This window comes from Vibrio atypicus, assembly GCF_009811315.1.
Lineage (GTDB): Bacteria > Pseudomonadota > Gammaproteobacteria > Enterobacterales > Vibrionaceae > Vibrio > Vibrio atypicus.
The window spans coordinates 1-57671 of the sequence record NZ_BLID01000009.1 but is presented as its reverse complement, the minus strand read 5'-3'; the positions used below and the strand labels follow the sequence as shown (position 1 = coordinate 57671).

Below are 57671 nucleotides of genomic sequence, written 5' to 3'. Positions count from 1 at the left end.
GCGAATACTTAATTGAACTGGCTGCAAAACAAGCTTACCTTTGGCGTGAGCAATATGGTGAAGAGTTTTATATCGCGCTCAACCTATCTCCGCGACAGCTGCATAGACAAGACCTCGTCCACCTGTTCAAACGCGCTCTAGATACCTACCAACTGCCAGCATCGGCTTTGCACGTTGAAGTCACTGAAACTCTATTACTTTCAGACAGTAAACAAATTAAACATGTGCTCGCGGGTCTACGCAACCTCGGCTTAAAAGTTTGGCTGGACGATTTTGGTACTGGTTACTCTTCGTTAAGTTACTTACAAGAATATAAGTTTGATGGTGTTAAAATTGACCGCTCATTTATTTTCTGCCTGACATCAGACAACAACAATACTTCTCTAATTGAAGCCATTCTTTCCATTGCATCAAGTATGAAAATGATGAGTGTCGCAGAAGGGATCGAAACAGAGCATCAACTGAATATATTACAGAAACTTGGATGCGAATATGGGCAAGGTTATTTTATCAGTCGCCCTCTTCCGCCGCATGTCTTCAGTTTTCAACACCGAAGAGCGTCTGCAGAGGAGAAGCTTCTAGATAATTGTTAATAACAGTCTGGTGATTGAAAGCATTCTTATCGTTACTGAGGTTATAATCGGCTTTTTTATCTGTAACGGTATAGAATAACAACTCGCCTTATCAACAGGAATTGTTATTAGAACGTACATTTAACATTAAATTCTAATTTAATAATCACTTAAATAAAATTTCATTTCAAATAACATTTCATTTAGCACCCTAGCCTGTATATACCTACCAACGTTAAATACAACAAAGAACAGACTTCTCACAAATACAAACGCATAGCTTTATATTTCGATGAATACAAAGCCTACACTAACACATTGTAATTAAACAACATAAAATCAAATTCTCAGATTTACCGTTGTCTTTTCAAGCCAAAAATCCCCAACTGACATTTATAATATTAATATTTTTTTATCAAATGATATTGCTTAATATTAACCTATTAGGGTAATTTACATTACTAATTATAAAGAGGTGACTTATTCACCAGTAAAATACATCACTATTATGGAGTATCTAGTGAAAACAAAAACGTCAATTTTGGCTTTAAGCATTATTACCGCCTTCGGAGTTTCTGCAGAAGCATTTTCACGCGGAGAACAGAACTCAAGATTTGATACTAAGATAATTAACGGCACTAAATCTCAAGTCGATGCCTGGCCGTTTATGACTGCGATAGTCAACAAAGGTCAAAACGCCTTTGATGGTCAATTCTGTGGTGGTAGTTTTATCGGTGACCGATACGTACTCACTGCGGCTCATTGTATCGATGATAAAAACCCTGAAAACTTAGACGTCATTATCGGCATACATGATCTAGATAAAGAAGCCTCTCAAGGTCAGCGTGTTGCGGTAAAAAACATCTATGCACATGAGCAGTATGACACAATAACCCTTAATAGAGATATTGCGGTCTTAGAACTCGACAGAAGTATCACCGCTACCTCTGTGGTACTGGATAGTTCTAGTCAAACATTGGTGACGGGTGATGACGTAATTGTTATGGGTTGGGGTAACCAAGAAAGCAACCCGGCGGTAAGACCGACCTACCCTAGTGCATTATTCGAAGTCACACTTCCAATTGTCAACACAGATACTTGCCGAGCAAGTGGTGGTGACTACACTACCATTGATGACTCAGCTCTATGTGCTGGATTCCCTCAAGGTGGTTATGATTCATGTCAGGGTGACAGTGGAGGCCCGCTAGTATTCAACAACAACGGCGTAATCACTCAAGTCGGTGTTGTTAGTTGGGGTGAAGGGTGCGCACAAGCAAATAAGTATGGTGTTTACGCCAACGTAGCAAACTTAAAAAACTGGATCGACAACCAAACCAGTGGCGTTAGCTACCGACAAAATGTTTATTATGGCTATGTGGCAGTCGATAAAAAAATATCACAAAGCTTAACCATCACTAATAATGGGGCTGATTCCTTTGCTGTTACTGGTATTGCCCTTTCAGATCAAAGCAAACTAAAAGTTCTATCGAATGAATGTGAGAGTATTGGTACGCTTTATAATAGTGATAGCTGTAACATCACAATGGAGATTACCCCAGCTCTAGCCGATAGCACACCAAAGTTAACTGTAAATACAAACAGCTCAACTCACCCTACCCTAACGACGTCATTCCATTCCTATGGTCTATTAGGTGCAAACCTCCAACTTTCTGAAACTATTGGAAATAGTAACTCAGTGTACAGTAACGCTAACCCTTGGGAAGTCTCTGACTCATCGAATAGCGTAATCACATCTGCTAATACTCCATTGGGGCAACGTTCAATCATCATGCTGGACAACTTAACCAAAGGAAAATTGACTTTCGACTTGCGTATGGAAATTAACGATGGGGATAATAACTTCCAGGTATTTGTAAATGGAGAACGCGCTTGGCGTGGTTCCGGTTTCGAGATTAACTGGTACTCAGAAACAATTAATTTATCCGAAGCTTCAAATAACGTAATGTTTGTTTTCGAGCGAAGCGGCAACGCCAATGATTCGGTTTCGCTCCGCAATATTCAACACAAACCTACCGCCACCACACAAAGTAATAGCAGTGGTTCGTCAGGCGGCAGCTTACCATATTGGGTAGTATTAGCTCTTTTACCACTAGCAATGTTAAGAAAAAAGCAGGTTGTATGAAACATTTAAAGTTCATTTGTCTAGCGATACTAGCTACTACAGCTATGGGATGTAGCAATGCCCTAGAGATTAAAACGACAAACATAGAAGGTACATTGGAACCACTCCTTTCTCATAAAAAGTGGGACCATTTGCTGCTGTTTGTCGCGAAGTCTAATGGGTGTACTCAAAGTGATAGTTTCCAGCTACAAATTGATAGCGTAGAGTCAAAACAAGTATCGGTTAGCGTCATCCGAACACAAGATGATAATTGTCGACGAGCCCCAATGTTTGAAGAGTTCCAACTCACCTTGCCTCAAGAACTTCAAAATGTTGAATTGGTGGTAAGCAACCCTCAAGCAAAGCCACTTCATTGATCGATAATCGCCAATCTTAACGATAAAAAGCGCCTTTTGGCGCTTTTTTTATCGGGGTACGCTGTTGCGATTGAACAACCTAATCGCTCAGTAGCTTGGCTTTCATACAGTTCCACCGAATTAGAGCAAGAACTAGTCAAACTCTCCTCTTCAAAACAAGATGGCTAAAGTCCGATATAACTTTGAGGTTTTGCATTAACTTCTGTATTATTCGCGCCAATTAGAGACCATAGGCTCAAGTCATGAACCGTAAGAAACGAATTAATAGCATCCTGAAATCGAAGCAAAAGAAAATGAACGCTAAGCTGCACAAGAGCAACAAGCCTCGCTATATTTCTAAAGCTGAACGAGCAAAAATGGAAGCGGAAGAGAACGCACAAAACGGTGCGGAAGTAACAAACGAAGCCGCAACAACAGAGCGGGCTCAGGCTGAAGAGTCGAAAAGCGAATAGATAAACGTATTTGTTCGCCCAAAAACAACAAAGCCAGCGTCTAATAGCGCTGGCTTTTATGTAGGTAACGGCTTTAATCTCGTCTTAGCAGAAGATTGTCGTCAATCTCGATAAATCGGTCACTTGCATCTATCAGAGATTGAGCCGTAAGGCCTGGGACACCATAAACATCCACCTTGACATTAAACTTCTCTTGGACGCGCTGAACTAAAATATCAAAGTCACCATCCCCTGATAACAAAATGATCTTATCCACATTAGCTGCTGCTTCGTAGACATCAAGAGCAATCCCAACATCCCAATCCCCTTTTGCGCTCCCATCATTGCGTTGGATAAAAGGTTTGAGTTTTACATTAAAACCGATACCACGCAAAATATGATGAAACTGTCGCTGCTTTGGATCTTGAGAGGCTATCGCATAAGCGTTGGCTTCAACCACCTCACTCCCTTCTGTCGCTACATACCAAAACTGGTTGTAATCAAAATGGGCTCTATATTTGTCACGTGTTGTGTAATAGATATTTTGTACATCGACAAATATTGCGACTTTTTCCATTTGTGGCTCACCTCTTCTGTTAGAGGCATGACTCTATCAAAACCAAGCCATGAGTACACTTCTATTTTGAATAAGGAGCGCCACAGAAAGTGACACTGTCACAACCAAAGCGCTCGCTGCAATTCTCGTAAGGTTTAGTTAAACCATTTTAGCTTGTCATGCAAAGACGTTACGCTGCCAACGACAATCAGAGCTGGGCTGACCGCCTCTTTCGCCATACTCGCCAAATCACTTAAGCTACCCGTGAATACGCGTTGCTCTCGGCGTGTGCCGTTTTCGATAATGGCACATGACATGTCTGCATCAATCCCATTTTCGAGTAGCTTCGCCGCAATGTACTCACACTGCTTAAGACCCATATAAAACACCAGCGTATTGTTTGATTGAGCCAATGACTGCCATTCAATCTCTCGGCCATCCTTTTGTACATGTCCTGTAATGAACTGAACGCTTTGCGCATGGTCACGATGGGTCAATGGAATCCCTGCATAGGCAGTAGCACCCGTAGCCGCTGTAATCCCCGGTATGACTTCAAATCTAACGCCATGCTCAGCTAACTCTTCTATCTCTTCTCCACCACGACCAAAGATGAATGAATCGCCTCCTTTAAGACGCACAACACGTTTGCCTTCTTTCGCTTTGTCGACCAATAACTGATTAATCTGGTCTTGCGGCACACAGTGGTAATCCAGTCTTTTACCAACATAAATCATCTCTGCATCACTACCTGCTAAAGCAAGAATTTCTGGTGATACCAATCGGTCATAAACGACTACTTCAGCCTGCTGGATTACGCGATAACCTTTAACGGTCAGTAAATCGGGGTCACCCGGCCCTGCCCCGACAAGAGAAACAAAGCCGCTATTTAATGAAGAGAGATGAGAAGCAGTCATAACTACGCCTTTCGAGTAAATTTAGGTATAAAAAGAGACTCTTTGTTAAGAAACTCTTTTTATAGCCAATTGACTATTGCATAGATGAAAACAAATATAGTCGGGAGTCTCTTCGCTAAATATATTAGAGAGTCCCGACTTATTCACTATCAGATTCTGATAGTAAAGTTTAACTTACTTAGCTAAAGCAGGTTTTGCTTCTACTGCATCTTCATCAGATAGAGAAGGCGCTGTTTTAGCGTGAGTTAGGTATAGCGGGATACAAGTCATGATTAGACCACCAACAATGTTACCTAGGATTGTTGGGATTAGGTTGAAGTTCAACCAAGTCGCGATACCAAAGTCAGCACCTAAGATCATGCCTAATGGGAATAGGAACATGTTTACCACTGTGTGCTCAAATACTAGTGCGAAGAAGATAAAGATTGGGAACCACATCATCGCTACACGGCCAGCTACAGTGCGCGCTGTCATGTTACCAATAACGCCAAGACAAACCATTAAATTACAGAAGATGCCGCGCACGAAACACGTAATCCATCCGTCCATGCCCATGTTTTCAAAGCCTAAGCTACGTGCAGTAGAAACAGCGATGAACTTCTTAGCAACCGCGTTTAGCTCTAGAGAGAAGTTACCCGTTAGCGACACTGCTACTAGGTAAGCAACAATCAAAGAACCGATAAGGTTACCAAGGCCTACAAGACCCCAACAACGGAAGATACGGTTCCAAGTAATTCCAGGACGACCTTCAAATTTTGCTAGTGGAGCCAGACCAAATACACCTGTTACTAGGTCATAACCCATAACACTTAGAATCACGAAACCGACTGGGAAGACAAGTGCACCCACAATGCCCATGCCTGTCTGAACGATTGTCGTAATCGCTACTACTACCGCTAGAGATAAGATGATACCTGCCATGGTGCCGCGCAAAAGCAAATCACGAGAACTTGTCTTTGTTTTAGCTTCGCCAACGTTAATCATTGTTTGTACGAATTCAGCGGGTTTAAAGTCTGTAGACATGAATGTGTCCTTATTCAAAAATTTGAAGGTTAAAAAGTTAAAATTGAATAGTGAAAGGCTCGCGAATTTCTCTGTTTTTCGTCAAGAAATGACGAGCCTTTAAGCTATTAAATCTCACCTAACGGATTATTAAGCCGCGATTTCCACCGAGCCTTTGGTCACTCGCGCTTTGTAAGCTTTTACGTTGAACTGCTCATTTTCCATGCACGCCCCAGTTTTGAGGTTAAAGCGTTGCTTCTTAAGTGGGCTTGCAACCCAAAGCTGCTCATCGTGCTCTACGATCAGGCCACGAGATAGCACGTTAGATTGGAAGAATGGGTCCATGTTGTTAATCGCAAACACTTCTTCTGTCGCACGTGGGCGGAAAATTGCTACTTGCTCACCGTCTACCAAAGCCACAACACCTGTGCCTGGGATGATGTCTTCAATGTTACAAACTTTTGTAAATGCCATAATCTCTTCTCCCCTTACACGACTTCTACGTGAAGGATGTCGCCTTTCGCTTCAGGATGTTTTTCAGTAAATGTCGCTGGGCGGTGTTGCTCACGTCCATCAGTCACAAACATGACATTGTCATCACGCTCGTCAGAATTCACGAAGTGCGCAAATCGCTTAAGCTGAGTTTCGTCGTTGATAGTGTCAGTCCATTCACAACGATACTCTTCAACTAGCTTCGCAACGTCTGCTTCTAACTGCTCATTGATGCCAAGCTTGTCTTCAATAATCACTTCACGTAGGTAGTCGATGCCACCTTCAAGGTTCTCAAACCATACAGAAGTACGTTGTAGTGGTGCTGCTGTACGGATGTAGAACATCATGAAGCGGTCGATATATTTCAGTAGTGTCTCTTGCTCTAGGTCACCTGCAAGTAGGTCAGCGTGACGAGGCTTCATACCGCCGTTACCACACACGTACATGTTCCAACCTGCGTCTGTCGCGATAATACCCAGATCTTTACCCTGCGCTTCAGCACATTCACGAGTACAACCAGACACACCAAACTTCATCTTATGAGGAGTACGAATACCCTTGTAGCGGTTCTCGATCATGACGCCTAGGCCAACAGAGTCTTGAACCCCGTAGCGACACCAAGTCGAGCCTACACATGTCTTAGCCATACGTAGCGCTTTCGCATACGCTTGACCAGTTTCGTAACCTGCCGCAATAAGCTTCTTCCAAATTGCTGGAAGATCGTCTTTTTGAGCACCAAATAGGCCGATACGCTGTGCGCCAGTGATCTTAGTGTAAAGGTTGTATTCAGCAGCAACTTCAGCAAGAACTGATAGTGCCTGAGGCGTTACTTCACCACCCGCCATACGAGGGATAACTGAGTAAGTACCATCTTTTTGCATGTTACCTAGGAAGTTATCGTTGGTATCGTGCAGTTTAACCAATGACGGTTTAAGGATGTGGTCACCCCAGCATGAAGCAAGAATAGAACCCGCTAGAGGCTTACATACTTCACAGCCGTAGCCCGTGCCATGTTTCTCTAGTAGCTCTTCATACGATTTGATTTCACCGATACGTACTAGGTGGAATAGCTCTTGACGAGAGTAAGCAAAGTGCTCACATACGTCGTTCTTCACTTCAACACCTGCTTTTTCAAGCTCTGCGTTAAGAACAGAAGTCACAAGAGGGATACAACCACCACAACCTGTGCCCGCACCTGTCACTGCTTTGATATCACCAATCGTGTGATGACCTTGTGCAACCGCTTCTGCAATTTTGCCTTTAGTCACATCAAAACATGAACAGATAACCGCAGACTCAGGTAGCGAGTCAGCGCCAAGTGTTGGTTTTTCGCCACCAGCGTGCGCAGGTAAAATAAGTGCATCTGGATGTTCTGGCAGGTCAATTTCGTTCAGCATAAGCTGTAGAAGGTCACCGTAATCAGAAGTATCACCCACCATTACCGCACCAAGAAGCTTCTTGTTGTCTTCAGAAACGATAAGGCGTTTGTAAACTTCTTGCTCTTCGTTTTGGTAAACGTAGCTCTTACAACCCGGAGTGCGACCGTTAGCATCACCAATAGAACCTACTTTTACGCCAAGAAGTTTAAGTTTTGCGGACATGTCAGCGCCTTCAAACTTGCTGTCGTTACCAACGATGTGGTCAACTGCCACTGTCGCCATTTTGTAACCCGGTGCTACTAGGCCGTAGAAAGTTTCATTCCACGATGCACACTCGCCAATCGCGTAGATGTTTTCATCTGAAGTCTGGCAGAAGTCGTTGATTGCGATACCGCCACGTGGCGCTACGTCTAACTTCATGTCACGAGCAAGTTTGTCTTGAGGTCGAATACCCGCAGAGAAGACGATAAAGTCCGTTTCTAACTCTGTACCATCAGCGAAACGCATAACGTTACGTGCATCTTTACCCTCAGGAGCGATTTCTAGCGTGTTTTTGCTAGTGTGAACTTTTACGCCCATGCTCTCGATTTTTTGGCGAAGCTGGTTACCACCCGCCTGATCTAACTGCTCAGCCATTAGTTTTGGTGCAAACTCAATCACGTGCGTTTCAACACCCAAAGCTTTCAGTGCGCCAGCCGCTTCTAAACCAAGTAGACCACCACCAATTACCACGCCTACTTTGCTCTTTTTCGCACAAGCTTCGATTGCTTTTAGATCTTCAATCGTACGGTAGACGAAACAATCTTTGCTCTCGCGGCCTTTGATTGGTGGAACGAATGGGAAAGAACCCGTCGCCATGATCAATTTGTCATATTTGATTTCGCGACCAGAACTTGAGTAAACGATGTGTTTATCACGGTTCACGTTAATGGCACGTTCACCGATTAGCATGTTGATGCCGTGTTTCTCGTAGAAGCCTTCTTTGACTAAAGAAAGTTCATCAGCTGTGTGATGAGAAAAGTAAGACGAAAGGTGGACTCGGTCATAAGCGACACGAGGTTCTTCACAGAAAACAGTGATCTCATATTGAGAAGCGTCCGTCTTCTCAACTAGGTCTTCAATGTAACGGTGACCTACCATACCGTTACCGATAACAACCAGCTTCAACTTGCTCATAGTACTTCCTAAGGGTTAGGTTTTTTATCTGAGCTAATTGTTAATTATGAAAGAAAATTAATACATGATGTAAATCAATTACAGAATCAAACTACCCTAAAGGGGTAGAAGCAAAATATAACCACTTCAAAATTGTCATTTAGTTACAATTTAGAACAAAAAGCCTCACATTTCGTGAAGTGAGCCGAATCTTTTGTTATATCTTGTCATTAAAATCTATCTTGTATGAATGAATAGTCACGAAGAAGACATCTTTTGAACCAAATTACGACTAAAGGCTTAAGCTTTATTTTCGTCACAAATTCATTGGGGAAATACACGAAACTTTATAAATCAATAAGTTGTCAACACCAACTTATAAACCCCCTCCTGTTTAGTTGCTAATGAATGTGTTTTTTGTGATCTTGATTCATTTATCTTCTTGATTCCGCAAAAGAAAGGAATACTATTGTCTGATATTTATACGTAAGCATCTTGATGCAGGCAAAGGAAATGGAACTCGATATATTTAATCCTTCTCGACATATTCGTCGAGCAGTTTTATTTTGGTTAAGCCTGTTGCTTGCTTGTATGTCAGCGACTTTTAGCGCCGTTAATCTGCTAAGTGGCACCGAATACACTCAGACGTGGATATCACTCACGTTTTGTCTCGTATCACTGTTTGTTTGCTATAACACCTATCGCCAAACCATTAACTCTACAATGACGGTGAGTTACGTTTTTGCACTCATTACGCTTGTCACCTACGCCAACTTTATTTATCCCCTATCCTATGGCCTATTCATATGGGCATGCCTGTTTCCCGTGTTGTTTTATCTTATTTTGGGTAGACGCAAAGGCATGTTTGCAACAGGAGCAGGTTTTTTAACTGTTTTAATTACGGTTACCTACAAAGTAATTGAATGCAGCTTCGTTGAAAGTGCTCACCTTGCAATCAATTTCTCTCTCACTTTTTTATGCATTTGGCTTACTTCCCACATACTGGAAGTCAAAAGAAAGACTTCAGAGGCGTCTTTAGGGCAACTCGCCTCCCGCGACTCGCTCACCAATGTTTATAACCGACATGCACTGGTGCATAACTTCAATCGCTACCACAACGAGAGTATCAAAGTTCCAGTATCTCTCCTCATCCTAGATTTGGATTTTTTTAAGCAGGTTAATGACCAATATGGTCACGATGTGGGAGATAAAGTCTTAGTGGAAACCGCGGCTTTATTGGACGCATTGAGTGATGAGCATCTGGTGTATCGAATTGGAGGAGAGGAGTTTTGTATTGCACTGCACGACTCAGATTTACTTCAAGCCACTTACAAAGCAGAACAAATTAGACACGCAATTGAACGCTATGACTTCAACGGCGCGGAGGTGGCGATTAAGCTCACTGCCAGTATCGGTGTATACCAATGCCACCATTTTGATAGTTTAGAATCCGTACTAAAAGAAGCGGATAAAGAACTTTATAAAGCAAAGAAGAATGGCCGAAACCAAGTTATGGTATGTAATGAGCAAGCCTCTGCATTATCTTCCAGCTAAGTGAGCTTTGTACGAACTCAGCATTGAATCGTACAAAGCCACATCAATCACGCATCTTCTTCAAACACAACATTGTAGTTTTCGGTATAAGTACAATGTGGCTGACGACTACAAGTAAAGAAACGACGCCCCTTATGCTCACCCTGACTGGCCGTTTTTATCACCATTGGGCTCCCGCATCGCTTACAGAAACGAACTTCCTTATCAGGCTCAATTAGGTCAATATGAGCCGCTAGCAATCGGCGTAAACGCCCAACTTGATAGCTGTGTTTAATACTCGCACCAATCAAAGGGATCGAAGCAGATTTACATACATGCATTAGAAGCTTTTGACGCTCAATCTTACCTTTATCAAGCTCTTTACCATTATCCAGTTCAATAACGACCCTAGGGTGTAAGCTTCGAGGATCACATACAACAAAATCAAAGTAACTCTTAGCAATTCTATTGTTTGCGATGAACCACTGTTTTTTATTCGTCGAGAGTGGTGTTGCGACGTGAGTCATATTCACCTTAGCTAACACTATTCCATGCTGGCCAACTGCGGTAACAAGTGCATTGTAAAAAGCTGACTCTTGCATATTGAGCAAAGGCCCTTTTTTCTTATATGCGCTGTCTTTTAACTCATCTTGCTTAAGGTAGCGTTGTTGGACCACAAAGAAGAACACCACCAAGATGGCAACAACAATAAAAACACTTTCCATCGACGACTCACTAAACCTGAGAGAACTACGTTCATTATTATTAGATTTTAATCGCTTACATCAATAATACGCTACTGTTTTTGCGAAGGCTGCGATGGCAAACTGAGTTCGATGACCGTTCTTTGTGATTCATTGACTTCTTGTAGAGCATCTCCCCAATGCTTTTGAACAAGCCTCTCTATCATTCCATTTTCACGCGCTTTCAGCAGTGCGTCATACAATAGGGGCTGCAGGTCTGCATATTTAGGAGATATATAAAAATAAAAGTCCCTTTCATACTGCAGTAAAAGATGGTTTTCTATGGCCAGATGAGGATTCAGTTTAGCCTCATTCATAACTTCATTAAGACCTCTAGGAAAATAGTTAACATCACCATCTACAGTTAGTTTCTGGTATAGAGTTCGCCATTCACCATCTTCTCGATAGACAGCAAGGTCATTACTCTCCCATACCTCTACATCGAACCAATTGATACCCATTCCGCCAATCAATCCCGATGCTCGCAATTCATCTATATTATTAATTTTTGAAAACTTAGCTTGAAGTTCTGGTGGGATTAACATGATACGCTTGCCGATTAAGCCATTAGTTATCGGAACACCAACTGAAACAAATTTAGCATCACGCTCGGAAGTTGGCAGTAACCACGTCAACGTGAGTGCTCCAGAGCTGACCATTTTTATGGCTCGCTTTTGCGGAGTATGCTCATCTAAAATCGAGATTTCGACATCATGGCCTTGAGCCGTAAGAGCTTCATACAGCAATTCATGGTAAAACGCGTGTCCACCATCGATCTGCGATACAAGCGTAAGTGAAATAGTCTCTTTACTGTAAACGCTGGTCGAGAGTAAAAGAAAAAGAATGGCTATGACTTGCATACACACCTCTAAGGTAATGACTCTTATATACTTTAGAGGCAGTAATACGATACGTCTAGAATTGACCGATTCATTTAGTTAATTAGGTTGAGCGTTTGTAAGTTCGCTCAGGACGACCTACTGACCCGTAATTGAGATCTGCTTCAAGTTCACCAGTACTAATTAGGTATTCTAAATAACGCCGCGCAGTTGTTCGACTAGCCCCTATTTTTTCACCAGCTTCATCAGCAGTTAAGTTTACGGCCTGATGAAATAACGCTTTGATTTTATCTAACGTCACACCATCGATTCCTTTTGGTAAACGAGTAGAAGCAATGTCCGGCGTGTTAGTAGATTGAAGCATTTTATCCACCATTGACTGATCTAAGTCATTAGTGTGATGTAGTTGAAGCTTCTGCCCCACATACTTTGTTAAGGCAGCCTCTAACCTTGGGAACATAACTGGCTTAAGCAAATAATCAACTACCCCACCACGCATCGCCTGCTGTAGGGTATCCACATCTCTCGCAGCGGTAATTAGGATGACATCGCACCCTAAATTTTTACTACGAAGCTCATTTAGAATCTCCAAGCCAGAACCATCAGGAAGATGCACATCCAACAAAAGTAATTCAGGCTTTAAAATATCAAGCTGAATGCTGGCTTCCATTTTACTCGTTGCAATACCAATAACCTCATAGCTTCCGATTTGCTCTAGGTATTTTTGATGTAACTGAGCAATAGCAATATCATCTTCAATGATCATCACTTTGGTTTTTGTCGTCATACCAAATCTTCCTTAGGTAGATACACCGTCATTCTGGCCCCACTCTCCTTATTGTTTACCATTTCCAATTCGCCTTGGTAACGCAGAGCAAGCTCGCTGACAAGATGCAATCCTACACCTCGAGTCTGCTTGTCTTTCGTCGATACGCCTCGCATCACCAATTCTTCCGCAGCAATGTTATCAGGTAAGCCGCAACCGTGATCCGAGACTTCTAAAATTACTTCATTGCCATAATCACTGACTGAAACTTCTATTTTGCGACGCTCATGAGCGAAGTTAACATCTGACGCAATAGCCTCTCTTGTTGCATCAAATGCGTTGTCGATTAAGTTGCCAACAATGGTCACGACATCTTCTGCATTAATCCTGTCTGGCAAAGGCTCTAAACGCGAGCCCTCTTCAACGACAAGCTCCAATCCCAATTCTCTTGCCCTTTCCGTTTTACCGAGCAACATCCCGGCGATCAAGGGCTCTTTAACAGTTTCTCTCAAAAACTCTATAAGCGCTTGATAATGGGCGGTTTCTTGACCAATTAAGTGCTGAACGGCCTCTAACTCTCCCATTTGAACCATACCACTTATTGTATTTAATTTATTTCGATGCTCATGGGTCTGAGAGCGAAGCAAATCGGCATACTCTTTGGTTTTAGCTAATTGTTCGGTCAGTTCTGTCAGATCATCACGCAGTCTAAAACTCGATACCGCACCGACAACTTTATCGTCTACGATAATGGGGCTACGGTTGGCTATGAGGCGCTGTTGATTGAGGTAGAGATTTATATCGTTGTCAGTACGTGCTGTTTGTAAAACTGACTGCAAATCGCTATCTGGAAGCACTTCACTTAATGGGCGGTTGATACTATCCGCTTTGTTGATATTGAGGATTTGGCAAGCACTGCGATTAATTGAGCGTAGCCGCCCTTCGCCATCAATACTCAAAATACCTTCTTTGAGCGTTTCCAAAGTGACATCCAGTTCAACGTATAAGCGGCCAATCTCTTCCGGTTCGAACCCTAAAATCGCTCGTTGAAACTTACGCGAAGCATAACTCGATACCAGAACATTTGCTGCAACCACAATAAATGCCATCATGATTAAATAAATAAGGAAAGGTTCTATTTTATCTTGCAGCCTGTCGATGAGATAACCCACCGACACTACACCAATAATTTGGCCCTGCTGATTGAATACGGCTGTTTTCCCTCGAACGGAGTAGCCTAGTGAACCTTTTGCCACTGAGATATAAGCTTCACCATCCACCAAGGCGCGTTTATTATCTCCCCCTTTCATTGGCAAACCTATACGTTCATCAACAGGGTGCACCAATCGCACACCTTCTTTATCGCCAATAACAATAAACGCGGCGCCAATCAGTTCAGTGAGGCTTCTGTATCGGGTTTGCAGTTCTGGCGTCACTCCGGTTTCAATCATTTCGATCACATACGGGGATTTGGCCAAAAACGAGGCCACGCCAAGAGCTTTGAGACCCATCTCTTCTTCTTGAGCGTGTTTGATGTAAATAAACCCGGCGGCGACAAGTAGCAATAGCTCTATCAGCCCGGATAAAGTCATGATAATCAGCATTCGCTTTCGAAAGCTGATAGTACTCCATTTCATACTTTCTCCTTGTATCCCGCATAGGCTAACACTCTTGATGTGCTTCAACGAGACCCTTAGACCTGAAGTGTGAATGTTGTAAGTATATAATCAGCCGTAACTATCTTTTCTCCATGAGACTAAATCACCGTTATGGCTTACTAGAGCACGATTAAGAAATGCAAAAGATAATTGATTTAGATCATATAAAATACTGGTTAATTTTTACGCTAACTACGCAATCATCTTGTATAATTATTAAGCGCCCGAGTGGTGCTCAACGTCTTGGTATCACGGTTGATAAAAAAACGATAAGAACCGTGTTGTTTTTAGAGGGAAAAAAATGAAAAGGGATATTTTTGGCATTTGCCTCTCACGAACTATGCTGTCTCGTAATCTGTCAGGAACCTTCACACATGTTAGGGCTTACGCAAAAACAAACAGTGTCGAAGATGCTAAGGTAATGCACGCATTTCCACAGCTTTCTGGCAAAGAGCTGCTGGCTAACATGGAATCTGCGCACTCTCTAGTTTGGCGAGCAGAATTTGCCTGTCTAGAGCAAAAATAGAGTGCATAAAAACGCAAAAAGGGAAGATTAACTTCCCTTTTTTTGTGCCTGATGACTTAACGTATATCACTCAATCTACTGGTATGAACTTTCTCTTTTAAGTAGTTCAGCCAACTTTCACCACTTTGTGTTGGCTCGACTTTCTGCGCTTCCTCCACATCAATCAACGCTCCTTCTATTTGACCAAGCTTATACTTTACTTGAGCACGCAGGAGTAGCAGCTGAGCGCTATGCTTAGGGTATTTATTCAATGCCTCCAGTGCCAAATGATACTCGTTTTTATGCATCAATAGCTGTGCTTGCTCCATGTAATAAATAGGATCTATTTGAGCAGCTGAATACCAAGATTCAATCGCCCTATCCCACTCCTTCGCTTGCTGCCACAATCTCGCCAGTTCAATATGTTGATTAAGCTTATCGCCTTTAATGGTCACTTGAGTCAATTGGCGAGCCGCTTGCTCCGGCATTCCTTGTTTTGCCAATAGCTGAATCAGTAAGCGATTTTCTTGCTCTGAAAGTACAATATTGTGCTTCGCGACAGCCAATGTTGTTAAAGCAGAAGCAGGATCGTTATTTCTAAGCTGCACGCTCACTAACTGACTCCACCACTGCTCGTTCTCCGGCTGGAGTGCTAACAACTGTTTCAAGCTTTTTTCTGAAGCATGCCACTGCTTCAATTGAAGTCGAGCAGCAAGTTGAATCGTTAACGGCTCAACTTCGATCTTCGACTGCGATGCAATGACCTTATTTATCGATTGCAATGTTTTTTGCCATTCTTGCAACTGGTAATGGGCCTTCGCGATGACAAGCCAAAGATCAGAATTTTCTTTTCCAACAGAAACCTCTTTAACCAAAACATAGTAATGATTTAGAGCCAGGGAATAATGCTGCTGGTTGAAATAGAGGTCAGCCAACATTCTGCGAGTCTCTTGCTGAGCTTTCTTATCAAGTTGCTCCACACTAAGCGAATCATCTAAGCTATCGATAGCCAAATCGACTTGACCATTTTGCCAATAATAAACCCCTAAGGCTCGCTTCATAACCGCTAGGTCATATTGACGATTTGACTCAATTGGAGCAAGCAGTTCAATCGCTTTCTGCCACTCTTGATTCGCTTGAAACTTCTCAGCTTGTTGCAGTTTCTGAGCAGAAAAACGGGACAATTCCGTCGCTGAAGCATGGACAGAAACTAACAGCACAATACTCAACCATGATTTCATCATTTAGGATACCTGAACTCTAGTTTCACGGTTTGGCCAATTTGTCGCGTGGCGTTGCCGTTGACTAACTTCGGTTGATATCGCCACTGCTTAAGAGCAACAAGTGCTTCGCGATCAAATAGTCTCTTCGGTTGTGCTTCAATGATTTTTAGCCCTATTGGCACACCATTCTCGTCAATATCAAAACGAATCACGACATGGCCTTCAGCTCGGCGCTGACGCGCTTTTGCAGGATAGCGTGGCTCAACACGATAAAGTGGCATCGCTTGATGGCTCATTTTGACAGGCGCAAGAGTCGCGACAGCAACATCCACTCCCCCAATATCCACGGCAACGCCCGCGAGTTCGCCTAATGGCTGAATTGGAATTGATGAAAGTGACTGGTCGGTAGAACGCGGCGTAATATTTAATGGCTCGATAGAAGGTGCCTGCTCGTGCTGTGGTGGCTCCGGCACACTCCTAATACGCCTCGATGCTGTTTGTTCCTGCTCTGAAACAATAAAATCTACCGCTTGTAGATTTTGATGATCAATGGAATTTATATCGGGCGCCCGAACTAACCAAGCCATTAACATAAACAGAGCAGCAGACAAAAATGCAGATAGTGGTAAAGCGACTAGCAACCGCAGCATTAAGGGCTCTCCGCAGCTAAAGCAATGTGTTCTACACCTGCACTTTTGGCTGCATCCATAACTTTGACAACCACACCATTAAACGCGCGCTCATCCGCCTGAATCACTAAACTTCGGCTAGGGCTCTCATTCAACAAGGATTCCAGCCGAGCTTGAACTCGTGCTTCGTCAACCATCTGTTTATCAATGTAGATATCATTGCTTGAAGTAATCGCAACAAAGATACCAGCCTCTTTCTGAGCCATGATATTGCTCGCTTTTGGGCGTTCAACATCAATTCCTGACTCTTTAACAAATGAGCTTGTGACGATAAAGAAAATCAACATGATAAAAACAATATCTAGCATCGGCGTCAAATCAACTTGCGCCTCTTCTTGCTTATAAGAGCGTTTGCCAAGTCTCATGCTTCACTCCTCAATGACCGTTCTAAGTTGAAACTTCTTAGCTGACATGCTTTGACTAATCGAGCATGAACAAAAATACCGACAAGTGCAGCCACCATACCTGCCATGGTCGGAAGTGTGGCTAACGCGATTCCTGAAGCCATTAGTTCAACATCATCGTTTCCTTGATACGACATCGCATCGAAAACTGAGATCATTCCCGTTACCGTACCCAATAACCCGAGCATTGGACAAAGAGAAACCAACACCTTGATAATATTTAAGTTATGAAAAAGCGATATTCTCGCTTCAGATAGCCACCCTTCTCGGATGGCATGTGCATACCAAGAGATATGCTCGTGCCGCTCATTCCAAGCGTTCAACCATCCAGTGCGCAACTTAGGATATGAAACAAACAAAAACAGCCAGCGCTCTATCACAAATAACCAAAACAGTGCCACAACAGCCAATAAGCACCACAGTACAGGGCCACCTTGCAACATAAATCCCTGTAAAGAACTCATCGCTGAATCACCACGAAACAAGCTATCAATGAAAGCATTCATCGAGTCCAACATAATTAAGCAACCACCGGTTTTGTTTGACCTTGCTCTGCTTGTTGTGCGACTAGAGCAACACCTTGCTTTTCGAGTATATTTCGCAAATTTTCAGCTTGGGTAGAGAGTACATTGTGAGCCAATAATAATGGCATAGCAGCAATAAGTCCCATGACCGTCGTCACCAGTGCCATCGAGATTCCACCAGCCATAACTTTTGCATCGCCAGCGCCAAATAACGTGATGACTTGGAACGTTTCAATCATCCCTGTTACCGTACCGAGTAGACCAAGCATTGGGGCAAGCGCAGCTAAAAGCTTTAACATAGACAAGCCTTTTTCAAGCTTGGCTTGCTCATCTAAAATGACTTCCAGTAGTCGTAATTCAAGTGCTTCTAAGCTTCTTGGTTTTTGTTCATCATAAACCGCGATAACTCGCCCTAACGGGTTATTAAGCTGTGGTTCAATTAGGCTTAATTGCTTGGCCACTTTTCGGCGGATATTGAAAATAATCACACCACGCACGGCCGCAATCCCTAATCCAACCACCATCAAAGTGATGATCACACCGCCAACAACACCACCTGCTTCAATTCTATCCATCAAAGTAGGCTGATAAGCGTATTGCTGTAAAACTTGTCCTCGCGTTGGATCAATCAAAACTAATGAATGATCGCCTTGCTGCTCGCTATTAAGGTCACTTAACTTCGGCACATGTTTGGGCTGATTAATATAATCCTGAGCTTGCTTGCCATCCCAATGTAGATAACCCTGCTCACCTACCAATGCAAAAGCACCTAGCTTAAGCACCTTTTGAGATTCAACTTTTCCATCAGCACTAACATAGTCAACAAGCACCATCTTGCTTATTTCGCTGTCATAGACTTGCTTCTCCATAACTCGCCATAACTGAACAAGTTGATGGATTGTTGGCAAAGCGCCTTCATCTAAAAATGACGATACCGTGTCTAAACTTGCCTGATTACCAACGCTATTCACGGCTTGATTAAGTTCAGTATTTACCAGCTTGGCATTTTGGCGAGCAACACCGAATACTTCACCTAAGCTGCCCATCTCCAAACGCAGTTTTTGTTCTAAATCCGCTAGCTGCTTTTCGTTGCTAGTAAACGTCTGGCTCAATAACTGGTTCTGCTCATCGAGCTGCTTTTTTTGCACTAACAAGGCGTTTTTACGTTCAAGCAATGTTTTTTCCAGCTGCTCAAACTTCGCTTCTCTCGCTTTGTCATGTAGAGCTTGCTCAGTAGTTTGCTGCTTAACTTGCGCCACCAACGCTTGTTCCGCAATAGTTGGAAACGTAATTGAACACAAGAATAAGCTTAATAGGAGGCGATTAATCATTGTGTTACCTCCTCATCAATACGTTGAACAGGCAAGGTAATAAAGTCCGGTGCAAGTCTTTGATGAGCAATTTGATACGCCTTTTCCAATTCATCTTTTATACCAGTTTCACCCGTTTGCCATTGCTGGGTTATTGAATCCCATTGCCAGTATCTTTCACCGTTCAAACTGCGAGCGATCAGGCTCAATCTACCGAGATGCAATATCTCCACTTCTCGTAGTTCACTATTTATTGTTATACGCTCGGAGTACACCCCTAACTTGTTGCCGTATTCAATTTCAGCTTGATAAGCATCTAAGATGAGACGGTACTTCTCCGCATCACTCACATCAGAGCGAGTCATCAGCTTTTCAAGGCGAGTAATCCGTTCATTTCTTTGCGTTTTTTTAACCGGAACAGTGGTATCTGCGAGGCGTTTTAGTCCATCTAACATGTGATACATCAAAGGGACTAAACCCTGTCGTGTCACTTGTATTTGATTAAGTTGCGAATCGAGACTCTCTTGTTCTTGCTGCTGGCTTTCTAATAAGTGAGTAAGGTGTTTTTGATAAACAGATAAATTGTCGACCTCTGCTTCCAACTGTTCAACCTCAGCCTTTAACCGCTGAATACGTTCATCACTACTATCAATGCGTTTTTGACTCTTTGCTGACGCACTCAAAGATTTGTCTTGAATAGTTAATGCTTGATCAATATCAGAAGCCGCTGAACTAACGGAGGCAAATAGCGTAGAAATGATTAAAACTGGTCTTGTGATGCTCATGAAATATCTTTAACGGATTGGGCAAACAGCCATAATTTGGATTAGTCACATAGTAAAGAGATTACCACAAAGTTCAACTTTACTTCTCATCTCTCTCTTTAGCAGCTAAACTTAGACAACCTACGATAAGCTTTTGATTAATATGAAAAGATACTTTTTATTGTTTGCACTATTTGCCCTCACAGCTTGTACATCAATACCCAAGGGCTTACAAGCAGTGGACAGCTTTGATTCTCAGTTATATTTAGGGACTTGGTATGAAGTCGCCCGATTAGACCACAGTTTCGAACGCGGTTTATCTAATGTGTCAGCACAGTATTCGTTTAACGAAGACGGTAGCATAAACGTGATTAATCGCGGCTGGGATCAAGAAGAACAACAGTGGAGTGAAGCCATTGGCAAAGCGAAATTTGTGAATGATTCAGACGTCGGCCATTTAAAAGTGTCCTTTTTTGGCCCATTTTACAGCAGCTATGTCGTGTTCTATTTAGAGAGTGATTATTCAACCGCGCTTGTTAGCGGTTACAGTCGAGACTATTTCTGGATTCTCTCTCGTTCTCCCCAATTACCTGATTATAAACTGAATAAATACCTTAGAATCGCCGAACAAGCAGGATTCGATAGCAGCAAACTCATCTTTCCATTTCAGGCACAATAACAAATGCCGACACTTCCTAGTGTCGGCAACCAAGTTAGGCTTGAAGCTGGGTTTTCTGTGCGACCTCAGCAACCACATTAGTCACATTCTTCGCTATCTCGAGCAATGCACGGGTTTCTTCTTCGGTAAACGGATGATTTAAAATCGACTCGGCACCATTCCTACCCACAACGGTCGGTAGACTCAAAACTACATCATGAATACCGTATTGACCATTAAGAAGTGTGGCAACCGGCAGAACAGAACGCTCATCAATCATGATCGCTTGAATGATGCGAAATACACTCGCAGCGATACCGTGAGTGGTATTTTGCTTACGTTTAAAGATTTCATAGCCCGCTTGTTTGACTGACTCCAAAAGCTCATCTGCACAAATACGTTCCATATGGTGAGTATCACAATAATAATCAGCAGGTTGACCCGCGATTGAGATAAGGCTTTTTGGCGTAAAACAGTTGCTTCCATGCTCTCCTAGCACATAGCCAAACACATTTTTCGGGTCGAGGTTAACTCGATTGGCAACAATACTCATCAAACGTGCTGTATCAATCACACAACCACTACTGATCACTTTCTCACGAGGAAAGCCGGTATTTTTCGCAATGAAATGCGCGACGATATCGCACGGATTGGAAACTACGATCAATGTTGCTTTTGGTGCAACTCGCTCTACTTCCTTCGCTATTTCAACACCTATTTTGCTGTTAATTTCAGCAAGATCAATGCGAGTCTGGCCTTGTTTGATCTGCGCACCAGCCGTTATCACGACAACATCCGCACTAATCAAAGTAAGATAATCATCCGTTGGCACAATATGCGTATTTTTGGAGAATGTCAGTGCTGCCGTATGACGAAAATCGAACACTTCGCCTTCAGCACGATCGAGGTTTTTGTCCAATAACACCAGTTCACTGACACTGCCTAACGTTAACAGGTAATTACAAATACCTACGCCAACCGCACCCGCGCCAATAACACCAATTTTCATTTCTCTATCCCTGTAAATAGTCCTACAGTAATTCTAATCGCAAAACTATTAATAATGCCAATTTAGTTTCAGCCTCAAATTAAATAACAGGAGATATCTCTAAACTAGATTAAAAACTTAGCGCCGTATTCTAAATAGACGACCATCAGTTCGATAAAAAACAAGCGCCAATAAAATTAATCCGCAACCAATCATTTTGTTGGTAGAAAGTTGCTCGCCATACCAAACAATACTTAGGATCACCGTCCAAATAGGTTCTAGTAACATAATTAAAGCGGCATTACCTGGATTGCAGCCTTTCTGCCCTAACGTCTGCATCACATAACGTAGGCTGGTGGCTAGTAATGCACTAGCCGCAAACCAACCCCAAATGGATGATTCAATCGCGTCAGGGAAGCTCTCTAGCATCGCTGACGCGAATAAGGCGATCACACCTGTGACAAATAATTGAATACACGTCAGTAGCAATACGGGGAGCCTTTGAGCCAGTTTGCTGTTGACGTTAAAATGTAGGGCAAGTAGGCAGGCATTGGCTAAAAACCATATTTGTCCAGGTGCGCTATTCCATCCACCTTTAAGAGATAAGAATGCTAAACCAGCAACAGCGATCGGCATTGCAATCCAAAAGGCTCTCTTAGGTCTCTCTTTAAACAGAGCCCAGGCAACAATTGGCACAATGATCATCGATAAGCTAACAATAAACGCGCCTTCCCCAAGTGTTTCACTGATCGAAATCGCGTGAACCCAAGCCAACAAGGCCAATGCAAGAATCACCCCTCCCCCTACGGCTTGACTAGCTTGTTTAACCGTTAGTTGTGTTAATGGTTTAAGGCAAAGTGGTAATAAACATATAGAGGCCACCAAGAAGCGTAACCCTACGAAACCAAAAGGAGGCAATCCTTGAATTGATTCTTTTGAAAAAATCCACCCCATACCTGCAAGCATCGTTGTCGCAATGAGGATCCAGGCAGCTTTACGTTCAGCGTTCAATATTATTCTCTTATTCTAATTTTATAATTGTGTTATTCGTCGATAGTCTCAGATTTATATCGAAACACCAACAAAGATCTATCGTGCTACAAACATTGCGCGTAATCTTAAAGTGTTAAGTGAACTTCAAAGAAAGAACTATGATCATTATTGGACACCGCGGCGTCGCTGGACGTTTCCCCGAAAACACCTTTTCAAGCATCAACGCCGCAATCGAACTTGGCCTCGAATGGATAGAAGTTGATATACAGCCGACAAAAGATGGCATCTTAGTGGTATGCCATGATCATACCGTTAATCGCTGTAGTAACGGAAAAGGTCGAGTCGATGAATTGACATTAGAAGAGTTACGTAAGCTCAATTTTGCCCACCGTTTTAACTCTAGTATGCCGCCTCAAACCATCATGACTTTGAACGAGTTACTCTGCCTTGCTGACGACAGAGGTATTAAACTCAATCTAGAAGTCAAAGTGGACAAGCATGATGCTCATTCAGTATGCCAACTATTGAGTAAAGAACTGCTCAAACTGAACGTTTCAACTGAGAACATTCTACTCTCTAGTTTTGATCATCAAGTCATCAGAGAACTACATCTACAGTTACCCCAGTTTCCTCTAGCTGTACTTACTGAACGGTTGAGAAAAAAAGATCGCGCACTATTGAAAGAAGTTTCTGCAGTCGGTTGTAACTTAAACCATGTTTGGACCAATCAATCTCAAGTTGAATCGCTAAAAGCAGATGGGTATCAAGTGTGGTGCTACACCGTTAATAATCCTAATCGGTTAAAGCATCTTAAAAACTTAGATGGACTTTTTAGCGACTTCCCAGAACGTTTTTTGTAATCCCCTCATTAAATCGCTGGGCTATCTTACCCAGCGTATTTATACAGTAGTTTTGTCAGACCACTGTATATCCAATGTGCTTTCCCTCACAATATTTCATACTTTCTATTTTTAGCCCCTAACACCACCAAATAAATTAAACCAATAAAAACAACAAGTTAAGAAGAATTACTACCATAGCCCAACTCATATTGAATAAAGACAGAACAAAAATCAGTTGATCAATAAATACAAATTAACTACTGTATAAGCATACAGCATGTATGAAAGGACAGTATTATGATTCAGTTTCAAACTCAAACTCGCTCAGTCTCAAAATTCAACATTCTTGCTCAACCAACGCAGCCAATGAACATTGACGATTCGACACTTTGCCGTTTAGCGGGTTTATCAAACCAAAAGCAATGGATCCTATTTACTGCAGAATGCCCTCGCCCTGACTTCGAGCAATTTGCTTCATACAATGTAAGCTGCAAAAAAATCATCCAAATGAGACCTTCACAAAAGCAAACTCAAGTTGAGATAGTAATAAAAGCGATTAAGTCAGGTAACGCGAGTGCCGTAGTGGCGTCAACAGCTATCTCACATGTAGACCAATGCTTACTACGTGATCTTGGTACTCAATACCAATGCGAAGTATTTTTTGTAGAAAGTGGAATGCATCAGTTCCATTAAATAGCCTTTTTGTCACACTGTCTTTTGCCTCTTCTTTTGAAGGGGCTTTTTGTTTCTTTCATTCTATCCCGGAAACAACAAAATTAGGCAAACGTTTGCTTTTTCTCTAGCAGCGGAAAATAGTTCTGGTATTATGCTTGGCAAATCGAATGCCTATTAAAGGCTTTCACCCATTTTTGACAAAGATAGGAATGTCTAAATGAGTCTCGCTGATCAAGTTCTTGCTGTTAATGACGATCTCCCAATTCGTACCGATAAACCTGTGCACAGTGGCAAAGTTCGCTCTGTTTACTGGCTAACTGAAGAAGACAGTAAGCGTCTTATTCAAGAAAAAGGCTATGATGTTGCTCCAGATGCCCCATTAGCGATTATGGTGATCAGCGATCGTATCTCAGCATTTGACTGTATTTGGCACGGTGAAGGCGGATTGAAAGGCGTACCAGGTAAAGGGGCTGCGTTAAATGCGATCTCTAATCACTGGTTTAAACTTTTCAAAGATAACGGTTTAGCCGATAGCCATATTCTCGATATCCCTCACCCTTTCATCTGGATTGTCCAAAAAGCAAAACCGATCATGATCGAGGCGATTTGTCGTCAATACATTACGGGGTCAATGTGGCGCGCTTATGAAAAAGGCGAACGTGAGTTCTGCGGTATCGAAATGCCAGAAGGACTTGAAAAAGACAAAGCACTGCCAAGTCTACTGATGACACCATCAACTAAAGGCATTTTAAAAGGTATTCCTGGCGTTCCAGAAGCAGATGACGTCAACATTACCCGTAAAAATATTGAAGACAATTTCGCATCATTCAACTTCTCTAAGCAAGAAGATATCGCTCTCTATGAAAAACTGCTGCGCGAAGGGTTTGATGTCATTAGTGATGCTTTATCGAAAGTAGATCAAATCTTCGTTGATACCAAATTTGAATTTGGCTACGTTCACGACGCCGCAGGTAATGAAAAGCTGATCTACATGGATGAGGTTGGCACGCCGGACTCATCTCGTATCTGGGATTCAAGTGAGTACCAACAAGGCAAGATTGTGGAAAATTCAAAAGAGGGATTCCGTCAATTCCTTTTGAACCACTTCCCGGATCCAGACATTCTACTTAATAAAGAACGTATGGATGAGCGCGAAGGCCTTGCTCGCGACAATGACTTGCCTCTTGAAGCCCTAATGGATATTTCTAAAACTTATATTGGAATTGCCGAGAAAATCACGGGGCAAGCCATTCAGCTAAGTGACAATCCAAAACAAGAGATCATTGACATTCTTGGCGCAGAGTATGGCTTAATCGACTAACCGTAAGCACTTAGATTTAAATCAGCACCTTTGAGGTGCTGATTTTCTATTATTTATCCTTACCTTTACCGCCCTTATTTCCACCGCCGCCACGATTACCTTTGTCTTTGTTGCCGCCACTTTTATTTCCCTTACTAGCAGAACGGTTTTCTGTTTTCTTCTTATTATCTAATAAAGCCCCAGTTCCATTCCCAGGATTAGAATACTTTGCGTGAGCAGCTAGCTCAGCTTCTGTTACGAAACCATCTTTATCCTTATCAAACGAAGCAAACGCACTAAGCTTTTCATTCTCTTCTGAATCATCGTCAGACTTTAAACGGAACTCATCAAACTCAGATTGGGAAATCTGCCCATCTTCATCCAAATCCAACAACTCAAATTCTGGCGGAATTTTAGTAGCGTTGTTTAATTCAACTTCCTCTTTTTCAGAGGCTACCACTATTGACGGAGAACACAGAAAGCCAAACAATAATAGTATTTTTAAGGCGTCGCGCATTGTCGCCTCCTTGCTAAACGTGATTACGACTCACTAACAAGTATAGAATGATAATTCAATCAATATAGTAATTTTAAAAAAGGCTCTTATTGATTCTTGAAACCCTCTGCGCTTCTGCATGTTCAAGGTATACTACTGAGCGGCTTTCTTTTTCCGACTAACGATATGGACTTTATTGCACTTTCTCGAATTAGCTTAAAACATCTCACCGTTTTACATGTGATGCTCAGCACCCATAGCGTAACTGGTACTGCCCAAGCCTTGTGCGTTACTCCCTCAAGTATCAGTAAAACACTCTCCCAGTTAAGAATACAATTGAAGGACGAGTTATTTTATCGAGATGGTGCATTGCTAGTCCCAACACCATTTGCACTTAATATTGCGCCGCAGATCCATACGATTTTATCCAGTATGAATGGCATATTGCATCAAGGTGAGTTTAAACCAGAAACATTCAATGGCACGATTTCTCTTTCGATGAGGGAAAGTACTTTTGAGTTGTTCGCAGACAAAATAAGCCAAATATCGACTTCATTGAGCGGTGCCAACCAACTTAAGATTTATGCAAAAGAGCAGATGAATTTTGACGCCTTAATTCGCGGCCAAGTCGATTTCATGATACTGCCTCACGATTTGAGCCAACCTCCGACACGCAGTCGTGATCTTGTTTGGCAGCAACTTGCCAAAGACGAGATGGTCTGTTTAATGAACCCTGCCCACCCTTTAGTTAATCAAGAGCTAACCATTGATTCCTATCTCGCTTTTAAGCATATCGGTATTCAAGATAAAGATTTGTCTGAGCCCTATTTTGAGCAAAACTTGAAACAGCAATATGGGGAAAGAAAAGTCGCCATTTCTGTGGCTGATTTTGGCTCTGCAGCGGTGATGTGCCACCAATCAGATTACCTGCTTACGAGCTCAAAGATGTGGGCAGAAAAAGCATTTCAAGCACGAGAATTAATCCAACAGTCGCTGCCTTTCGAGTATGGCAAGGTCGGCTACAGCTTAGTATGGAATCAAGCGAGCTTAAATGACCCTGCACTACTATGGCTTCATCAACAGTTGTTGAGTTAGCGCATCTTAAAGGTACACTTGAGGCAAATGAATCGTCTGTTCTATCAACACTTTTAAGCGTTGATAGAAGCTTTCCATTTGCGCTTCACTGCATTTCTCCCAATCTAATGCCTCTCCAACTACACCGTGATGTTGAAAAGCGTTCAACCTTATCTGCACAGACGGCGGTAAAGTACGGATTAAACGAGCGATACTAGCAACCTCTGTATCTAAATCACTTTTATTCGGTATATGCAGCAGTCTTAGCTCATGAAGTTTTCCAGCCTCAGCAAGCAGCCTAATACTTGCAATCACTTTATGATTATCTCGCCCCACTAGCCAATGGTGAGTTTCTTGTTGCCATGCTTTTAAATCAATCATCGCTCCATCTAAATAAGGCATCACTCGCTGCCAACCAGATTCACTCAAAAAACCGTTGCTATCAACGAAACAGGTTAAATGAGATAAACTGCTGTCCGTTTTAATAGCTTTGAATAGTTCAACGATAAATGGCAGCTGTAACGTCGCCTCTCCCCCTGAAACGGTAATTCCGCTAATGAAAAGTGCGTTTTTTCGAATCACTGCTAGCAATTCGGTGACATTGTAACTAATTGTTTTCGGGCTTGAGCTGTGCGGACAAACATCAATGCACTTATCGCACTGGGTGCAAACATCTTGATTCCAATTAACTTGATTGTTTTCGCCCGAGGTTAACGCTCCAGCTGGGCAAACAGCCACACAATCCCCGCAATGATTGCAGTGATTAATCGTATGTGGATTGTGGCAGTTGATACAATTGAAGTTACAACCCTGTAGAAAGAGGACCAAGCGATTACCCGGCCCGTCTACACAGGAGAAGTTCAGTATACGACTGACTGTCGCCCGTTTTTCCATTTGAGTCTTCACAATCTACGAATAGGTTGGGGACGTTTCCATGCTAACAACGCGCGGAGTACGTTCCAAGATGCTGGTATTTTTCGCAGCTTCCGCGCCTAAGAAAGTGGTGTTTTTGCGTGAACCAGCCTCTGTAAATTTTTCGATATCAGACAGCTTTATCATGTAACCCGTCACGCGAACCAAATCATTAGAAGCGACATTCGCAGTAAATTCTCGATACCCAAGTTGAAGCGCACCTTTACACAAGTTAAACATCGCTTCAGGGTTGGCTTTAACTGTTTCATCAATGGTCAAAATATCGCTGATGCCCGAGGTATAATATTGATGATGTTCTGCGTTCGCTTGAACGTATGTTACTGGATCAGGTTCTGTGCCATACGGAATTCGAACACCTGGCGTCACCCCTTCATCTAAGCTGATACCACCTTGAGCATGTAGAAGAGCCTTCCCATCCAGCCCGTATTTTACTGGAAACTCATCGACAATCTGTGCCAACTTAGCTGAGATCTGATGGCCTAATGTATTCGCTACTTTTGACTGGCCATACTTTCCGTCTACTGACTCTTTTTCCAGCAGTACATTTACCGCTTCGGCCATTCCGTAAATGCCAAACATTGGCGCGAAGCGTGATTCATCGATTAGACCTTCTTGCGTTAAGAAGCCTTTGAAGAAGTTTGATTTCTCATGTAAATGCGCGCTTCGAGCGTTGATCAACTCAATCATCAATTGACAATATTGGGGTAATACTTCGTTAAGGAAATCGGCTTCGCTCGACGCCTTCAGTGCCACTTCCTTTAGATTCATCCTTACTAACGTGTTTGAACCACCAGCAAGTGGTAACGAGTTATAGCAACTTACAATTCCGAAACGCTTGTCACCAAAGCTCGCGGCATGCATCGGATAATTTGCGATATGCGGTTTGCTGCATTCACAAATATTCGCGGTTGCCTGACGTAACAAATCATCCGATGTTATTTCAGGGTCATACATAAAGGTTAAGTTTGGCGCGATTTGTTTTAGCTCGGCATCGACTCTTAAAATGGTTCGGCAAACAACGTTGTCTTTCGGGCCAATATTCACGTGCATAAAAGCATCAGGAAGTGTTCTGTCTAACATGATCCAGAAGCGTTTCAGCTTTTGATAGATTTCTTCTTCACTCAAGCTACCAATGTATGGCATCAGCACATCGTCCAGCTGACCAAGATAAACCGGAATGTTGGTTACTGAAGGGACATGGTGGTAAATAATGGTGAGCAAGTTTAACGCGTCATCAAAATCTTTTGCGGGTTCCAGCTCTAAGTATTCAGAGCCTTGTTGAAGAAATTTCGCGTAGTCAGGTAATACATAACGCGGCTTAAATGGTGCGTGTCCCTCAAACATGTCACACAAAATACCCTCCTCCATTGCTTTTGCAACGGGTGCGGAGATGTCCATGTATGGTAGATGACTCTCAGCTTCAAGTGCGAGAAAGAGATTTTTCTGCTTAGGGTTGAGGTTCGAATCGGTAACAATTGATTGGATACGTTGCTGAAAAGCGCTAAGTGATGCAGACATGATGATTATTCCTTGTTGTTTGTATGGATTTAATCACTAACGCCTCATGTCTACAAATGAAATTAAGTACTCACCACATTTCCAAATTGGAAATATAAAGACAATAAAAAGCCCGATACGAGATCGGGCTAATTTGACCAACCTTAAGCGGAATTACAGCTTGAAGCGTTGAATCTCTTGCTCTAGTTCATGAGACAGTTCCGATAGCTGCGCAGCTTGAGATGCAGCATCGTGCGCTTCATCGGCCAAGTCATTAGAAACATCACGAATACCAACTGTATTGCGTGTGATTTCAGATGTTACCGACGCTTGCTCTTCCGCAGCAGAAGCAATCTGAGTCGCCATATCGCTAATACGTTCAACCGCAGTTTGAATTTGCGTTAAGCTGACGGCAGCAGAGTCTGCATCCCCTACACTCGTATCCGCTAGCTGACGGCTATCACCCATGATACCCACAGCTTTACCTGTTGTACCTTGAAGCGTTTCGATCATCTGTTGAATCTCTTTCGTCGATGCGTGAGTGCGTTGACTTAGAACACGAACTTCATCTGCAACAACCGCAAAACCACGACCTTGCTCACCAGCACGTGCTGCTTCAATCGCTGCGTTAAGAGCAAGTAAGTTAGTTTGTTCAGCGATATCTTGGATAGTCGAAAGAATCGTACTGATGCTATTGCCGTGTGTTTCTAGCTCTTGAATCACTTCTGTCGCAACTTGAACTTCTTGCGCTAAGTTTTGAATAGAACTCTGAGTCTGAACCACCTGTTGACCACCGTGAACACACGCTGTTACTGCTTCAGATGAGTTTTGAGCAGTATGATCAGCGTTGCCCGCGATTTCTTGTGTTGCTGCCGCCATCTCATTAATAGCAGTCGCCACCATATTAATTTCATCTTGCTGGTGACGAATACGAGCACTACGCTCTTCTGCATGTTGAGCCGTTTGCTTCGCTTGTTCAGACAGTGAAGCTGAAACTAGGCTTAGCTTAGATACCATGGCGTGCATGTTGCCAACAAAAGTATTGAAGTTAGTTGCTAGTTGACCTACTTCATCGTCGCTGCGAGGTTCTAAGCGCTGGGTTAAATCCCCTTCACCTGATGCGATTTCTTCTAGCGCTTTAGACACTCGGCCTAAATCACTGAATAAAAAGTTCACTAACCAAGAAACCACCATAACTACGATTAGCGTAATGACAATCGCAGTAATAATTAAGTCACGTAAAAGCTCAGTGTGTGCTGCTTCTTCTGTTGTACGGTCCATTTCAATGGCGAAGATCCACTGCGTGTTAGGTACTTGTCTAAAGAAGTAGAGCTTCTCGCTGCCATTACGCTCTACGATTTCAATAGAGCTCGTACTTGCAGCCTCTTCGATAGCACGAAGTGTTAACTTATTAGACAATGTGGTGACTGGCTTAAGCGTCAGATCTTTATTTGGGTGAGCTAGGAAAGTCCCGTCTTGGGTATCAATCAACATCGCATAAGCGTTGTCACCGGCATCAAGGTTGATCACGTCATCAATCAACTGATCGATAAGAACATCTGCACCAACAATGCCGACAAACTCACCGTTGCGACGCACAGGTTCAGCTATCGTTACAAGAAGAGCATTGGTGATCGCATCTTTATACGCTGTAGTAATAATTTGACGACCTGCCGCGTTGGCATCTTTATACCAAGGGCGAGTACGTGGATCATAATCAGCGCGATTACGTTCTGGATGTGAACGATACATGCCACCTTCCGGTGTGCCTAGGAAAATGTCATCAAAACCACCCGCTTTACGTGATTGCTGAAGGTATGGGACAACATCAACTTCCTGACTGTAGTCGTTAAATGCGCTAGAGATGTTTTTTCGGATTTCAATCCAATCAGAGATTCCCTCTGAGGCTGCGGTTGCTAGACTTTCTGCGCGGGCATATACGCCATTACGGGTTTGTTTAAAAAGTTGGTCTGCAGAGAGCCATGTTAGTGCACTTGCCATAAGCACTACGGCCAATAGACTTGCACCAATCAATTTTTGCTTGAGTGATAATTTCATGGATAACATTCGCCTGGAACAGTGGAAAGGTGCGCATATTATCGACATTTTACACAAGATGCACGAACATTTGACACCAAACAACTGCCTGTAAATAGCTGAATTACTTACAAAATATTGACGTCATCTTTACGTCGAAAAAATCAAACTCAGCAATAAACCGATAACTATTTAGTTACAACCTCTTCTCCTAAATGCTCACCGTTTGCTTCTGGTTGACCGTGTATTGAATAATACCGGTCAAGTAGCTCTTTGCCGTAAATAACCTCGGTTTGCATATGCATGACTAACAATACAGAAGCTAAAACAAACGAAATGATATTAAATCTTTTGGTTATCCTTGCTCGTTTTGTTGGAGAATAAATTGCGATTTGAAGAGTAACGAGAATGAAAGGATAAAATATGATGAGAGCTAACAATCCTCCCAAGTAGTTGGAGATCGCCATTGGTGTGTCAAAACCCATAAACTTTTTCCTCATTCGATGTGGTAAGACCACTATAAACTAGGCGAGGCACATAGGTTGGTCGTGACAATCAAATCTGAGAGTGACTATACAGCTTACTGAAAGTGTTGGTTAAACGGTATTAAAAGTGACGCATAAAAAAAGCCGAGCAAGAAGCTCGGCTTTTTAATTTTACGAAGAAGAATTACTCTTCTGAATCGTTATCTTCTGCTGGCGCTTGAGGCGCTTCTGCATTTGTCTCTGCGTTTGCTTCAGTTTCAGTTGCTTCTTCACCTTCTGGCAATTCCACTTCTTCTACTTCATCAATGCGCTGTAGACCAACAACACTTTCGTCTTCAGCGGTACGAATCAGAGTAACACCTTGAGTATTACGACCCACTTGGCTTACTTCCGCCACACGCGTACGAACTAGAGTACCAGCGTCGGTGATCATCATCATCTCGTCGCCTTCTTCTACTTGAACTGCGCCAACCACTGGACCGTTACGATCAGAAACCTTGATAGACACAACGCCCTGAGTCGCACGACCTTTCGTTGGGTATTCTGCAAGTTCAGTTCGCTTGCCGTAACCATTTTGTGTCACTGTTAGAATGTCACCTTCGTTTGAAGGAACAATCAGAGAAACAACTTGGTCTTCTTCAGCTAGCTTCATACCACGAACACCAGAAGCAGTACGGCCCATAGGACGAACTTTATCTTCTGCGAAACGTACTACTTTACCTGCTTTAGAGAACAGCATGATATCGCTATCGCCGTTAGTAATATCTACGCCGATTAGAGAATCGTCATCACGTAGGTTAACCGCGATTAGACCGTTTGAACGTACGTTTGCAAACTGATCTAGTGACGTCTTCTTAACAGTACCGTCACCGGTTGCCATGAAGATGAATTTCTCAGGTGAGAACTCATCAACTGGCAGGATAGCTGTAATACGCTCGCCTTCTTCTAGTGGAAGAATGTTAACGATTGGCTTACCACGAGCGGTACGGCTCGCTAATGGCAATTGATACACTTTCAGACGGTAAGTCTTACCACGTGTAGAGAAACATAAGATGTTGTCGTGGGTATTCGCTACTAGAAGACGCTCAATGTAGTCTTCTTCTTTCATCTTCGTTGCACTCTTACCTTTACCACCACGACGCTGAGCTTCGTAGTCACTTAGGATTTGGTACTTAACGTAACCTTCGTGAGAAAGAGTCACAACAACGTCTTCACGTGCAATCAGCTCTTCCATGTCGATGTCATGGCTTGCTGCAGTGATTTCTGTACGACGAACATCACCAAATGCATCACGAACCGTTTCTAGCTCTTCACGGATCACTTCCATTAGACGCTCAGTGCTTGCAAGAATATGCATCAGCTCTTTGATTTCGTCTAACAGTGCTTTGTATTCGTCTAGGATCTTCTCGTGCTCTAGACCTGTTAGCTTATGTAGGCGTAGATCTAGAATTGCTTGCGCTTGTGTTTCAGTCAGGTAGTACTGGCCGTCACGGATACCAAATTGGTCTTCTAGCCAATCTGGACGAGCCGCATCGGTACCTGCACTTTCTAGCATTGCTGCTACATTACCAAGATCCCAACCACGAGCGACTAAGCCTACTTTAGCTTCTGCTGGTGTTGCTGCATTACGAATAAGCTCGATGATTTCATCAATGTTCGCAAGCGCAAGCGCAAGAGCTTCAAGAATATGTGCACGATCACGCGCTTTCTTCAATTCAAAGATAGTACGACGTGTGACCACTTCACGGCGGTGATCAACAAAGCACTTCAACATATCTTTTAGGTTGAATAGCTGAGGTTGGCCGTTGTTTAGCGCAACCATGTTGATACCGAAAGTCGTTTGCAGTTGAGTTTGTGCGTATAGGTTGTTTAGAACCACTTCGCCCACTGCATCACGCTTACATTCAATAACAATACGCATACCGTCTTTATCAGACTCATCACGTAGTGCACTGATGCCTTCTACTTTCTTATCTTTAACCAGTTCAGCAATTTTCTCGATCAGACGAGCTTTGTTCACCTGATAAGGAATCTCAGTAACAATAATGGTTTCTTTACCATTCTTGTCTGCTTCTACTTCCGCTTTAGAACGCATGTAGATCTTGCCGCGACCAGTTTTGTACGCGTCTACGATGCCTTTACGACCACTGATTAGTGCTGCCGTCGGGAAGTCAGGACCTGGAATGTAGTCCATAAGCTCATCAATAGTGATTTCTTCATTATTGATGTAAGCAAGACAGCCATCGATCACTTCGCCAAGGTTATGTGGCGGGATGTTGGTTGCCATACCTACCGCGATACCAGAAGCACCGTTAACCAGTAGGTTAGGAATTTTAGTTGGAAGAACTGCTGGGATTTGCTCAGTACCATCGTAGTTAGGTACGTAATCAACAGTTTCTTTGTCTAGATCAGCCAAAAGTTCGTGGGCGATTTTCGCCATGCGAACTTCGGTATAACGCATTGCTGCCGCTGAGTCACCATCGATAGAACCGAAGTTACCTTGGCCATCGACAAGCATATAACGTAATGAGAACGGCTGAGCCATACGTACGATTGTGTCGTACACAGCGCTATCACCGTGCGGGTGATATTTACCGATTACGTCGCCAACTACACGGGCAGATTTTTTATATGGTTTATTCCAATCATTGCCCAGTACATTCATCGCAAATAATACGCGGCGGTGTACTGGCTTTAGGCCATCACGCACATCTGGAAGAGCACGACCAACGATTACTGACATCGCATAGTCAAGGTATGAACCTCTAAGCTCATCTTCAATGTTTACGGGCGTGATCTCTTTAGCTAGATCGCTCATAGAGCCATTATCCCTCTATTTATAGATCGTATGTACAATACGTTTAAGGTGCAAAAATATAACACACAAATCACCACTTCGGCATCACTTTCCCTCTCCTTTTATCAGGTTGTGAGCTTGGTTGTGAATCAAATGCCGAGAAATTGCACACTGAAGGTTTATCTTGCTGATTAGTGGCTAGATTTTCACCACACCAACATAAAAGTGACTTACTCTATGGAGAGTTGGTTTTAAGGCGTTATAATGCTCCCCTATTTCAAGGAAGCGGTACAACACAGAGTAGTTATGACACAAGCACAAAACGTCGACCCAAACGAGATCAAAAAATTTGAGGATATGGCATCGCGCTGGTGGGATTTGGAAGGAGAATTTAAGCCTCTTCACCAAATTAACCCGCTACGTCTGAACTATGTCCTAGATAATGCAAACGGCCTATTTGGCAAAACAGTGTTAGATGTTGGCTGTGGTGGAGGCATTCTTGCCGAGAGTATGGCGAAAGAAGGTGCTATCGTCACTGGTCTAGATATGGGCAAAGAACCTCTCGAAGTTGCTCGCCTTCACGCATTGGAAACTGGCACTAAGCTGACTTACGTTCAAAGCACAATTGAAGACCACGCGGCAGAAAACGCGGGGACTTATGACGTGGTCACTTGTATGGAAATGCTTGAGCACGTACCTGATCCTCTTTCTGTGATCCGATCTTGCGCAACTCTTGTTAAACCTGGTGGGCACGTTTTCTTCTCAACTCTCAACCGCAATATCAAATCTTACTTATTCGCGATTGTTGGTGCGGAGAAGCTGTTACGCATCGTTCCTGAAGGGACTCACGATCATGAGAAGTTCATTCGCCCTTCCGAACTCATTAAAATGATCGATCAGACTCATTTAACCGAGATGGGTATTACCGGCTTACACTACAACCCGCTGACAGATAGCTACAAACTCGGCAATAATGTAGATGTTAACTATATCGTCCATACTCAAAGTTTTTAACAGAAACTAAACACACAACATATGGCGGTTATTAACTAGGCGGTAGCACAAGCTCACCGCCTTTTTTAGTGCTTTTTTAATCAATTTTTGCAAGGTTGATTCCAATTTAGCCAAGCGCCAAATCGCACCATAATTTTACCAAAGATCAAGGAATTTTTTTTTGTTTGTGGTTACTTCTAAACCGATCCCAAAACGGTAATTTTGCACAATCTTATCTGCTCTTATTTCATCGGTTAGTAGTCACTTACTGTTTTTTTTATTTTTGTTAGTTATCCACAAGTCATCCAAGATCTCCAACTTGAAAAGCGCCAAAGATAGCACTATCTTGTAACTCGCACTCCATTGAACCCCTATATGTTGTGTTTGTACTACAATATATAGATAGACTTTGATCACAAAGCCGGAACGAATTTTACAAGAATTACACAAAAACACGGCTTTTATCAGTTTTGTTAGGGAAATTAAGCAGAATGAACCAACAACTTACCGTTACCAAACGCGACGGTCGTAAAGAAAGTATTGATCTAGAGAAGATCCACCGAGTGATTGCCTGGGCTGCTGAAGGCCTAGACAACGTTTCTGTATCACAGGTAGAACTGCGCGCTCACATTCAGTTCTACGATGGTATTACTACCTCTGATATCCATGAAACAATCATCAAATCTGCCGCAGACTTAATCTCAGAAGAAACACCGGACTACCAATACCTAGCTGCTCGCCTAGCGGTATTCCACCTGCGCAAGAAAGCGTACGGCCAATATGAGCCGCCAACGCTATTTGATCACGTAACAAACCTGATCGAAATGGGTAAGTACGACCAACACATCTTGGAAGACTACACCAAAGCAGAATTGGATGAGCTTGATGAGTATCTTGATCACAAACGTGACCTAGACTTCTCTTACGCTGCCGTGAAACAGCTCGAAGGTAAGTACTTCGTGCAAAACCGCGTAACGGGAAAAATCTACGAGAGTGCTCAGTTCCTTTACATCCTGGTTTCTGCATGTCTATTCGCAAAATACCCGAAAGAAACGCGCCTTGATTACATTAAACGTTTCTACGATGCGACATCGACATTTAAGATTTCTCTACCTACACCGATCATGTCTGGTGTACGTACGCCTACTCGTCAGTTCAGCTCATGTGTACTGATTGAATGTGGTGATAGCCTAGATTCTATTAACGCAACAGCAAGCTCAATTGTGCGTTACGTTTCTCAGCGTGCTGGTATCGGTATCAATGCTGGTCGTATTCGTGCGCTTGGCTCTGAGATCCGTGGTGGCGAAGCGTTCCACACTGGTTGTATTCCATTCTACAAATACTTCCAAACGGCCGTTAAGTGTTGTTCTCAAGGCGGTGTTCGTGGTGGCGCTGCAACTGTGTTCTACCCACTTTGGCACGGTGAAGCTCAAGCACTAATGGTACTTAAGAACAATCGTGGTGTTGAAGAGAACCGTGTTCGTCACATGGACTACGGCGTTCAGCTAAACCGCTTGATGTACCAACGTCTTGTCGAGGGTGGCAACATTACTCTGTTCTCGCCATCAGATGTACCTGGCCTATACGATGCATTCTTCGAAAACCAAGATCGCTTCGAAGAGCTATACGTTAAGTACGAAAACGATCCTTCAGTTAAGAAAGAAACCGTTAAAGCGGTTGAGATGTTCTCTCTACTAATGCAAGAGCGTGCTTCTACAGGCCGTATCTACATTCAAAACGTTGACCACTGTAATACTCACAGCCCATTTGACTCTGAGGTTGCACCGGTTCGTCAGTCAAACCTATGTTTGGAAATTGCACTTCCGACTAAGCCACTGACTAACGTTGAAGATGACTCTGGTGAAATTGCGTTGTGTACGCTTTCTGCATTCAACCTCGGTGCAATTAAGTCACTTGACGATCTAGAAGAGCTTTCTGACCTAGTGGTTCGTGCTCTTGATGCTCTGCTTGATTACCAAGATTACCCGCTTCCAGCAGCGTACAAATCAACAATGAATCGTCGTACTTTGGGTGTTGGCGTTATCAACTACGCATACTACCTAGCGAAGAACGGCGTTAAGTATTCTGATGGCAGCGCTAACGGCCTGACTCACCGTACGTTCGAAGCGATTCAGTACTACCTATTGAAAGCGTCTGTTGGCCTAGCGAAAGAGCAAGGTAAGTGTCCATCATTCGGTGAGACAAACTACGCGAAAGGTCTACTTCCGATCGATACGTACAAAAAAGATATCGATCTTGTTTGTGATGAGCAACTTCATTACGACTGGGATGGCTTACGTGAAGAAATCGTGACGCACGGTCTACGTAACTCAACTCTAACAGCGCTAATGCCATCTGAGACATCTTCTCAGATTTCGAATGCAACAAACGGTATCGAGCCTCCACGTGGTTATGTATCAGTGAAAGCATCTAAAGATGGTATCCTGAAGCAGGTTGTTCCAGAGTTTACTGAGTACAAAGATAACTACGAGTTGCTTTGGAATATCGGTTCGAATGATGGTTACCTTCACCTAGTGGGCATCATGCAGAAATTCGTAGACCAAGCTATCTCTGCGAACACAAACTACGATCCGACTCGTTTCGAAAGTGGCAAAGTGCCAATGAAAAAACTGCTACAAGATCTATTAACTGCGTATAAATACGGTGTTAAAACACTTTACTACCACAACACTCGTGACGGCGCGAGTGATGACCAAAAAGACGCAGTGCAGCCAGCTGATGACGATTGTGCAGGCGGCGGTTGTAAGATCTAATTAGGATTTACCCTTCAAGGGTTTGAAAGCTTAACAAATTATCTGCCCCTCTTGTTTGAGGGGCATAAAAGGAATTGAGGCATCATGGCTTACAGTACTTTTAACCGAAACAAAAACGACCAATTAAAAGAACCAATGTTCCTAGGTCAATCTGTTAACGTAGCGCGCTACGACCAGCAGAAATTCGAAATCTTTGAAAAACTTATCGAAAAGCAGCTTTCTTTCTTCTGGCGTCCAGAAGAAGTTGATGTATCAAGCGATCGCATTGATTACAACAAGCTACCGGATCATGAAAAGCACATCTTCATTTCAAACTTGAAGTACCAAACGCTACTGGATTCAATTCAAGGTCGAAGCCCTAACGTTGCCCTACTTCCACTGGTTTCACTACCAGAAGTGGAAACTTGGATCGAGACTTGGTCATTCTCTGAAACGATTCACTCACGTTCATACACGCACATTATCCGTAACATCGTGAATGACCCAGGCATCGTTTTTGACGATATCGTAGAGAACGAGCACATCCTAAAACGTGCGAAAGACATCTCTGGTTACTACGATGATTTGATCCAACTAACTAACGACTATCATCGTTATGGCGAAGGTACACACGTCATTGCAGGCGAAGAAGTTACAATCAAACTTCACGACCTTAAAAAGAAACTTTATGTTTGTTTGATGTCTGTGAATGCTCTAGAAGCGATTCGTTTCTACGTGAGCTTTGCTTGTTCTTTTGCTTTCGCAGAGCGTGAGCTAATGGAAGGTAACGCGAAAATCATCAAGCTTATTGCTCGTGATGAAGCACTACACCTTACAGGTACTCAGCACATGATCAACTTGCTACGTAACGGGCAAGATGACTTCTCATTCATGCAGATTGCAGAAGAGTGCAAACAAGAGTGTTTTGATCTGTTCAAAGAAGCGGCTGAGCAGGAAAAAGAGTGGGCAGAATACCTATTTAAAGATGGCTCAATGATCGGCCTGAACAAAGACATTCTTTGTCAATACGTTGAATACATTACCAACATCCGTATGCAAGCGGTTGGCCTTGGTGCTGCTTACCCTGAAGCAACGTCAAACCCAATTCCTTGGATTAATGCTTGGTTGTCTTCAGATAACGTGCAAGTTGCTCCACAAGAAGCGGAAATTTCTTCTTACCTTGTTGGTCAAATTGACAGTGATGTACGCGCTGACGACTTTAAGGACTTTGAACTGTAATGCCACAAATCAAAATCAACGGAATTACGGCGATTCAATCTAACCCATCAAACACCGTCTTGGAAACAATGGAAGGTGCAGGGTTAGAGCCTGAATATCACTGTCGAGATGGCCACTGTGGCGCATGTCGCTGCAAATTGGTATCAGGTGAAGTTGAATACGTTGGTTTTGCGATGGCGTATGTACAAGGTGATGAGATTTTACCTTGTATTAGCAGAGCAAAAACGGATATTGAAATTGAAGAAGTCAACTATTCGTTAAAAGAAAAACGCGCATAAGTATGCAGTAAAACAAAAGCCCGGAGAGACAACTTCCGGGCTTTTTTGCAATCTAAGCTCGCATATTTATGCCAGACAAAAACTCATCAGCCGTCAACATTGATACTGATTTATCCGCAATTTCTCTTCCATCATCATCAAAAAGTGACAACCGATAACCAAGAGAAGAACCTTTTCCTTTTTCTTCTGGAGCCGTCAACCACATGGAGATCGCATCCAGATTATCTGAGCTAACTGCCTCACCTAAAATGACTTTCTGACTTGCCACTTGGTACCAAACCAGTATTTTAGAATGATGAAACATAACTGCCTCCCTGAACGAAATCTGCGACGAACTCTTAGTGTAAGAGGAATTGTTGCAAATGCGAGTTGCATTTTGGAGACAAAATTCGCTTCCATTTAAAATCATCGGCTTAGCAGTTAGACAATTTGGTTATATAAATTGCCTATGAAAGCATGTGAGTAATAACAAGAATATTCATTCATTTATTACTGCATGCTACACGGATTCTACTTACGACTTTTGAGCGACATTATTTGCCTTGTAAAACGCTTTGTGGAACATACATTTCCTTTTCTCTTTTCAAAGAGCTATAGGTTGGAAACATAGGTTTAGAAGCTAAGTAACGTCTTAACATATCCGCCGCAATCGTCGTAATGACTAGTACTTTTTCATCATTTTTGTAATTTCGATTAAACGTTAGTGTCTGCCCCCACTCCCCTTCCTTGGTAGCAATTGCCACCGAAAAAGTATTCTCAATCACTCGACCAGTCACGATAGAGATATCTGTCGCGCACTTCTCTTTAGTAGCACCCGCCAAAGCAAATGTAGCGGCTAGAACGTCTTTTTCTCCATGTCCAACTTCAACGCGACTTCCAAGTACCCAACCGTGCCCACAATAGTCCGCAGCATGTTCGTTTGAATGAAGCCAATGTGAAAGACTTCCTTGAGTCGATTGCTCAGCAGTCGAGATTGAAAGCTTCCTCTCCAGAATCAAGTGACCGACATGCTGCTGCATCGATTCATCAACGCTCACAACGTTCGGTTCAATCAACTTGAAAATCATTTGTAAAAGCTTAATGCGTCTCTCAACATCCTCTTTCGGTCCAAACAATTTAACTTCAATGTATGGCAGATATGATCGATAACCTAAGAAGTATCCTTCTGGTAACTGCACTTTATCAAGTTGATCAGACAACGCCGATTCAGACGTGCCAAACGTATGTAACTTACTGCACTCCATGCCCACAACATTCGAGTGCTGTTTCTTCAAGTCCGGCAGGATTTGGGTTTCTACCATTAACTTGAACTCACTCGGTACGCCTGGCGTAAAGTAGAAATCACATTCATTAATCGTCACTTTAAAACCACAAGCCGTTCCAATCGGATTATCAATGATCGTTGAGCCAATAGGCAACATCGCTTGCTTACGATTGCTTTCTGGCATTGTTACCCCGCGGGCTGAAAAAAACTGCTCCAGTCTTTCAATCCACTCTGGGTATTCGACTAACTCACTTTCCGCCGCTAATGCCGCTGCCTCTGCGCTAAGGTCATCACTGGTTGGGCCAAGGCCACCGTTTACTATGACGACATTGCAGTTAAAACTGAGCATCATCAACTCTTCAACCAAGGAACTGTTTTCGTCTCCAACAGTTGAACGCTTGGTCAGTGAATAGCCGTTCTCAAAAAATAACTGAGACAGCCAAGCAGCATTTGTATCAACAATGTCACCATGGAGGACTTCTTCACCGGTGCTCAACATTGCAATTTTCAACATAGGTATCCCTTACTCACTGGCGTTTCATCTCGCCAATATAAAAGTATTGTTTTCGCTAGATATAGAGTAAAAATCCCGCTAAATGTTTCGTCGGGACAAATTATAGTTTCCATTCACCTGACTTTATTGGATAATTGTGAGTCTGATCATTAAAAAATCGCAGTGGAGTTTTCCGTGTTCAAAAAAAGCATTACCGCTTTAATCTTGTCAACCTCTACCCTAGCTCATGCAGGTATGAGCAACTCTAATCAACATATTGAGTTTTCCTACACGGTTGATCAAGCTGAAAATTACACACTGTATACATATTCTGATCAAGCATACTCATCTGCCCCTTTTAGTTTAGGCCTTACAGAAAACGAACTTAAACTAGAAGAACCGCCACTACCTAAATATCTTACAATCCAAAGTGAAAAAGATTGGGATTACCTTGCGGGTCAAACTTACACAATATTGGGTTTGAGTGTCGCTACGGTAGGTTTAATGACACTTCTGCCTGAATCTATCACCAAATGGGACGCAGAGGACCGTAACCTAAGCGGACTTGGTAGTAAATGGAAAGACAATGTCACGGCCGGCCCTGTTTGGGATCGCGATGAGCACTTTCTAAACTACATCATGCACCCTTACTTTGGTGGTGTTTACTATACAGCGGCACGTCACGCTGGTTTTAACGAGTTTGAGTCTTTTCTTTACTCGGCAACCATGTCGACGTTCTTTTGGGAATACGGTGTAGAAGCTTTTGCTGAAGTACCTTCTTGGCAGGATATTTTCATTACTCCATTCTTCGGTGCTGTTGTGGGTGAATTAATGTTTGAAGCTGAGCAAGATATTGTTGCTACTGGCGGTGAAGTGTGGGGCTCTGAAACGATGGGTAGCGTAACTCTATTCTTCCTTAACCCAGTTGGTCACATTCATGGCTGGGCAAGCGATGCTTGGGGTGGCAGCGCTGAATTCCAATACAGCAGCACTCCTTGGTTCGGTAACCAAGACGCAGCCCAATTCGCAATGGACGCTGGCGCAAGTTACGACAAAGCCTTCTATGGCGTAGAAATGAAAATTAGCTTCTAAGCCAAAAAGCTCTCTTTAGAAAAAGCGACGCTCAGCGTCGCTTTTTTTGTGCTCAATATAAAATAACTGTAATCTGAACAATTAATTAGCTCTAAAATTTGACCTGAGTCAAACCTAAACTAGCCTCCCAACCTACACTGAAGTTAAACCATACCACCCTGCTTCTCTAGGAGGTTCACCATGAACAGCACATTTATTGCTAACTTCGTCGGTAAAGCAACACCGGCAACCATTAAACAGTTAGCCGCGATCACTCATGAAAATGGTGGGAAATGGCTAATCAGCAAAGTTAACTTCATTGAAGACCAAGTTGCCGCAGTCATTAAGATTGATGTGCCAACCGCAAATCTCGCCACAGTCCAAGAAGCGTTTAAAGCGCAACAGGATCTCATTGTTCAAATTGTCGATTCGGATGCGAGCAGTCACAGCGCCGAAACCATTTATCAGCTACGACTTGATTCGAATGATCGTGCAGGGATCGTAAATGAAATTACTCACGTACTTGATAACCAAGGAGTCAATATTTTGGATATCGATTGTCAGCGGGTATTTATTGCAGGCGGTGGCGGTGTGAGTTCAAGCCTATTTACGGCCAATATGGCAATTAGATTACCGAAAGACATCGGTATTGATGATATAGCTAACGAGCTAGAATCGCTCAGTGAAGATACGCGAGTGATGGTAGAGGCGTAAACCAAATTTCTAGCTCTTACTTTAAGGAGTAAGAGCTAGAAGCAAGCAATACTAGAAGCTAAATTTATAGCTACCTTTAAGCATAATGCTGTTATCGCTAATCTCATAATCGTATTCAGTTCGCGTAAACTGCAAACCTAGCGCCCAATGGTTAAAGTCAAGATCAGCTCCGGCACCAAAAGAAACACCTTTAATGTAATCATCACTTGCGCCATCTAGGAATAATACCTTGTAGCCAAGCAAACCGTATAAGTCGACATTCAGAGCGTTTCCAGCATCAATTCTAACACCTAGTGGAATATTACCTGCGATAGAGTACTGTTCTGTTGCGCCTTGGTCTTTTTCAAAATCACTGCTGCCGTAACCAGCAATAATAAATTCACCACCTAAGATAAAACGTTCGTTATAAATATTTTTTGCACCAACATGCGCACCAAACGAAGCACCGCTATTACCTTCAAGGCTATAAGAGCTTAAGTTACCACCGACATAGAAGTCTTGAGTTAAATATTCTTTTTGCTCTTCAGCTTGCGCGGAAAAGGCAACTGAAGCAGACAATGCTAATAGGAGTGCTTTATACATTTTAGTTTCCTAGATAATAAAGAATTGACCGCATTATAATGAAAGCTTTTCGTTATACAACGAGCATATTTCCAAGTGTGATTAATACGAATAATTCATTGATTTTCGATATTTTATAAGAGGTATCTCTGATAGAATCCGTAGAAAATATATGTATTAATCTTTCAGGAAATTTCACTCTCATGAATGAGACAATGTATAAAAAGAGCACTCTATCTATTGCATTGCTAGCGATTCTCCTTGCCGGCTGTAAAGGTGGTAGCGGCGGCAGTTTAGGTGGTGATAGCGGTGGAGACAGTGGTACAACCCCTAATCCAGGGCCAAACCCTAATCCGACTCCAACCCCCGTTGCTAGCAAAATAAATATTCCCAACGCTATTACTTTTTCCGAGCCAAATAATGGTAGCTCGACTCAATATATTGAAGTCACCCTGTCTAAGGCCTTACAAAGCAATCTTACGCTTTATTTATCGACTTCGGATATTAATGCAAGAAGTTCAGGTCAATTTCAAAACTACACTGCAAAGGTTGCTGAAGCATTTGTTATTATTGCCGGGCAAAAAACTGCACAGCTCCCATTGATCATTAGCAATAACAATTATTACGAAAATGATGTCTCACTGACCTACTCTATTTCGGCTGCATCAAGTACCGATTATTTAATAGAAAATGGGCAAACAACCGTTACTCTTTCTGATACTGACGGACAGCCGACAGTAAGCTTCGAAAAAGCTAACCGCACTCTGCTTGAAGGTGATCAAGATAGCTTTATAGTCGAGCTTAGTCATTATTCACACATGGATGCGTCCGTTGTACTAGAGCAAAGTGGTACCGTAAGTTCAGGGGATTTTGTCAGCGATCTAAACAGTGACAGCCTTCTTACTATTAATTCTGGAACAGTCTCTACAAGCTTCAACGTAACGGCACAGAGTGATGGTCTTAGTGAAGGTGCAGAAGCCCTTGTTTATACATTAACTCAACCAACAGACACTTCCATTTCTCCTAACAACAGCGCGCTGAGTATCTATATACCTGGTGACAAGCGCTTTAACGACACAGGCTATATCACCAAGTTTAATGGAACTGCATTCGATGAAACGGGTTCAACACCAAATTACCCTAACCAAGATGCGAATTATGGCTTAGATATTGCCGCGCCAGTCAACCACAACGATGGTCAATATGGTTTCAGTTATAGCAAATTCGATGGTGATGGAAACAGCCTGCCTGTAGATGCCACTGATTACACTTGTATTCGCGATAACGCTACGGGGTTGTACATTGAGAGAAAAACTAGCCCTTCTGATGAAACAGTAAACTTGCCAAATCAAACTGAATTGGATGAAGAACTCGATAAGCAAAGAGACGATCCAGATAATTACGCATACCCGTATTCAAAAGAGTCTTATTACTGGCAGCATACCTCATATACATATACATGGCATGAACCAGAAGATGACATGAACGGAGGCTATCAGGGCGCAAAAGAAGAAGACATGCGCCAAGAAGTACCTGTAGATGTCACATGTGCGGTATCAGAAAATTCAGGATCAGACAGACGTTGTGATTCCAATGGATATCTAAGCCAAATGAATCAATTTGCCGTGTGCGGTATTACTGATTGGCGGCTACCATCTCCATCAGAAGCTCGTTCGTTTGTTAACTACAACGTTAACAATGACGAATTAGCTGACAACTATTTCCTTACGTTCATCGAAGGACAGAGCATATTGACTAATGCGACACGCCCAGATAAGCAAGGCTCTGCTTGGTGTGTGAATACTGAAACTGGCCAAACAAAGTTATGTCTGAAAAATAAACACTATCCAATTGTTGCCGTAAGTGGAGGAAATCATTAATGAAAACCATTTATATTGCAATCGTCGCTGCGTTGTTTAGCTCTGTCTCTAGCGCACAAAACTGCAACATCAATCAACCAGATGCTCAGTATGAAGGACAATTAGTCGATCTTGAAAACGGCACTGTTTTAGATGTTAAAACCAATTTGCTTTGGGCTAAATGTACGCTTGGTCAGATCTACGATGAGTCTAGTAATAGCTGTTCAAATGACGGGGCAACTCACTTTGCCACTTGGCAAGAAGCGCTTCAAGCAACTGAGGTTTCCGCTAATACTACTATTGGAGTGGTCACTGGTTTTCGCTTGCCAAACATCAAAGAACTTGGCTCAATTGTCAATTACCAGTGTATCGAACCAGCCATTGATCATAACTTTTTCCCGGCAACAGAAAGCGAGCCTTACTGGACTAACACACCTGATGCCCCGCGTATTACAAATGCGGGCTCTGTTCAGATAAACACAAACCTGAACGGGCTCGTTATTAACTTTGAAAACGGTGAAGAGTTTATCAACAATGGTACGGATAGGATCCTTATTCGTTTAGTAAAAGACTACCAATAGTCAGCAATAAAAAGAGCAGCTAAAAAGCTGCTCTTTTTGTTTAGATTAGAAACTAACGACTACTTTACAGCCCACTGAGAGAGTGAACGTTTGAAATCCGAGTAATCAAACTCATTAAGCTTTTGAACATCACCATTCGAGCGTTCACAATACACTGATGGCATTCTCAAGCCATTAAACCAGTTCAGCTTCACCATGGTGTAGCCAGCACTATCTAAAATGTGCAGGCGTTGGCCAATTTCTAGTGGCTTATCAAAGCTTGCTTCACAGAACTGATCACCAGCTAAGCATGAACATGAGCCAATCACGTACTCATGATCCCCCTCTTCTGATGCTTCAAGAATTGATGCGGGCTCATCATAGATAAGCGTATCTAAACGGTGTGCCTCTGTTGCAGAGTCGACGATCGCTGTTTTCTTTACGTTCTCGACAATATCAACCACCGTAACTACGAGATCGGTGGTCTTAGTGATGATTGCTTCACCCGGTTCTAAATACATCTGGACACCGTGCTTCTCTGAAAACGCTTTCAGTGCTAAGCCAAGCTTTTCAATGTCGTAGCCTGGCCATGTAAAGAACACGCCACCGCCCATGCTCACCCAATCCAGTTTATCGAGATATTCACCAAACTGCTCTGAGATAGCGTTTAACAAACCGATAAACGCATCGACATTTTTGTTCTCACAGTTCATGTGAAACATCACACCATCAATATCTTCAAAGACTTCTGGCTTAATGTGATCAGCTTGAACACCTAAGCGAGAGAACTGGCGCGCCGGGTTTGCTAAGTCTTGACCCGCATAACTCACACCTGGGTTTAAACGCAAGCCAATAGACGCTTTGCCTTCAATGATGTGTCGGTAAGCAGCTAGCTGTGACTGTGAGTTGAAGATCATCTTATCACAGATATCTGCCACTTCGCGGACATCATCTTCGCTGTAACCCACACTGTATGCGTGTGTTTCACCTCCGAATGTTTCGTAGCCAAGTTTTACTTCAAACGGACCAGAACTTGTCGTGCCATCTAAGTAAGGTTTGATGATCTCAAATACGCCCCAAGTCGAGAAACATTTAAGAGCCAGCACTAGCTTAACGCCAGAGATCTCTTTTAGCTGTTTTGCTTTCTCTAGGTTTTCGATCAACTTGTCTTCGTTGATCATAAAGTATGGGGTTTTAAGTTCTTCTTTCTGAAATGTCATTTTCTATACGCGCTCAAGCAGCATCTAAAAGATGGAAAAGGAAAATTATATGATTGGTGTGATTTGTTTTGACTTTGTCCTGTCCGAACGAAGTGAGTTACAAAATCAAAATAAATAATACCAACATCGTACGACGCCAATCACCAAAAAGGGAACACTCCATGTCCCCCTTTAATAAGTAATCAAACCAAAAGTTCAGTTCTTACTTTTTCAATTCATGGATCACTGGAAGACCTTGCCCAGCTTCAAGCTCCTGAACATGCCAATCTAGACCAATGCCAGGCATTGTTTCTAGGAACGGATCTGGGTTTAGCTGCTCCATGTTGAACACACCTTTATCAGCCCACTCACCGCGGAAGAACTGAAGAGCAGCCGTAATCGCAGGCACACCCGTCGTGTATGAGATCGCTTGATGCTCTACATCTTCGTATGCCACTTCATGGTCAGCGTTGTTGTAGATGAAGATACTACGCTCTTTGCCGTCTTTCTTACCTTGAACCCAAGTACCGATACACGTTAAACCCGTATAACCCGGAGCTAGTGAGGTTGGATCTGGTAGCAGTGCTTTCAATACGTGTAGAGGCTGAACCACTGTACCATCATGAAGCGTTAGTGGATCTGGGCTTAATAGACCGATATCACGCATACAGTTGAAGTAGTTTAGGTACTTATCACCAAAACCCATCCAGAATTCAATACGCTTAGCAGGGATAAACTCTTTCATTGAGCGTACTTCGTCGTGCGCCATTGAGTAAACCTTGTGAGAGCCACAGTTTGGGAATTCAAACTCTAGCATACGAGAGTGACAAGGTACTTGCTTCCACTCTTCATTTTCCCAGTAAAACGAATCACCTTGGATCTCAAGCATGTTCGTTTCTGGGTCAAAGTTGGTAGCAAATTTCTTACCGTGGTCACCTGCGTTAACATCCATTACATCAATGGTGTCGATTTCATCAAACAAGTGCTTAACCGCGTAGGCTGCAAAAACTGATACTACACCTGGATCGAAACCAGCACCCAAAATACCTGTAATACCCGCTTCTGCGAACTTCTCACGGTAACCCCACTGCCAATCATAAGCTTGAGGAACTTGCTGTCCTTCAGAACATAGATCAACCGCAACAGAAGTATCTAGGTAAGAGACTTTCGCTTGGTAACACGCTTCCATGATAGCCATGTTTACCCAAGGAGGACCCGCGTTAATCACTAAGTCAGGCTGAACTTCTTTGATAAGAGCAACCAAAGCATCCACATCGTCAGCGTTTACTGCACGAGATTCTAATTTCTTTGATGGATCTTTCAGGTTGTTTTTCTTCTGAATAGATTCAATGATTTTTTCACATTTGCGTACTGTACGTGAAGCAATCGTGATATCACCCAGGGTATCGTTATTTTGTGCTGCTTTATGCGCAACAACCCAACCAACACCACCTGCACCAATTTGTAGAATTGCCATAGTTTTTGTTACCTTATCCTTCTAGCTCAGACGCTAGTTTGTTTATTTCACCTAACAATGATTCGAAGTCCGAAATCTTCAAACACGGGTTTAGAATTGTGAATTTCAGTGCTGACTGACCATTCACGACGGTTTCTCCAAGTACTGCTATGCCACGTGTTAACGCTTCTAGCCTTAGAGTCTTATTCAGTTCGTCTAAATCCGTGACGCTACTTCCTAATGGATCTTTGTTACTCACTGCGCGGAACAACACTGTTGATAGTGATGGCTCGGCTAATAATTCGAAACCTTGATGGCTTTTTACTAGATTGGCGACCTGCTGAGTCTGTTCAAGTAGGTGATCATACATTTCACCGAGCGTAGTAGGCCCGACGTTTTTCATCGTCATAAAGACTTTTAACGCATCAAATCGTTTCGTCGTAGCGATCGATTTATCTACCAGATTAGGTAGTTCGTCATGTTCACGATTTAAGTAGTCTGCGTGATGCAAAAGGTACTTAAAGTTGCTCTTATCTTTTAGTAAAACCGCACCGCAGCTGATTGTTTGATAAAACAACTTGTGGAAATCAACGCTAATCGAATCAGCGCGCTCGATACCCTTCAATCGCGCTTTGTGGCTACTCAAAATCAGCGCACCACCATAAGCACTATCGACGTGGAACCAGAGCCCATGCTGTGAAGCGAGATCCGCGATAGCGTCTAAATCATCAATCGCGCCATGATCTGTTGTTCCTGCTGTACCCACTACTGCAAATGGAATTAGCTGCTCTGACTTCATTATTTCAAGTTCTTGAGCTAAAGCCTCTACTTTTAGCGTACCATTTGGATTTGCATCAACACATCGTACCGCGCCTTCGCCCAAGCCTAACAAAGACGCAGATTTTTGCACAGTGAAGTGAGACTTTTTAGAGCATAGGATACGTAATTTATTAGCATAAGAGGGTAAGCCGAGCTTCTGAATTGAGTGGTTATCTCTCTTGTCAGCAATCCAATCGCGTGCCAGTAACAAGCCCATTAAGTTACTTTGCGTACCACCACTAGTGAAGATTCCATCGGCTTGCTCGCCAAGGTCGTACTTATCACACATCCAATCAACGACTTTTTGCTCGACGTAAGTCGCTGCAGATGCTTGATCCCAAGAATCCATCGATTGGTTTAACGCTGCAATCATCGCTTCTGCGACAACGGAAGGCATCATCGGAGGAGTATGAAGGTGAGCAATGCAATTAGGATGCTGAACAAAGATTGAGTTTTTCGCTACCAGCTCAGCGGTTTCTCCAATAACATCGACTAAAGAGGCGTTTTTGTTGTCTAAATCAACATTATTGATCGCTTGTTCTAGCTGCTTCGGACTTAACCCCGAATAAGGCGCATTCACTTGCTCAAAGATAGTTTTCATCACCGCAGTGCTGTGGTTCATCACTTTTGCGAATTCATCACTACCCGCTTCACCCGCCTGAATGAAATGCTGTTTCCATTTCAGGTTTTCAGTGTCACTCTCTTTGAAATGACCGCCTGCGGCAAGAATCGCCTCTTCAAGAACACGGAGCGCAAAATCAATTTGTTCAAACGAGATAATTAACGGGGGTAAGAAACGAATAACCGAGCCATCTCGGCCTCCCTTCTCAACCATTAAGCCACGCTCTAGTGCCGCGCGTTGGATCTTAAGCGTTAATTCACCATCTGAAACAGGCTCACCAAATCTGTTTACTTCTGAGCCTGGTTTTCGAATCTCAACACCTAGCATTAAGCCTTTGCCGCGTACTTCTGCGATACAATCAACACGCTTTTGAATCGCTTCCAAACCATGGCGAAGGTATTGACCTGCGATATTTGCGTGCTCAACTAGATTGTCTCGCTGAATGATCTCTAGCGCCTTGGCGCCTGATACCATTGCAAGTTGATTACCGCGAAATGTGCCGGTGTGCTCACCTGGATTCCAAGTATCGTGCTGCTTATTGATAACAAGCAGCGACATTGGCATACCACCACCGATTGCTTTAGATAGACATAAAATATCTGGAACGATACCTGATTCTTCAAACGCAAAATTGTAGCCCGACTTACCCACGCCACATTGAATTTCATCAAATATCAGAAGGATGCCATGCTCATCGCAAATTCTTCGTAATTCACGCAACCAAAATGCAGGAGCTGGAACAACACCACCCTCACCCTGAACTGGCTCGACGACAATCGCAGCTGGCTTCATAATCCCGGCTTCATCGTCGTGTAACAATCGTTCGATATAGCGGATACTGGCTTTTGCGCCTTCATCTCCACCTAAGCCAAATGGGCAACGTAAATTGTATGGGAAAGGCATAAAGTGCACATCAGACATCAAACCTGTGCGTCGCGCTTTTGTTCCTAGGTTGCCCATCATGCCCATTGTTCCGTTCGTCATGCCATGGTACGCACCACGAAACGCAAACATGGTATTGCGACCAGTAGTCTGTTTGGCAAGCTTGATAGCTGCTTCAACCGCGTCTGCTCCAGACGGACCGCAGAACTGAATCACGCAGTTGCTAGCAAGTTCTTGCGGCAAAAAGTTCTTTACGGTTTTAATAAAATGGGTCTTTGCTTGCGTCGCAATATCAAGTGTCTGATATGGCAATCCAGAATCTAATTGATCTTTCAGTGCTTGATTGATCTCCGGGTGGTTATAACCCAAAGCTAAGGTTCCAGCGCCAGCAAGACAATCCAAAAATAATTGACCGCGAGTGTCTTCAACCAAGGCTCCGTATGCTTGCTTTATCGCAATAGGCAGTCGACGCGGGTATGAACGAACTTCTGATTCATGCTGTTCTTGCTCGAGAAGAACTTGATCAGGAGTAAGATCGTATAAGCCTTCCAATACTGGAATTTGAGTTGAAAATTGGGGTGCGATAATCGAGTTATCGACTTCAAAGGCAGTGCTCATGATTTAATCCCTTGAAATGTAATAATGCCTTCAATTTGAAAGTGCTCAAATTGAAGATACAGCAAGCCATTCCGCGTAATCTCTAAATAGCGCGTACAGCAAATCGCTCCATCAAATAGATGGACTACATGTTGAAATTAGATCAAGGTTCAGTAATGCAACTGTCTTGTAAAACAGGGCATTGTGGAAGAACTAAGCTGATTAATGTGTGTTTGTTATGTGAGTTCAATGTTGGGTTTCCCATTCACATGCCGCAATGCGACATTAGTATCCCGTCTATCGATAAAGGCATTATCGATACCTACCCTACGTAAAGATCACTCAGCCCGAATGTTCTAAACGCGTATCCCCCAGGTTGTCTTTTGACAATTCACTCCGAGATTGCGGCGAAAATTATCATAAAATGAAATAGTCTGGCAATAATTTTCCATATGTTCGGACAAAATTATTTACCCATTTATCAAAAAGAGGGATAGCATTAATACCACCCCTCTTTTGAGCGCTCAATTTAGCAACCCATACATTTACATAGTGACTTAAACAGTGTCTGTTTTCAGCACTTGATTTAGCATCTCTAACTCATTTGTAATGGCGTTGTTTTCAATGAACCCAGCCTCAACAAAAGAGTCATAAGTGCCTTCGAGCACTATGGTTTGTTCTCGCCCTTCATCCGTCACAGTGAAGACCACATCATCGTCAATGATACTTACCTCAATTTGATCAATGAGATCTGCAACTTCAACGTTATCATCATCTTCCAGGATTTCTCTGAAATCGATAAGGTCGCTGCCTAGAGTAAAGTTATCAATAACATCTGTGCCATTATCGAGCGTCGAATCTAACCAAGTGAAGATATTACCATTGTCATCCCCAAGCATCATTTGATTGCCTAAGTCTGCTGTCAGGTCATCTCCATGCTCAGCGGATAGAACCGTGTATTCAGGTGAATCAGAAACATCAATGGTAACCGTAGCTTCATTACTCACGGCCAAATCGGAATCAACTGCAACATAATCAAATGTCACATCTTCAGTGATATCTTGTGTACCTGAGAGGTATCTAAATTCCCAGTTTCCTCCTGTCGAGCTAAGTTCCATATGTGTAATAGGGTTATCTGGTGATGAGTAACTAAACTCGTACAATATTTGACCATTGCCCACATGACCTTCATCTTTCTGGTATTGCTCTACATGAGTGTCGCCATTCGCAAAGGTGTAAGTGACTTCGACATAAACATTGCTGTTAGTATTAAACTCTGCCCCCATACCATCTAAGCCAAAGCTCACGACACCCAGTGGGTTATTACTTAAATCGATATGCAAGGTTTCTTGTTTATTTAAACCATTGCCATCGGTATCCCCAATCCCCCAACCAACATGTGGCTGTCCACCATCATATTGTTTCAGTGGTTTATCATTGTTATCGCTAAGACTTATCCCGATAGTATTTCCGTTATCTAGTGTGATCTCTCTTTCAGTATCTGAGACATATTCACCCCAGTTGTAAAACCCATCTTCACCAATAACAATATCTTCAGTGTTTCCGCTATGCCCCATTTCGAAGCTATCTCCTACCCCAGGGACGTAGCTGATGTTATCCGGATTCAGAAGTTTCTCAGGATCAATCTCAGATCCGATGGTATGTAAATCAGCTTCAGTAAGCATTCGGGTATCACCAAAGTCATCGGTGTAAAGTAATGTCCCGTATTGTGGTAGCGCGGTGATCATGACGTTTAACTGAACATCATTAAAGTCATCGTCTTCATCAGAAATATGATCAAACGCTTCAACATCAGAATCAAAGACTATAGGTACGATAATCGTGTCTCCAGCATCGACACTAAAATCTTCTGCTACTGGGATTTCATTGACATTCATTTCACTCAGTACAACGTCAATATTAGTCGATTTTTGGATCCCAAAACCGTCTACTTCTGTAGCTGTAACGACTAAAGTATGTACGTTATTCAGCGCTTCATAGTTATTGGTGAAAGCAAGCACACCTGCAGCTGTTAGAGTGATAGAGCCATTTGAAGAATCAATCGCAAACAGTGGTTCATTGCTATCGTTGGTTACATTGGAGCTAATACTGTATGTTATTGCTTCACCATCTGCATCAGAGGCTGACACAGAGCCGATAACATATTCGTCATCGTTGTTTTCAAGATATGAGAATGAATACTGATCACCATCATTAGGATCAAAGACGGGAGCATTGTCATCCAAATTGATCTCTTCAAGAGTAACACCCACATCGGTGGTTTTAACTGGTCCTAATCCATCATCTTCTGTCGCGGTAACCACTATATTGTGGAGGTTAGATGCCAGTTCATGATCATTGGTAAATGCAATTACGCCAGCAACGGTAAGACTGATATCTCCACTATTGGCATCAATCTCAAACAGTGCTTCATCCGATTCATTGGTAATATTGCTAGTAATACTATAAGTAACATTCTCACCATCGGCATCTACCGCACTGACACTACCGATAACATAGTCATCCGTATTATTTTCATCGTAACTGAAATAATAGTCCCCTTGTTCATTGGTATCTTCGAAAACCGGAGCATTATCGTCGAGATTAAGTTCGCTCAGTTCAACACTAATGTCGGTGAATTTAACTTCACCAAAACCGTCCACTTCAGTGGCTCTTATCGAAATATTATGAATGTTGTCTGCAACTTCGAAATCATTAGTAAACGCAACCACTCCGGCATCTGTTAAACCTATTTCACCACTCACAAAATCAACTTCAAATAAAGGCTCATTCGCTTCATTAACTACGTTACTCATTATGGTATAGGTGACATCTTCGCCATCCGCGTCAATCGCTAATACCGTGCCAAGTACGTCACCAATTTCCGAGTTTTCGTTGTATTCAAATGCGTAGCTCTGAACCGGTTGATCATCTTCATAGAACACAGGCGCATTATCATCAAGATTTAGCTCACTGAGCTCTACGCTAATGTCGGTGCTGTTGACCTCACCAAAGCCTTCGTCTTCCGTGGCGGTCACTGTGATGTTGTGAACGTTCGCCGCCAATTCATAATCGTTGGTGAACGCTGCGACACCGGCAGCGGTTAAGCTGATTTCACCGGAATTGGCATCGATTTCAAACAGAGGCTCGTCGGCATCATTGGTGACGTTACTGGTGATGCTGTACGTGACGTTCTCACCGTCTGGGTCGGTGGCAGACACCGTGCCTATCACATCGTCTGCGGTAGAGTTTTCGTTGTAACTGAACTCGTAGTTACCGGATTCTGGATCCGCATCGTTAAAGGTTGGTGGATTATCATCCAGATTCAGTTCACTCAGCTCTACGCTAATGTCGGTGCTGTTGACCTCACCAAAGCCTTCGTCTTCTGTGGCGGTCACTGTGATGTTGTGAACGTTCGCCGCCAATTCATAATCGTTAGTGAACGCCGCGACACCCGCTGCGGTTAAGCTGATTTCACCGGAATTGGCATCGATTTCAAACAGAGGTTCATCCGCATCATTGGTGACGTTACTAGTGATGCTGTACGTGACGTTCTCACCGTCTGGGTCGGTGGCAGACACCGTGCCTATCACATCGTCTGCGGTAGAGTTTTCGTTGTAACTGAACTCGTAGTTACCGGATTCAGGGTCTGCATCGTTAAAGGTTGGCGGGTTATCATCAAGGTTTAGCTCGCTCAGCTCAACGCTAATGTCAGTGCTGTTCACCTCACCAAAGCCTTCATCTTCTGTGGCGGTCACTGTGATGTTGTGAACGTTCGCTGCCAATTCATAATCGTTAGTGAACGCCGCGACACCCGCTGCAGTTAAGCTGATTTCACCAGAATTGGCATCAATTTCAAACAGAGGCTCATCCGCATCATTGGTGACGTTACTGGTAATGCTGTACGTGACGTTTTCGCCGTCTGGGTCAGTGGCAGAGACAGTACCTATCACATCGTCTGCGGTGGAGTTTTCGTTGTAACTGAACTCGTAGTTACCCGATTCTGGATCCGCATCATTAAAGGTTGGCGGATTGTCGTCAAGATTGAGTTCACTGAGCTCAACATTAATATCGGTGCTATTAACCTCACCAAAGCCTTCGTCTTCCGTGGCGGTCACTGTGATGTTGTGAACGTTCGCTGCCAGTTCAAAATCGTTAGTGAACGCTGCGACACCGGCAGCAGTTAAGCTGATTTCACCGGAATTGGCATCGATTTCAAACAGAGGCTCGTCGGCATCATTGGTGACATTACTGGTGATGCTGTAAGTGACGTTTTCACCGTCTGGGTCGGTGGCAGACACCGTACCTATCACATCATCTGCCGTTGAGTTTTCGTTGTAACTGAACTCGTAGCTACCGGACTCTGGATCGGCATCGTTAAAGGTTGGTGGATTATCATCAAGATTCAGCTCACTCAGCTCAACATTAATATCGGTGCTATTAACCTCACCAAAACCTTCGTCTTCTGTGGCGGTCACTGTGATGTTGTGAACATTCGCCGCCAATTCATAGTCGTTGGTAAACGCCGCGACACCTGCAGCGGTTAGGCTTATTTCACCAGAGTTAGCGTCGATTTCAAACAGAGGCTCATCGGCATCATTCGTAATGTTACTGGTGATGCTGTAAGTGACGTTTTCACCGTCTGGGTCGGTGGCAGACACAGTGCCGATCACATCGTCTACGGTAGAGTTTTCGTTGTAACTGAACTCGTAGTTACCGGACTCTGGATCCGCATCGTTAAAGATTGGCGGATTGTCATCCAAATTCAGTTCACTCAGCTCAACGGTAATGTCGGTGCTATTAACCTCTCCGAAGCCTTCGTCTTCCGTTGCCGTCACCGTGATGTTGTGAACGTTCGCTGCCAATTCATAATCATTGGTAAACGCCGTGACACCCGCTGCAGTTAAGCTGATTTCACCTGAGTTAGCATCGATTTCAAACAGAGGCTCGTCGGCATCATTGGTGACATTACTGGTAATGCTGTACGTGACGTTCTCACCGTCTGGGTCGGTGGCAGAGACGGTGCCAATCACATCATCTGCGGTAGAGTTTTCGTTGTAACTGAATTCGTAGTTACCGGACTCTGGATCCGCATCGTTAAAGGTTGGTGGATTATCATCCAGATTCAGTTCACTCAGCTCTACGCTAATGTCGGTGCTGTTGACCTCGCCAAAGCCTTCGTCTTCTGTGGCGGTCACTGTGATGTTGTGAACGTTCGCCGCCAATTCATAATCATTGGTAAACGCCGCGACACCCGCTGCAGTTAAGCTGATTTCACCTGAGTTAGCATCGATTTCAAACAGAGGCTCATCCGCATCATTGGTGACATTACTGGTAATGCTGTACGTGACGTTCTCACCGTCTGGGTCGGTGGCAGAGACGGTGCCTATCACATCATCTGCGGTAGAGTTTTCGTTGTAACTGAATTCGTAGTTACCGGACTCTGGATCCGTATCGTTAAAGGTTGGTGGATTATCATCCAGATTCAGTTCACTCAGCTCTACGCTAATGTCGGTGCTGTTGACCTCGCCAAAGCCTTCGTCTTCTGTGGCGGTCACTGTGATGTTGTGAACGTTCG

General features: G+C 43.1%; 50 protein-coding genes (1 of these 50 running past the window's edge). 20 read left to right on the top strand and 30 right to left on the bottom strand.

Features of this window, described 5'->3' with window-relative positions; genetic code table 11:
* The 4 genes from GVO60_RS17670 to GVO60_RS17655 form a co-directional block, all read left to right on the top strand.
* Positions 1–593: the 3' portion of a bifunctional diguanylate cyclase/phosphodiesterase gene (locus GVO60_RS17670; RefSeq protein WP_159656408.1), read on the top strand. Its footprint begins 1561 nt before the window's first position; only the last 593 of its 2154 coding nucleotides appear in the window; the start codon falls outside the window, past its left edge; its stop codon occupies positions 591–593.
* A gap of 499 nt (positions 594–1092) precedes the next feature.
* Positions 1093–2715 (top strand): serine protease, encoded by a 1623-nt coding sequence (locus GVO60_RS17665; RefSeq protein ID WP_159656406.1) that lies wholly within the window; start codon positions 1093–1095, stop codon positions 2713–2715.
* Positions 2712–3071, top strand: coding sequence for a hypothetical protein (locus GVO60_RS17660; protein ID WP_159656404.1), 360 nt, complete (start codon positions 2712–2714; stop codon positions 3069–3071). The genes GVO60_RS17665 and GVO60_RS17660 overlap by 4 nt, the downstream gene beginning before the upstream one ends.
* Positions 3072–3313: 242 nt before the next feature.
* A complete protein-coding gene (locus GVO60_RS17655) occupies positions 3314–3523 on the top strand; it encodes a DUF2986 domain-containing protein (RefSeq protein WP_159656402.1) in 210 nt (69 codons plus the stop codon).
* A 73-nt stretch (positions 3524–3596) separates the two neighbouring features.
* Here the strand turns inward: GVO60_RS17655 and GVO60_RS17650 are convergent, their stop codons facing one another.
* From GVO60_RS17650 to nirB, 5 genes are all read right to left on the bottom strand, one after another.
* Entirely contained in the window at positions 3597–4079 is a 483-nt protein-coding gene (locus GVO60_RS17650; protein ID WP_159656400.1) for a LabA-like NYN domain-containing protein, read from the bottom strand.
* A 134-nt stretch (positions 4080–4213) separates the two neighbouring features.
* Positions 4214–4972, bottom strand: coding sequence for a uroporphyrinogen-III C-methyltransferase (gene cobA / locus GVO60_RS17645; protein ID WP_159656398.1), 759 nt, complete (start codon positions 4970–4972; stop codon positions 4214–4216).
* 174 nt (positions 4973–5146) lie between these two features.
* A complete protein-coding gene (locus tag GVO60_RS17640; protein ID WP_159656396.1) occupies positions 5147–5995 on the bottom strand; it encodes a formate/nitrite transporter family protein in 849 nt (282 codons plus the stop codon).
* 129 nt (positions 5996–6124) lie between these two features.
* The gene (gene nirD, locus GVO60_RS17635; protein ID WP_004414174.1) at positions 6125–6448 is read right to left on the bottom strand and encodes a nitrite reductase small subunit NirD; all 324 of its coding nucleotides are present in this window, start codon (positions 6446–6448) and stop codon (positions 6125–6127) included.
* Positions 6449–6462: 14 nt separating this feature from the next.
* On the bottom strand, positions 6463–9021 hold the full coding sequence (gene nirB / locus GVO60_RS17630) for a nitrite reductase large subunit NirB (protein ID WP_159656394.1): 2559 nt from the start codon (positions 9019–9021) through the stop codon (positions 6463–6465).
* 492 nt (positions 9022–9513) lie between these two features.
* On the opposite strand from nirB, the gene GVO60_RS17625 reads away from it, so the two are divergent.
* Positions 9514–10554 carry a GGDEF domain-containing protein gene (locus GVO60_RS17625; protein ID WP_159656392.1) on the top strand — a complete coding sequence of 347 codons (1041 nt, stop codon included), beginning with the start codon at positions 9514–9516 and terminating at the stop codon, positions 10552–10554.
* 47 nt (positions 10555–10601) lie between these two features.
* Here the strand turns inward: GVO60_RS17625 and GVO60_RS17620 are convergent, their stop codons facing one another.
* The 4 genes from GVO60_RS17620 to GVO60_RS17605 all read right to left on the bottom strand — a co-directional run bounded on the left by GVO60_RS17620 (position 10602) and on the right by GVO60_RS17605 (position 14518).
* The gene (locus GVO60_RS17620) at positions 10602–11258 is read right to left on the bottom strand and encodes a DUF2726 domain-containing protein (RefSeq protein WP_159656390.1); all 657 of its coding nucleotides are present in this window, start codon (positions 11256–11258) and stop codon (positions 10602–10604) included.
* 71 nt (positions 11259–11329) lie between these two features.
* On the bottom strand, positions 11330–12136 hold the full coding sequence (locus GVO60_RS17615) for a hypothetical protein (protein ID WP_159656388.1): 807 nt from the start codon (positions 12134–12136) through the stop codon (positions 11330–11332).
* A gap of 82 nt (positions 12137–12218) precedes the next feature.
* Positions 12219–12902, bottom strand: coding sequence for a response regulator (locus GVO60_RS17610; protein WP_159656386.1), 684 nt, complete (start codon positions 12900–12902; stop codon positions 12219–12221).
* Positions 12899–14518 carry an ATP-binding protein gene (locus GVO60_RS17605; protein WP_159656384.1) on the bottom strand — a complete coding sequence of 540 codons (1620 nt, stop codon included), beginning with the start codon at positions 14516–14518 and terminating at the stop codon, positions 12899–12901. The genes GVO60_RS17610 and GVO60_RS17605 overlap by 4 nt, the downstream gene beginning before the upstream one ends.
* A 322-nt stretch (positions 14519–14840) precedes the next feature.
* Here GVO60_RS17605 and GVO60_RS17600 point away from each other — a divergent pair, with 322 nt between their 5' ends.
* Positions 14841–15065 carry a hypothetical protein gene (locus tag GVO60_RS17600; protein ID WP_159656382.1) on the top strand — a complete coding sequence of 75 codons (225 nt, stop codon included), beginning with the start codon at positions 14841–14843 and terminating at the stop codon, positions 15063–15065.
* A gap of 56 nt (positions 15066–15121) precedes the next feature.
* Here GVO60_RS17600 and GVO60_RS17595 read toward each other — a convergent pair whose 3' ends face one another.
* From GVO60_RS17595 to GVO60_RS17570, 6 genes are read right to left on the bottom strand one after another with little or no spacing between them, the layout of a single operon-like run.
* Positions 15122–16288, bottom strand: a complete 1167-nt coding sequence (locus GVO60_RS17595; protein WP_159656380.1) for a tetratricopeptide repeat protein — start codon at positions 16286–16288, stop codon at positions 15122–15124.
* A complete protein-coding gene (locus GVO60_RS17590) occupies positions 16285–16917 on the bottom strand; it encodes an energy transducer TonB (RefSeq protein ID WP_159656378.1) in 633 nt (210 codons plus the stop codon). Before GVO60_RS17590 ends, GVO60_RS17595 begins: the two co-directional genes overlap by 4 nt.
* Positions 16917–17321: an ExbD/TolR family protein gene (locus tag GVO60_RS17585; protein WP_159656376.1), complete on the bottom strand. Its 405-nt coding sequence runs from the start codon at positions 17319–17321 to the stop codon at positions 16917–16919. Before GVO60_RS17585 ends, GVO60_RS17590 begins: the two co-directional genes overlap by 1 nt.
* Entirely contained in the window at positions 17318–17866 is a 549-nt protein-coding gene (locus tag GVO60_RS17580; protein ID WP_159656714.1) for a MotA/TolQ/ExbB proton channel family protein, read from the bottom strand. The genes GVO60_RS17585 and GVO60_RS17580 overlap by 4 nt, the downstream gene beginning before the upstream one ends.
* 14 nt (positions 17867–17880) lie before the next feature.
* Positions 17881–19215, bottom strand: a complete 1335-nt coding sequence (locus GVO60_RS17575) for a MotA/TolQ/ExbB proton channel family protein (protein ID WP_159656374.1) — start codon at positions 19213–19215, stop codon at positions 17881–17883.
* Entirely contained in the window at positions 19212–19979 is a 768-nt protein-coding gene (locus GVO60_RS17570) for a DUF3450 domain-containing protein (protein ID WP_159656372.1), read from the bottom strand. Before GVO60_RS17570 ends, GVO60_RS17575 begins: the two co-directional genes overlap by 4 nt.
* Before the next feature lie 142 nt (positions 19980–20121).
* On the opposite strand from GVO60_RS17570, the gene GVO60_RS17565 reads away from it, so the two are divergent.
* Positions 20122–20637 carry a lipocalin family protein gene (locus tag GVO60_RS17565; protein ID WP_159656370.1) on the top strand — a complete coding sequence of 172 codons (516 nt, stop codon included), beginning with the start codon at positions 20122–20124 and terminating at the stop codon, positions 20635–20637.
* Between the two features lie 34 nt (positions 20638–20671).
* Here GVO60_RS17565 and GVO60_RS17560 read toward each other — a convergent pair whose 3' ends face one another.
* Positions 20672–21625, bottom strand: coding sequence for a lactate/malate family dehydrogenase (locus tag GVO60_RS17560; RefSeq protein ID WP_159656368.1), 954 nt, complete (start codon positions 21623–21625; stop codon positions 20672–20674).
* 117 nt (positions 21626–21742) lie between these two features.
* Complete coding sequence (locus tag GVO60_RS17555; protein WP_159656366.1) at positions 21743–22615, bottom strand: DMT family transporter; 873 nt, start codon at positions 22613–22615, stop codon at positions 21743–21745.
* A 140-nt stretch (positions 22616–22755) separates the two neighbouring features.
* Between GVO60_RS17555 and GVO60_RS17550 the strand changes: the two genes are divergently transcribed.
* The 3 genes from GVO60_RS17550 (at position 22756) to GVO60_RS17540 (ending at position 25435) form a co-directional block, all read left to right on the top strand.
* The gene (locus GVO60_RS17550) at positions 22756–23457 is read left to right on the top strand and encodes a glycerophosphodiester phosphodiesterase family protein (protein ID WP_159656364.1); all 702 of its coding nucleotides are present in this window, start codon (positions 22756–22758) and stop codon (positions 23455–23457) included.
* 279 nt (positions 23458–23736) lie between these two features.
* On the top strand, positions 23737–24132 hold the full coding sequence (locus tag GVO60_RS17545; RefSeq protein WP_159656362.1) for a SulA-like leucine-rich domain-containing protein: 396 nt from the start codon (positions 23737–23739) through the stop codon (positions 24130–24132).
* A gap of 199 nt (positions 24133–24331) precedes the next feature.
* On the top strand, positions 24332–25435 hold the full coding sequence (locus GVO60_RS17540) for a phosphoribosylaminoimidazolesuccinocarboxamide synthase (protein ID WP_159656360.1): 1104 nt from the start codon (positions 24332–24334) through the stop codon (positions 25433–25435).
* 49 nt (positions 25436–25484) lie between these two features.
* On the opposite strand, the gene GVO60_RS17535 is transcribed toward GVO60_RS17540, so the two are convergent.
* On the bottom strand, positions 25485–25931 hold the full coding sequence (locus tag GVO60_RS17535) for an EF-hand domain-containing protein (protein ID WP_159656358.1): 447 nt from the start codon (positions 25929–25931) through the stop codon (positions 25485–25487).
* 165 nt (positions 25932–26096) lie between these two features.
* Here GVO60_RS17535 and GVO60_RS17530 point away from each other — a divergent pair, with 165 nt between their 5' ends.
* Positions 26097–27005 (top strand): LysR family transcriptional regulator, encoded by a 909-nt coding sequence (locus GVO60_RS17530; RefSeq protein ID WP_159656356.1) that lies wholly within the window; start codon positions 26097–26099, stop codon positions 27003–27005.
* Between the two features lie 6 nt (positions 27006–27011).
* Here GVO60_RS17530 and GVO60_RS17525 read toward each other — a convergent pair whose 3' ends face one another.
* From GVO60_RS17525 to gyrA, 5 genes are all read right to left on the bottom strand, one after another.
* A complete protein-coding gene (locus GVO60_RS17525) occupies positions 27012–27878 on the bottom strand; it encodes a YjjW family glycine radical enzyme activase (protein ID WP_159656354.1) in 867 nt (288 codons plus the stop codon).
* A gap of 15 nt (positions 27879–27893) precedes the next feature.
* Complete coding sequence (locus GVO60_RS17520) at positions 27894–29435, bottom strand: YjjI family glycine radical enzyme (protein WP_159656352.1); 1542 nt, start codon at positions 29433–29435, stop codon at positions 27894–27896.
* Positions 29436–29588: 153 nt separating this feature from the next.
* Positions 29589–31472 (bottom strand): methyl-accepting chemotaxis protein, encoded by a 1884-nt coding sequence (locus GVO60_RS17515; RefSeq protein ID WP_159656350.1) that lies wholly within the window; start codon positions 31470–31472, stop codon positions 29589–29591.
* Positions 31473–31639: 167 nt separating this feature from the next.
* Positions 31640–31936 (bottom strand): hypothetical protein, encoded by a 297-nt coding sequence (locus tag GVO60_RS17510; protein WP_159656348.1) that lies wholly within the window; start codon positions 31934–31936, stop codon positions 31640–31642.
* Positions 31937–32120: 184 nt separating this feature from the next.
* Positions 32121–34754 carry a DNA topoisomerase (ATP-hydrolyzing) subunit A gene (gyrA, locus tag GVO60_RS17505; RefSeq protein ID WP_159656346.1) on the bottom strand — a complete coding sequence of 878 codons (2634 nt, stop codon included), beginning with the start codon at positions 34752–34754 and terminating at the stop codon, positions 32121–32123.
* A gap of 285 nt (positions 34755–35039) precedes the next feature.
* On the opposite strand from gyrA, the gene ubiG reads away from it, so the two are divergent.
* From ubiG to yfaE, 4 genes are all read left to right on the top strand, one after another.
* Positions 35040–35747 (top strand): bifunctional 2-polyprenyl-6-hydroxyphenol methylase/3-demethylubiquinol 3-O-methyltransferase UbiG, encoded by a 708-nt coding sequence (gene ubiG / locus GVO60_RS17500; protein WP_159656344.1) that lies wholly within the window; start codon positions 35040–35042, stop codon positions 35745–35747.
* 470 nt (positions 35748–36217) lie between these two features.
* Positions 36218–38500 (top strand): class 1a ribonucleoside-diphosphate reductase subunit alpha, encoded by a 2283-nt coding sequence (gene nrdA, locus GVO60_RS17490; protein ID WP_159656342.1) that lies wholly within the window; start codon positions 36218–36220, stop codon positions 38498–38500.
* Between the two features lie 84 nt (positions 38501–38584).
* Positions 38585–39718 carry a class Ia ribonucleoside-diphosphate reductase subunit beta gene (nrdB, locus tag GVO60_RS17485; RefSeq protein WP_159656340.1) on the top strand — a complete coding sequence of 378 codons (1134 nt, stop codon included), beginning with the start codon at positions 38585–38587 and terminating at the stop codon, positions 39716–39718.
* Entirely contained in the window at positions 39718–39996 is a 279-nt protein-coding gene (gene yfaE, locus GVO60_RS17480; RefSeq protein ID WP_159656338.1) for a class I ribonucleotide reductase maintenance protein YfaE, read from the top strand. Before nrdB ends, yfaE begins: the two co-directional genes overlap by 1 nt.
* Positions 39997–40048: 52 nt before the next feature.
* Here the strand turns inward: yfaE and GVO60_RS17475 are convergent, their stop codons facing one another.
* Together GVO60_RS17475 and GVO60_RS17470 are read right to left on the bottom strand one after the other, a co-directional pair.
* Entirely contained in the window at positions 40049–40300 is a 252-nt protein-coding gene (locus GVO60_RS17475; RefSeq protein WP_159656336.1) for a 30S ribosomal protein S6 modification protein, read from the bottom strand.
* 229 nt (positions 40301–40529) lie between these two features.
* Entirely contained in the window at positions 40530–41774 is a 1245-nt protein-coding gene (locus tag GVO60_RS17470; RefSeq protein ID WP_159656334.1) for a CinA family nicotinamide mononucleotide deamidase-related protein, read from the bottom strand.
* 174 nt (positions 41775–41948) lie between these two features.
* On the opposite strand from GVO60_RS17470, the gene GVO60_RS17465 reads away from it, so the two are divergent.
* Positions 41949–42845: a DUF3943 domain-containing protein gene (locus GVO60_RS17465; protein WP_159656332.1), complete on the top strand. Its 897-nt coding sequence runs from the start codon at positions 41949–41951 to the stop codon at positions 42843–42845.
* 180 nt (positions 42846–43025) lie between these two features.
* A complete protein-coding gene (locus tag GVO60_RS17460; protein WP_159656330.1) occupies positions 43026–43538 on the top strand; it encodes a glycine cleavage system transcriptional repressor in 513 nt (170 codons plus the stop codon).
* A gap of 51 nt (positions 43539–43589) precedes the next feature.
* On the opposite strand, the gene GVO60_RS17455 is transcribed toward GVO60_RS17460, so the two are convergent.
* Positions 43590–44120: an outer membrane beta-barrel protein gene (locus tag GVO60_RS17455; protein ID WP_159656328.1), complete on the bottom strand. Its 531-nt coding sequence runs from the start codon at positions 44118–44120 to the stop codon at positions 43590–43592.
* 194 nt (positions 44121–44314) lie between these two features.
* Here GVO60_RS17455 and GVO60_RS17450 point away from each other — a divergent pair, with 194 nt between their 5' ends.
* Both GVO60_RS17450 and GVO60_RS17445 read left to right on the top strand, forming a co-directional pair.
* Positions 44315–45979: an Lcl domain-containing protein gene (locus GVO60_RS17450; RefSeq protein WP_225874945.1), complete on the top strand. Its 1665-nt coding sequence runs from the start codon at positions 44315–44317 to the stop codon at positions 45977–45979.
* Entirely contained in the window at positions 45979–46539 is a 561-nt protein-coding gene (locus GVO60_RS17445) for an Lcl C-terminal domain-containing protein (RefSeq protein WP_159656324.1), read from the top strand. Before GVO60_RS17450 ends, GVO60_RS17445 begins: the two co-directional genes overlap by 1 nt.
* Positions 46540–46598: 59 nt before the next feature.
* Here the strand turns inward: GVO60_RS17445 and nspC are convergent, their stop codons facing one another.
* The 3 genes from nspC to GVO60_RS17430 all read right to left on the bottom strand — a co-directional run bounded on the left by nspC (position 46599) and on the right by GVO60_RS17430 (position 52114).
* Positions 46599–47738 (bottom strand): carboxynorspermidine decarboxylase, encoded by a 1140-nt coding sequence (gene nspC / locus GVO60_RS17440; protein WP_159656322.1) that lies wholly within the window; start codon positions 47736–47738, stop codon positions 46599–46601.
* Between the two features lie 202 nt (positions 47739–47940).
* Positions 47941–49194 (bottom strand): carboxynorspermidine synthase, encoded by a 1254-nt coding sequence (locus GVO60_RS17435; protein ID WP_159656320.1) that lies wholly within the window; start codon positions 49192–49194, stop codon positions 47941–47943.
* Positions 49195–49207: 13 nt separating this feature from the next.
* Positions 49208–52114: a pyridoxal phosphate-dependent class III aminotransferase gene (locus GVO60_RS17430; protein ID WP_159656318.1), complete on the bottom strand. Its 2907-nt coding sequence runs from the start codon at positions 52112–52114 to the stop codon at positions 49208–49210.
* 128 nt (positions 52115–52242) lie between these two features.
* On the opposite strand from GVO60_RS17430, the gene GVO60_RS17425 reads away from it, so the two are divergent.
* The gene (locus GVO60_RS17425; RefSeq protein ID WP_159656316.1) at positions 52243–52428 is read left to right on the top strand and encodes a hypothetical protein; all 186 of its coding nucleotides are present in this window, start codon (positions 52243–52245) and stop codon (positions 52426–52428) included.
* 222 nt (positions 52429–52650) lie between these two features.
* Here the strand turns inward: GVO60_RS17425 and GVO60_RS17420 are convergent.
* Positions 52651–57671 (bottom strand): cadherin repeat domain-containing protein (locus GVO60_RS17420; protein WP_159656314.1); only part of this gene is annotated, 5021 nt, incomplete at its 5' end.

Bases quoted from the DNA above. Each gene is read 5' to 3' on its own strand.
- yfaE (WP_159656338.1), top strand. From the start codon at position 39,718: ATGCCACAAATCAAAATCAACGGAATTACGGCGATTCAATCTAACCCA.
- GVO60_RS17580 (WP_159656714.1), bottom strand. From the start codon at position 17,866: ATGAATGCTTTCATTGATAGCTTGTTTCGTGGTGATTCAGCGATGAGT.
- GVO60_RS17560 (WP_159656368.1), bottom strand. From the start codon at position 21,625: ATGAAAATTGGTGTTATTGGCGCGGGTGCGGTTGGCGTAGGTATTTGT.
- nspC (WP_159656322.1), bottom strand. From the start codon at position 47,738: ATGACATTTCAGAAAGAAGAACTTAAAACCCCATACTTTATGATCAAC.
- nrdB (WP_159656340.1), top strand. From the start codon at position 38,585: ATGGCTTACAGTACTTTTAACCGAAACAAAAACGACCAATTAAAAGAA.
- GVO60_RS17425 (WP_159656316.1), top strand. From the start codon at position 52,243: ATGTTGAAATTAGATCAAGGTTCAGTAATGCAACTGTCTTGTAAAACA.
- GVO60_RS17530 (WP_159656356.1), top strand. From the start codon at position 26,097: ATGGACTTTATTGCACTTTCTCGAATTAGCTTAAAACATCTCACCGTT.
- GVO60_RS17660 (WP_159656404.1), top strand. From the start codon at position 2,712: ATGAAACATTTAAAGTTCATTTGTCTAGCGATACTAGCTACTACAGCT.
- GVO60_RS17535 (WP_159656358.1), bottom strand. From the start codon at position 25,931: ATGCGCGACGCCTTAAAAATACTATTATTGTTTGGCTTTCTGTGTTCT.
- GVO60_RS17595 (WP_159656380.1), bottom strand. From the start codon at position 16,288: ATGATGAAATCATGGTTGAGTATTGTGCTGTTAGTTTCTGTCCATGCT.
- GVO60_RS17475 (WP_159656336.1), bottom strand. From the start codon at position 40,300: ATGTTTCATCATTCTAAAATACTGGTTTGGTACCAAGTGGCAAGTCAG.
- GVO60_RS17525 (WP_159656354.1), bottom strand. From the start codon at position 27,878: ATGGAAAAACGGGCGACAGTCAGTCGTATACTGAACTTCTCCTGTGTA.
- GVO60_RS17655 (WP_159656402.1), top strand. From the start codon at position 3,314: ATGAACCGTAAGAAACGAATTAATAGCATCCTGAAATCGAAGCAAAAG.
- cobA (WP_159656398.1), bottom strand. From the start codon at position 4,972: ATGACTGCTTCTCATCTCTCTTCATTAAATAGCGGCTTTGTTTCTCTT.
- nirB (WP_159656394.1), bottom strand. From the start codon at position 9,021: ATGAGCAAGTTGAAGCTGGTTGTTATCGGTAACGGTATGGTAGGTCAC.
- GVO60_RS17470 (WP_159656334.1), bottom strand. From the start codon at position 41,774: ATGTTGAAAATTGCAATGTTGAGCACCGGTGAAGAAGTCCTCCATGGT.
- GVO60_RS17515 (WP_159656350.1), bottom strand. From the start codon at position 31,472: ATGAAATTATCACTCAAGCAAAAATTGATTGGTGCAAGTCTATTGGCC.
- ubiG (WP_159656344.1), top strand. From the start codon at position 35,040: ATGACACAAGCACAAAACGTCGACCCAAACGAGATCAAAAAATTTGAG.
- GVO60_RS17650 (WP_159656400.1), bottom strand. From the start codon at position 4,079: ATGGAAAAAGTCGCAATATTTGTCGATGTACAAAATATCTATTACACA.
- GVO60_RS17455 (WP_159656328.1), bottom strand. From the start codon at position 44,120: ATGTATAAAGCACTCCTATTAGCATTGTCTGCTTCAGTTGCCTTTTCC.
- GVO60_RS17550 (WP_159656364.1), top strand. From the start codon at position 22,756: ATGATCATTATTGGACACCGCGGCGTCGCTGGACGTTTCCCCGAAAAC.
- GVO60_RS17510 (WP_159656348.1), bottom strand. From the start codon at position 31,936: ATGGGTTTTGACACACCAATGGCGATCTCCAACTACTTGGGAGGATTG.
- gyrA (WP_159656346.1), bottom strand. From the start codon at position 34,754: ATGAGCGATCTAGCTAAAGAGATCACGCCCGTAAACATTGAAGATGAG.
- GVO60_RS17445 (WP_159656324.1), top strand. From the start codon at position 45,979: ATGAAAACCATTTATATTGCAATCGTCGCTGCGTTGTTTAGCTCTGTC.
- GVO60_RS17615 (WP_159656388.1), bottom strand. From the start codon at position 12,136: ATGCAAGTCATAGCCATTCTTTTTCTTTTACTCTCGACCAGCGTTTAC.
- GVO60_RS17585 (WP_159656376.1), bottom strand. From the start codon at position 17,321: ATGAGACTTGGCAAACGCTCTTATAAGCAAGAAGAGGCGCAAGTTGAT.
- GVO60_RS17450 (WP_225874945.1), top strand. From the start codon at position 44,315: ATGTATAAAAAGAGCACTCTATCTATTGCATTGCTAGCGATTCTCCTT.
- GVO60_RS17570 (WP_159656372.1), bottom strand. From the start codon at position 19,979: ATGAGCATCACAAGACCAGTTTTAATCATTTCTACGCTATTTGCCTCC.
- GVO60_RS17430 (WP_159656318.1), bottom strand. From the start codon at position 52,114: ATGAGCACTGCCTTTGAAGTCGATAACTCGATTATCGCACCCCAATTT.
- GVO60_RS17640 (WP_159656396.1), bottom strand. From the start codon at position 5,995: ATGTCTACAGACTTTAAACCCGCTGAATTCGTACAAACAATGATTAAC.
- GVO60_RS17520 (WP_159656352.1), bottom strand. From the start codon at position 29,435: ATGTCTGCATCACTTAGCGCTTTTCAGCAACGTATCCAATCAATTGTT.
- nirD (WP_004414174.1), bottom strand. From the start codon at position 6,448: ATGGCATTTACAAAAGTTTGTAACATTGAAGACATCATCCCAGGCACA.
- GVO60_RS17620 (WP_159656390.1), bottom strand. From the start codon at position 11,258: ATGGAAAGTGTTTTTATTGTTGTTGCCATCTTGGTGGTGTTCTTCTTT.
- GVO60_RS17540 (WP_159656360.1), top strand. From the start codon at position 24,332: ATGAGTCTCGCTGATCAAGTTCTTGCTGTTAATGACGATCTCCCAATT.
- GVO60_RS17590 (WP_159656378.1), bottom strand. From the start codon at position 16,917: ATGCTGCGGTTGCTAGTCGCTTTACCACTATCTGCATTTTTGTCTGCT.
- GVO60_RS17435 (WP_159656320.1), bottom strand. From the start codon at position 49,194: ATGGCAATTCTACAAATTGGTGCAGGTGGTGTTGGTTGGGTTGTTGCG.
- GVO60_RS17605 (WP_159656384.1), bottom strand. From the start codon at position 14,518: ATGAAATGGAGTACTATCAGCTTTCGAAAGCGAATGCTGATTATCATG.
- GVO60_RS17600 (WP_159656382.1), top strand. From the start codon at position 14,841: ATGAAAAGGGATATTTTTGGCATTTGCCTCTCACGAACTATGCTGTCT.
- GVO60_RS17625 (WP_159656392.1), top strand. From the start codon at position 9,514: ATGGAACTCGATATATTTAATCCTTCTCGACATATTCGTCGAGCAGTT.
- GVO60_RS17610 (WP_159656386.1), bottom strand. From the start codon at position 12,902: ATGACGACAAAAACCAAAGTGATGATCATTGAAGATGATATTGCTATT.
- GVO60_RS17545 (WP_159656362.1), top strand. From the start codon at position 23,737: ATGATTCAGTTTCAAACTCAAACTCGCTCAGTCTCAAAATTCAACATT.
- GVO60_RS17460 (WP_159656330.1), top strand. From the start codon at position 43,026: ATGAACAGCACATTTATTGCTAACTTCGTCGGTAAAGCAACACCGGCA.
- GVO60_RS17565 (WP_159656370.1), top strand. From the start codon at position 20,122: ATGAAAAGATACTTTTTATTGTTTGCACTATTTGCCCTCACAGCTTGT.
- nrdA (WP_159656342.1), top strand. From the start codon at position 36,218: ATGAACCAACAACTTACCGTTACCAAACGCGACGGTCGTAAAGAAAGT.
- GVO60_RS17575 (WP_159656374.1), bottom strand. From the start codon at position 19,215: ATGATTAATCGCCTCCTATTAAGCTTATTCTTGTGTTCAATTACGTTT.